This window comes from Streptomyces sp. NPDC002867 (assembly GCF_053591895.1).
On record NZ_JBSFUR010000006.1, the window covers coordinates 56,322 to 113,992 of the forward strand.

At 68.8% G+C, this 57,671-nt stretch carries 47 protein-coding genes and 1 tRNA gene (2 of these 48 cut by a window edge); 36 read left to right on the top strand and 12 right to left on the bottom strand.

Going from position 1 to position 57,671, the window contains the following annotated elements; genetic code table 11:
• The 4 genes in view from ACWD0A_RS07765 to mmsA are tightly spaced (at most 16 nt apart) and all read left to right on the top strand, a layout consistent with a single transcriptional unit that may run on beyond the window.
• Positions 1-106, top strand: the 3' portion of a protein-coding gene (locus ACWD0A_RS07765) for a Cgl0159 family (beta/alpha)8-fold protein (protein ID WP_451295642.1). The gene continues 779 nt to the left of window position 1, outside the view; 106 of the gene's 885 nt are visible here — the last part of the coding sequence; its start codon lies beyond the left edge, outside the window; it ends in the stop codon at positions 104-106.
• Between the two features lie 16 nt (positions 107-122).
• Positions 123-1,022: a 5-deoxy-glucuronate isomerase gene (gene iolB / locus ACWD0A_RS07770; RefSeq protein ID WP_451295644.1), complete on the top strand. Its 900-nt coding sequence runs from the start codon at positions 123-125 to the stop codon at positions 1,020-1,022.
• On the top strand, positions 1,019-2,890 hold the full coding sequence (iolD, locus tag ACWD0A_RS07775; protein ID WP_451295646.1) for a 3D-(3,5/4)-trihydroxycyclohexane-1,2-dione acylhydrolase (decyclizing): 1,872 nt from the start codon (positions 1,019-1,021) through the stop codon (positions 2,888-2,890). The genes iolB and iolD overlap by 4 nt, the downstream gene beginning before the upstream one ends.
• Before the next feature lie 14 nt (positions 2,891-2,904).
• The gene (gene mmsA / locus ACWD0A_RS07780; RefSeq protein WP_177150902.1) at positions 2,905-4,407 is read left to right on the top strand and encodes a CoA-acylating methylmalonate-semialdehyde dehydrogenase; all 1,503 of its coding nucleotides are present in this window, start codon (positions 2,905-2,907) and stop codon (positions 4,405-4,407) included.
• 69 nt (positions 4,408-4,476) lie between these two features.
• Here the strand turns inward: mmsA and ACWD0A_RS07785 are convergent, their stop codons facing one another.
• Positions 4,477-5,667, bottom strand: a complete 1,191-nt coding sequence (locus ACWD0A_RS07785; RefSeq protein ID WP_451295648.1) for a S8 family peptidase — start codon at positions 5,665-5,667, stop codon at positions 4,477-4,479.
• Positions 5,668-5,981: 314 nt separating this feature from the next.
• Here ACWD0A_RS07785 and ACWD0A_RS07790 point away from each other — a divergent pair, with 314 nt between their 5' ends.
• From ACWD0A_RS07790 to ACWD0A_RS07810, 5 genes are all read left to right on the top strand, one after another.
• Positions 5,982-8,753: an alpha/beta fold hydrolase gene (locus ACWD0A_RS07790; RefSeq protein ID WP_451295650.1), complete on the top strand. Its 2,772-nt coding sequence runs from the start codon at positions 5,982-5,984 to the stop codon at positions 8,751-8,753.
• Entirely contained in the window at positions 8,750-9,625 is an 876-nt protein-coding gene (locus tag ACWD0A_RS07795; RefSeq protein WP_451295652.1) for an ABC transporter permease, read from the top strand. Before ACWD0A_RS07790 ends, ACWD0A_RS07795 begins: the two co-directional genes overlap by 4 nt.
• Before the next feature lie 121 nt (positions 9,626-9,746).
• Positions 9,747-11,336, top strand: coding sequence for a vWA domain-containing protein (locus ACWD0A_RS07800; protein WP_451295654.1), 1,590 nt, complete (start codon positions 9,747-9,749; stop codon positions 11,334-11,336).
• A gap of 105 nt (positions 11,337-11,441) precedes the next feature.
• Complete coding sequence (locus tag ACWD0A_RS07805) at positions 11,442-11,915, top strand: anthrone oxygenase family protein (protein ID WP_451295656.1); 474 nt, start codon at positions 11,442-11,444, stop codon at positions 11,913-11,915.
• Positions 11,916-12,020: 105 nt separating this feature from the next.
• The gene (locus ACWD0A_RS07810; RefSeq protein ID WP_451295658.1) at positions 12,021-12,551 is read left to right on the top strand and encodes a MarR family winged helix-turn-helix transcriptional regulator; all 531 of its coding nucleotides are present in this window, start codon (positions 12,021-12,023) and stop codon (positions 12,549-12,551) included.
• Between the two features lie 77 nt (positions 12,552-12,628).
• Here the strand turns inward: ACWD0A_RS07810 and ACWD0A_RS07815 are convergent, their stop codons facing one another.
• Complete coding sequence (locus tag ACWD0A_RS07815) at positions 12,629-12,955, bottom strand: hypothetical protein (protein WP_451295660.1); 327 nt, start codon at positions 12,953-12,955, stop codon at positions 12,629-12,631.
• Between the two features lie 396 nt (positions 12,956-13,351).
• Between ACWD0A_RS07815 and ACWD0A_RS07820 the strand changes: the two genes are divergently transcribed.
• Positions 13,352-14,098 carry a hypothetical protein gene (locus tag ACWD0A_RS07820; RefSeq protein ID WP_451295662.1) on the top strand — a complete coding sequence of 249 codons (747 nt, stop codon included), beginning with the start codon at positions 13,352-13,354 and terminating at the stop codon, positions 14,096-14,098.
• A 452-nt stretch (positions 14,099-14,550) separates the two neighbouring features.
• The gene (locus tag ACWD0A_RS07825) at positions 14,551-14,820 is read left to right on the top strand and encodes a hypothetical protein (RefSeq protein ID WP_451295664.1); all 270 of its coding nucleotides are present in this window, start codon (positions 14,551-14,553) and stop codon (positions 14,818-14,820) included.
• Between the two features lie 280 nt (positions 14,821-15,100).
• Here the strand turns inward: ACWD0A_RS07825 and ACWD0A_RS07830 are convergent, their stop codons facing one another.
• Positions 15,101-15,556: a PIN domain-containing protein gene (locus ACWD0A_RS07830; protein WP_451295666.1), complete on the bottom strand. Its 456-nt coding sequence runs from the start codon at positions 15,554-15,556 to the stop codon at positions 15,101-15,103.
• Positions 15,546-15,815 (bottom strand): type II toxin-antitoxin system Phd/YefM family antitoxin, encoded by a 270-nt coding sequence (locus ACWD0A_RS07835; protein WP_451295668.1) that lies wholly within the window; start codon positions 15,813-15,815, stop codon positions 15,546-15,548. Before ACWD0A_RS07835 ends, ACWD0A_RS07830 begins: the two co-directional genes overlap by 11 nt.
• 699 nt (positions 15,816-16,514) lie before the next feature.
• Between ACWD0A_RS07835 and ACWD0A_RS07840 the strand changes: the two genes are divergently transcribed.
• Positions 16,515-17,993 carry a hypothetical protein gene (locus tag ACWD0A_RS07840; RefSeq protein ID WP_451295670.1) on the top strand — a complete coding sequence of 493 codons (1,479 nt, stop codon included), beginning with the start codon at positions 16,515-16,517 and terminating at the stop codon, positions 17,991-17,993.
• Between the two features lie 297 nt (positions 17,994-18,290).
• Here ACWD0A_RS07840 and ACWD0A_RS07845 read toward each other — a convergent pair whose 3' ends face one another.
• The 3 genes from ACWD0A_RS07845 to ACWD0A_RS07855 all read right to left on the bottom strand — a co-directional run bounded on the left by ACWD0A_RS07845 (position 18,291) and on the right by ACWD0A_RS07855 (position 21,381).
• Entirely contained in the window at positions 18,291-19,883 is a 1,593-nt protein-coding gene (locus tag ACWD0A_RS07845) for a hypothetical protein (protein WP_451295672.1), read from the bottom strand.
• 141 nt (positions 19,884-20,024) lie between these two features.
• Positions 20,025-21,017: a hypothetical protein gene (locus tag ACWD0A_RS07850; RefSeq protein WP_451295674.1), complete on the bottom strand. Its 993-nt coding sequence runs from the start codon at positions 21,015-21,017 to the stop codon at positions 20,025-20,027.
• A gap of 4 nt (positions 21,018-21,021) precedes the next feature.
• Complete coding sequence (locus ACWD0A_RS07855; RefSeq protein WP_451295676.1) at positions 21,022-21,381, bottom strand: nucleotide pyrophosphohydrolase; 360 nt, start codon at positions 21,379-21,381, stop codon at positions 21,022-21,024.
• Positions 21,382-21,469: 88 nt separating this feature from the next.
• Between ACWD0A_RS07855 and ACWD0A_RS07860 the strand changes: the two genes are divergently transcribed.
• Complete coding sequence (locus ACWD0A_RS07860; protein ID WP_451295678.1) at positions 21,470-23,353, top strand: DNA/RNA helicase domain-containing protein; 1,884 nt, start codon at positions 21,470-21,472, stop codon at positions 23,351-23,353.
• A 702-nt stretch (positions 23,354-24,055) separates the two neighbouring features.
• Positions 24,056-26,461, top strand: coding sequence for a P-loop NTPase fold protein (locus tag ACWD0A_RS07865; protein WP_451295680.1), 2,406 nt, complete (start codon positions 24,056-24,058; stop codon positions 26,459-26,461).
• A gap of 540 nt (positions 26,462-27,001) precedes the next feature.
• On the opposite strand, the gene ACWD0A_RS07870 is transcribed toward ACWD0A_RS07865, so the two are convergent.
• A complete protein-coding gene (locus ACWD0A_RS07870; protein ID WP_451295682.1) occupies positions 27,002-27,310 on the bottom strand; it encodes a hypothetical protein in 309 nt (102 codons plus the stop codon).
• Between the two features lie 1,089 nt (positions 27,311-28,399).
• Here ACWD0A_RS07870 and ACWD0A_RS07875 point away from each other — a divergent pair.
• The 3 genes from ACWD0A_RS07875 to ACWD0A_RS07885 all read left to right on the top strand — a co-directional run bounded on the left by ACWD0A_RS07875 (position 28,400) and on the right by ACWD0A_RS07885 (position 32,331).
• Entirely contained in the window at positions 28,400-29,350 is a 951-nt protein-coding gene (locus ACWD0A_RS07875) for a DNA-processing protein DprA (RefSeq protein ID WP_451295684.1), read from the top strand.
• A gap of 1,185 nt (positions 29,351-30,535) precedes the next feature.
• On the top strand, positions 30,536-31,771 hold the full coding sequence (locus tag ACWD0A_RS07880; RefSeq protein WP_451295686.1) for a helix-turn-helix domain-containing protein: 1,236 nt from the start codon (positions 30,536-30,538) through the stop codon (positions 31,769-31,771).
• Positions 31,768-32,331, top strand: a complete 564-nt coding sequence (locus ACWD0A_RS07885) for a flavoprotein (protein ID WP_451295688.1) — start codon at positions 31,768-31,770, stop codon at positions 32,329-32,331. Before ACWD0A_RS07880 ends, ACWD0A_RS07885 begins: the two co-directional genes overlap by 4 nt.
• Positions 32,332-32,547: 216 nt before the next feature.
• Here the strand turns inward: ACWD0A_RS07885 and ACWD0A_RS07890 are convergent, their stop codons facing one another.
• On the bottom strand, positions 32,548-32,931 hold the full coding sequence (locus ACWD0A_RS07890; RefSeq protein ID WP_451295690.1) for a GntR family transcriptional regulator: 384 nt from the start codon (positions 32,929-32,931) through the stop codon (positions 32,548-32,550).
• A 611-nt stretch (positions 32,932-33,542) separates the two neighbouring features.
• Between ACWD0A_RS07890 and ACWD0A_RS07895 the strand changes: the two genes are divergently transcribed.
• From ACWD0A_RS07895 to ACWD0A_RS07950, 12 genes are all read left to right on the top strand, one after another.
• Positions 33,543-33,833, top strand: coding sequence for a hypothetical protein (locus ACWD0A_RS07895; RefSeq protein WP_451295692.1), 291 nt, complete (start codon positions 33,543-33,545; stop codon positions 33,831-33,833).
• A complete protein-coding gene (locus tag ACWD0A_RS07900) occupies positions 33,830-34,159 on the top strand; it encodes a hypothetical protein (protein ID WP_451295694.1) in 330 nt (109 codons plus the stop codon). The genes ACWD0A_RS07895 and ACWD0A_RS07900 overlap by 4 nt, the downstream gene beginning before the upstream one ends.
• Entirely contained in the window at positions 34,156-35,046 is an 891-nt protein-coding gene (locus ACWD0A_RS07905) for a DUF2637 domain-containing protein (RefSeq protein ID WP_451295696.1), read from the top strand. The genes ACWD0A_RS07900 and ACWD0A_RS07905 overlap by 4 nt, the downstream gene beginning before the upstream one ends.
• 14 nt (positions 35,047-35,060) lie before the next feature.
• On the top strand, positions 35,061-36,146 hold the full coding sequence (locus tag ACWD0A_RS07910) for a phosphoadenosine phosphosulfate reductase domain-containing protein (RefSeq protein WP_451295698.1): 1,086 nt from the start codon (positions 35,061-35,063) through the stop codon (positions 36,144-36,146).
• 161 nt (positions 36,147-36,307) lie between these two features.
• A complete protein-coding gene (locus tag ACWD0A_RS07915; protein ID WP_451295700.1) occupies positions 36,308-37,885 on the top strand; it encodes a hypothetical protein in 1,578 nt (525 codons plus the stop codon).
• Between the two features lie 2 nt (positions 37,886-37,887).
• Positions 37,888-40,035: an ATP-binding protein gene (locus ACWD0A_RS07920; protein WP_451295702.1), complete on the top strand. Its 2,148-nt coding sequence runs from the start codon at positions 37,888-37,890 to the stop codon at positions 40,033-40,035.
• A gap of 235 nt (positions 40,036-40,270) precedes the next feature.
• The gene (locus tag ACWD0A_RS07925) at positions 40,271-40,579 is read left to right on the top strand and encodes a hypothetical protein (protein ID WP_451295704.1); all 309 of its coding nucleotides are present in this window, start codon (positions 40,271-40,273) and stop codon (positions 40,577-40,579) included.
• A gap of 14 nt (positions 40,580-40,593) precedes the next feature.
• Positions 40,594-41,049, top strand: coding sequence for a single-stranded DNA-binding protein (ssb, locus tag ACWD0A_RS07930; protein WP_451295706.1), 456 nt, complete (start codon positions 40,594-40,596; stop codon positions 41,047-41,049).
• An 87-nt stretch (positions 41,050-41,136) separates the two neighbouring features.
• The gene (locus ACWD0A_RS07935) at positions 41,137-42,051 is read left to right on the top strand and encodes a bifunctional DNA primase/polymerase (protein WP_451295708.1); all 915 of its coding nucleotides are present in this window, start codon (positions 41,137-41,139) and stop codon (positions 42,049-42,051) included.
• A 364-nt stretch (positions 42,052-42,415) separates the two neighbouring features.
• A complete protein-coding gene (locus tag ACWD0A_RS07940) occupies positions 42,416-43,618 on the top strand; it encodes a DUF3631 domain-containing protein (protein ID WP_451295710.1) in 1,203 nt (400 codons plus the stop codon).
• 215 nt (positions 43,619-43,833) lie between these two features.
• Positions 43,834-44,028 (top strand): helix-turn-helix transcriptional regulator, encoded by a 195-nt coding sequence (locus tag ACWD0A_RS07945; RefSeq protein ID WP_451295712.1) that lies wholly within the window; start codon positions 43,834-43,836, stop codon positions 44,026-44,028.
• A complete protein-coding gene (locus ACWD0A_RS07950) occupies positions 44,028-45,419 on the top strand; it encodes a tyrosine-type recombinase/integrase (protein WP_451295714.1) in 1,392 nt (463 codons plus the stop codon). Before ACWD0A_RS07945 ends, ACWD0A_RS07950 begins: the two co-directional genes overlap by 1 nt.
• A 178-nt stretch (positions 45,420-45,597) precedes the next feature.
• Here the strand turns inward: ACWD0A_RS07950 and ACWD0A_RS07955 are convergent.
• Positions 45,598-45,670: transfer RNA gene (locus tag ACWD0A_RS07955), tRNA-Arg, on the bottom strand.
• Positions 45,671-45,980: 310 nt separating this feature from the next.
• Here ACWD0A_RS07955 and ACWD0A_RS07960 point away from each other — a divergent pair.
• From ACWD0A_RS07960 to ACWD0A_RS07990, 7 genes are all read left to right on the top strand, one after another.
• Complete coding sequence (locus tag ACWD0A_RS07960) at positions 45,981-47,600, top strand: dynamin family protein (RefSeq protein WP_451295716.1); 1,620 nt, start codon at positions 45,981-45,983, stop codon at positions 47,598-47,600.
• Positions 47,601-47,606: 6 nt separating this feature from the next.
• Positions 47,607-49,511 carry a GTP-binding protein gene (locus ACWD0A_RS07965; protein WP_451295718.1) on the top strand — a complete coding sequence of 635 codons (1,905 nt, stop codon included), beginning with the start codon at positions 47,607-47,609 and terminating at the stop codon, positions 49,509-49,511.
• 119 nt (positions 49,512-49,630) lie between these two features.
• Positions 49,631-50,083: a single-stranded DNA-binding protein gene (locus ACWD0A_RS07970; protein ID WP_451295720.1), complete on the top strand. Its 453-nt coding sequence runs from the start codon at positions 49,631-49,633 to the stop codon at positions 50,081-50,083.
• Between the two features lie 257 nt (positions 50,084-50,340).
• Entirely contained in the window at positions 50,341-51,753 is a 1,413-nt protein-coding gene (locus tag ACWD0A_RS07975; protein WP_451295722.1) for an LAETG motif-containing sortase-dependent surface protein, read from the top strand.
• 207 nt (positions 51,754-51,960) lie between these two features.
• The gene (gene ettA / locus ACWD0A_RS07980; protein ID WP_451295724.1) at positions 51,961-53,625 is read left to right on the top strand and encodes an energy-dependent translational throttle protein EttA; all 1,665 of its coding nucleotides are present in this window, start codon (positions 51,961-51,963) and stop codon (positions 53,623-53,625) included.
• Between the two features lie 8 nt (positions 53,626-53,633).
• Positions 53,634-54,113: an acyl-CoA thioesterase gene (locus tag ACWD0A_RS07985; RefSeq protein WP_451295726.1), complete on the top strand. Its 480-nt coding sequence runs from the start codon at positions 53,634-53,636 to the stop codon at positions 54,111-54,113.
• Positions 54,114-54,121: 8 nt separating this feature from the next.
• Complete coding sequence (locus ACWD0A_RS07990) at positions 54,122-54,790, top strand: DUF885 domain-containing protein (protein ID WP_307715436.1); 669 nt, start codon at positions 54,122-54,124, stop codon at positions 54,788-54,790.
• A gap of 375 nt (positions 54,791-55,165) precedes the next feature.
• Here the strand turns inward: ACWD0A_RS07990 and ACWD0A_RS07995 are convergent, their stop codons facing one another.
• Together ACWD0A_RS07995 and ACWD0A_RS08000 are read right to left on the bottom strand one after the other, a co-directional pair.
• A complete protein-coding gene (locus ACWD0A_RS07995; protein WP_451295728.1) occupies positions 55,166-56,113 on the bottom strand; it encodes an ABC transporter ATP-binding protein in 948 nt (315 codons plus the stop codon).
• Positions 56,110-57,671, bottom strand: the 3' portion of a protein-coding gene (locus ACWD0A_RS08000) for an ABC transporter permease (RefSeq protein WP_451295730.1). The gene runs 1,255 nt beyond the window's last position; only the last 1,562 of its 2,817 coding nucleotides appear in the window; its start codon lies beyond the right edge, outside the window; it ends in the stop codon at positions 56,110-56,112. The genes ACWD0A_RS07995 and ACWD0A_RS08000 overlap by 4 nt, the downstream gene beginning before the upstream one ends.

Consider the following 57,671-nt stretch of genomic DNA (forward strand, 5'->3'; position numbering starts at 1 on the left):
ACTGCAACTGCCCACGGTCCAGGGGCTGGTGGCCGGCCGCGCGCTGCTCTATCCGGTCGACGGCGACGTGGCGGGCGCGGTCGATACGGCCGTGGGCCTGCTGTAGGGGGTACGGAGAAGGCATGAGCCACGACCAACCGCACCAGGGCGCGCCGGGCGCCGGCGCCGCACCGCGCAACGGCACACCGCGCGGCGGCGGGACGCCGGCCGGCAAGCTGCCCGGCCTGCACGTCCCCGCGGGCAGCGCCGCCCATGGACCGTACGCCCTGAGCATCACCCCCGAGGAGGCCGGCTGGGGCTATTCCCAGCTGCGCGTGCTGGAGCTGGAACCGGGCGGTTCGCATCCGCTCACCACCGGCGACAGCGAATGGATCGTGCTGCCCCTCAGCGGCGGTTGCACGGTGCAGACGCAAGGCGAGATCTTTGAACTGCAGGGGCGGGACGGCGTGTTCGGCGGAGTGAGCGACTTCGCGTACGTGCCGAGAGACGCCCATGCCCAGATCGCCTCCGGCGCGGGAGGCCGCTTCGCCCTGGCAGGAGCGAGGTGCGAGCGCCGACTCCCCGCTCGCTACGGCCCCGCGCCGGAGGTACCCGTCGAGGCCCGCGGCAGCGGGATCCAGGCCCGCGAAGTGCGCAACTTCGCGGCTGCCGGTGCGTTCGCCTGCGACCGGCTGATCGCTGTCGAGGTGCTCACCCCCGGCGGCAACTGGTCCTCCTATCCGCCGCACAAGCACGACGAGCGCGTCCCCGGCGAGGAGAGCGAGCTCGAGGAGATCTACTACTTCGAGATCGACGGCGGTGGCGTCGGCTTCCAGCGGGTGTCGCCCTCGCGTCCCGGCGGCGCCGATGTGCTCGCCGAGGTCCGCAGCGGCGACGCGGTCCTCGTCCCCGACGGCTGGCACGGGCCGTCCGTCGCTGAGCCGGGCCACGCCATGTACTACCTCAACGTGATGGCGGGACCGGCCGCCGAGAGGGAATGGCTGATCCGCTTCCACCCCGACCACGCGGAGGGTTACCGATGACGCGGCTGACCACGGCCCAGGCTCTGGTGCGCTTCCTGTCCCACCAGTACACCGAGCGCGACGGCCGCCGCCGGCGGCTGATCGCCGCCACCTGGGGCATCTTCGGGCACGGCAACGTGGCGGGCATCGGCCAGGCCCTCGTCGAGTCCTCCGCGGACATGCCCTTCGTCCAGGGCCGCAACGAGCAGTCCATGGTGCACGCCGCCGTCGGCTACGCCCGCCAGTCCCGCAGGCTGTCCGCGCACGCGGTCACCACCTCCATCGGCCCCGGCGCCACGAACCTGGTCACCGGCGCCGCGCTCGCCACCGTCAACCACCTGCCCGTCCTCCTGCTGCCCGGCGACGTCTTCGCCACCCGCCCCGCCGACCCCGTGCTCCAGCAGCTCGAAGTGCCGTACGCGGGCGACGTGTCGGTCAACGACTGCCTGCGCCCCGTCTCCCGCTGGTTCGACCGGGTCACCCGCCCCGAGGCCCTGGTGCCGGCCGCGCTCCAGGCGATGCGCGTCCTCAGCGACCCCGCGCAGACCGGCGCCGTCACGCTCGCGCTGCCGCAGGACGTGCAGGCGGAGGCGTACGACTGGCCGGAGGAGTTCTTCACCGACCGGGTGTGGCACGTGCGCCGCGCCCGCCCCGACACGGACGCGCTCGCGCAGGCCGCGGACGCGGTGCGCCGGGCACACCGGCCGCTGATCGTGGCGGGCGGCGGCGTCCGCCACAGCGAGGCCGAGCAGGCGCTGCGCGCGCTCGCCGACGCCACCGGCATCCCCGTCGCCTCCACCCAGGCGGGCAAGGGATCTCTGCCGCACGACCATCCCTGCGACATCGGCGGCATCGGCCACACCGGTACCGCCACCGCCGACGACCTGGCCCGCACCGCCGACCTGGTGATCGGTGCCGGCACCCGCTGGACCGACTTCACCACCGCCTCCTCGACCCTCTTCGCCGCCCCCGGCGTCCGCTTCGTCAACATCTCCGTCGCCGCCTTCGACGCCCACAAGATGGCCGGCCTCGCGCTCGTCGCCGACGCCCGCGCCGCACTCGCCGAGCTGGCCGCCGCCCTCGCGGGCCACCGCGTGGACGCGGCGTACGAGAAGGAGTACGCGCGGGGGAAGGAGCGCTGGGAGCAACGGGTCGACGCCGCGTACGCGGCGGGTGACGAGGACGCGGCGCCCACCCAGCCCCAGGTCCTCGGCGTCCTGGACGCCCTCGTGACCGAGGACGACATCCTGATCAACGCCGCCGGCTCCCTCCCGGGCGACCTGCACAAGCTGTGGCGCACCCGCTCCGCCGACCAGTACCACGTCGAATACGGCTACTCCTGCATGGGCTACGAGATCCCGGCCGCGATCGGCGTGGCGATGGCCGCACCGGGACGCCCGGTCTGGGCGCTGGTCGGCGACGGCACGTATCTGATGAACCCCACCGAGATCGTCACCGCCGTGCAGGAGGGCGTCCCGATCCGGATGGTGATCCTTCAGAACCACGGGTACGCGTCCATCGGAGGCCTGTCCGAGACGGTCGGCGCCGAGCGCTTCGGCACGGACTACCGGCAGCGGACCGGCCCCGGCCGCACGTACACAGGACCGCCGCTGCCCGTCGACCTGGCGGCGAACGCCGAGTCGCTGGGCATGCGGGTGATCCGCGCCAGGACCGTGCGTGACCTGCGCGAAGCACTGGCCGAGGCACGTGCGGCGGACGCCCCCACATGTGTCTACGTGGAGACCGGAACGGCAGACATTGTGTCGGGCGCGCCCGGGGCACAGGCGTGGTGGGATGTTCCGGTGGCCGAGACCGCGACCCGCCCGTCGGCGGCCTGGGCCCGGGAGGAGTACGACCGGCAAGTCGCATCCCGACGCCGCCATCTCTGAAGGAGTTTTTCGCCATGACGAAGACCGTCAACCACTGGATCGGTGGCAAGACCGTCGAGGGTGCGTCCGGCAACTGGGGTCCGGTGACCGACCCGGCGACGGGAGAGGTCACGACCCGGGTCGCCCTGGCCTCCGTGGAGGAGGTCGACGCGGCCGTCTCCGCGGCCAGGGAGGCGTACGCGACGTGGGGCACGTCGTCGCTGGCGCAGCGCACGGCGGTTCTGTTCCGGTACCGGGCGCTGCTCGACGCCCGCCGCGACGACATCGCCGCCCTGATCACCGCCGAGCACGGCAAGGTCCACTCGGACGCACTGGGCGAGGTGGCCCGCGGTCTGGAGATCGTCGAGCTGGCCTGCGGCATCACCACCCAGCTCAAGGGCGAGCTGTCGACCCAGGTCTCCAACCGTGTCGACGTCGCCGCCATCCGCCAGCCGCTCGGCGTCGTCGCCGGCATCACGCCGTTCAACTTCCCGGCGATGGTGCCGATGTGGATGTTCCCGCTGGCGATCGCCTGCGGAAACACCTTCGTCCTCAAGCCCAGCGAGAAGGACCCGTCCGCCGCGAACCTGCTCGCGGAGCTCGCCGCCGAGGCCGGCCTGCCCGACGGCGTGCTGAACGTCGTCCACGGCGACAAGGTCGCGGTCGACGCGCTGCTCGCGCACCCCGACGTCGCCGCGGTCTCCTTCGTCGGCTCCACCCCGATCGCCCGCTACATCCACACCACCGCTTCCGCCAACGGCAAGCGCGTCCAGGCGCTCGGCGGCGCGAAGAACCACATGCTGGTCCTGCCGGACGCGGACCTGGACGCGGCGGCCGACGCCGCGGTGTCGGCAGCGTACGGCTCGGCGGGCGAGCGCTGCATGGCGATCTCCGCGGTGGTCGCCGTCGGCGCGGTCGGCGACGAGCTGGTCGAGAAGATCCGCGAGCGCGCCGAGAAGATCAAGATCGGCCCCGGCAACGACCCCGCCTCCGAGATGGGCCCGCTCATCACCGCCGCCCACCGCGACAAGGTCGCCTCCTACGTCAAGGGCGCCGCCGACCAGGGCGCCGAGGTCGTCCTCGACGGCACGGGCTTGCGCGTAGACGGCTTCGAGGACGGCCACTGGATCGGCCTGTCCCTGCTCGACAAGGTCTCCACCGACTCCGACGCCTACCGCGACGAGATCTTCGGTCCGGTGCTGTGCGTGCTGCGCGCCGAGACGTACGAGGAGGGCGTGGCGCTGATCAACGCCTCGCCGTTCGGCAACGGCACCGCGATCTTCACCCGTGACGGAGGCGCGGCCCGCCGCTTCCAGCTGGAGATCGAGGCCGGCATGGTCGGCGTCAACGTACCGATCCCGGTCCCCGTCGGCTACCACAGCTTCGGCGGCTGGAAGGACTCGCTCTTCGGCGACCACCACATCTACGGCAACGACGGCGTGCACTTCTACACCCGCGGCAAGGTCGTCACCACCCGCTGGCCGGACCCGGCCGACGCCCCGGCGGGCGTGGACCTGGGCTTCCCGCGCAACCACTGACGCACAGGACCGGGGCGGGCCCGTCGCCGGGCCCGCCCTCGGTGTCCGTACCGCTCCTTCGGGGCGCGCCTAGAACAGCGAGTACAGCAGCTTGTTCGGGGAGCCCGTGAGCGCGTTCTGGACCTTGCCGCTGGTCGCGTTGGCGACCAGGGCGTCCCTGACCTGGGCCGGGGTCGCCGTGGGGTGGGTGGACAGGTAGAGCGCGGCCGCGCCCGCGGTGTGCGGGGCCGCCATCGACGTGCCCGAGATGGTGCTCGTGGCCGTGTCGTTGTCCTTCCACGCCGAGGTGATGGACACGCCCGGTGCGAACAGGTCCAGGCAGGTGCCGTAGTTGGAGAACGACGCCCGGCGGTCCGCGCTGTCCGTCGCGCCGACCGTGATCGCCTCGGGGACGCGGGCGGGCGAGTAGTCGCAGGCATTGGCCGGCAGGCCCAGGACGGGAAGGCCGTTGCCCGCGGCGATGGAGTAGCTGACGCCGGAGGCGATCGACTTCTTCACCGCGCTGTCGAGCGAGGTGTTCGCCGAGCCGCCGAGGCTCATGTTGGCGACGGCCGGCTTCCTGGCGTTGGCGGTCACCCAGTCGACGCCCGCGATCACACCGGCGGTGGTGCCGGAGCCGTTGCAGTCCAGGACGCGTACGGCGACCAGGTTGACGTTCTTGGCGACGCCGTAGGTCCTGCCGCCGACCGTGCCCGCCACGTGCGTGCCGTGGCCCTGGCAGTCCTGGCCGTTCTGGCCGCCGCCCACCGTGTCCGTTCCGACGCGCGCGCGTCCGCCGAATTCGCTGTGCGAGGTGCGGATTCCGGTGTCGATGATGTACGCGTTCACGGTCGACGCGGTCGTGCTGTACGTGTATGTCTTCGACAGCGGCAGGCTGCGCTGGTCGATGCGGTCGATGCCCCAGGTGGCGTTCGGCTGGGTCTCGTTGAGACGGACGATCGAGTTCTGCTCGACGTACGCCACCCGCGGGTCGGCCGCGAGCTCCTTGGCCTTCTCCTCGGACATGGAGGCGGAGAAACCGCTCAGGACGCTGCGGTAGGTGTGCTTGGGCGTGACACCGAGATCGGCGGCACGTGTGCTGCCGTCCTTCAGGACGACGATCCAGCTGTTGTGTACGGCGGTTGCAGTGGGGGCGAGACGAAGATCGCCGAGGGTCACGCTCTGCGCGGTGGGGGATATGGCGAACTGGAGACCGGTCGCGGCGGCGACTGCTGATATCAGCGCCGCCGCGCGACGGGCAGTGGGTCCCATCTCGTGCACCTGTACCTTTCGTTGACCGGTTACGGGCAAGTACGGGCGTGCATGGTGCCAGGACGTGCGGTTCTGTCCACCAGAGTCGTGTGACGTGACCTGCGACACAAGGGAGCGGGAGGTGGATGGTCCCCGCATGAACAAAGGGATCTGACTACCAGTCAGTAAGTGTGGGTCTTGTGTGCCCCTGCCTCGTGCCCGGAATGTCCGGTGCTCGTACCGCGTCCGGTGTACGCGGACCAGCCGCGTACTCCTCAGGAAGGTCCGTGGGTTCCGCCTGGCGGCAGCCGAGCTCGCACAGGCCGTCCGCTTAGGGTTTTCCCATGGAGATCCGACTTCCCCGGTCCCTGGGCCGGCTCAGGACCGGACCACGCGGCCGATGGCTCGCCGGTGTCGCGGCCTTCGCCGTCCTCGCGGGCGCGGGCACCTGGACCGCGGTCGCCGACGACGGCCCGCCCGCCGTGCACCGCGAGGACCGGGCGCTGGACATGCCCGGGGCGCAGATCGACACCTCGTACTTCACCGCCGGCGGCGACGGGCGCCGGCCCGCCGTGCTCATCGGCCACGGCTTCGGGGGCAGCAAGGAGGACGTACGGGCCCAGGCGGAGAAGCTGGCCCAGGACGGGTACGCCGTCCTGACCTGGTCGGCACGCGGCTTCGGGAAGTCCACCGGACGCATCGGCATCAACGACCCCCAGAAGGAGGTCAAGGACGTCTCCCGGCTGATCGACTGGCTTGCGCGGCGGCCCGAGGTGCAGCTCGACGAGGACGGCGATCCGCGCGTCGGCATCACCGGCTCCTCGTACGGCGGCGCGATCTCGCTGCTCGGCGCCGGGTACGACAAGCGCGTCGACGCCATCGCCCCCCGGATCACGTACTGGAACCTCGCCGAGGCCCTGTTCCCCGACGACGTGTTCAAGAAGCTGTGGGCCGGCATCTTCTTCTCCACCGGGTCGGCACCCGACCCCGGCCGGCGAGTGGCCCCGCCGCCCGCCGGTGAGGCCCCCGCGGGCGAGGCCGCCGAGCAGGGCGCCGCGGACGCTTCCGGCGGCCGCACCGCCGCCGGCCCCGTGAACCCGGCCGGCTGCGGCCGCTTCGAGCCGCGGCTGTGCGCCATGTACGAGCGCGTCGCCGTCGCCGGAAGGCCCGACGCCGAGGCCCGGGCGCTCCTCGAGGAGCGCAGCCCCTCGGCGGTGGCGGACCGGATCGCGGTTCCCGCGCTCATCGTCCAGGGCCAGTCCGACTCGCTCTTCACGCTCTCCCAGGCCGACGCCATGGCCCGGGCCGTCAGCGGCAACGGCGCACCCGTCGCGGTCGACTGGACCGCCGGCGGGCACGACGGCGGAGACCGTGAGACGAGCCGCGTGGAAGCGCGGATCACCGCCTGGTTCGACCGGTACCTGCGGCAGGACAAGGGCGCGGACACCGGGCCCGCCTTCCGTGTCAGCCGCACCGGAGGCGTCGACTCGACCGACGGGCAGGCACTGCTGCGCGGCGCGACCGCGGACCGCTACCCGGGCCTCGCGAGCGGCCCCCGCACGTTCCCCCTCACCGGACCCGAACAGCGCATCGCCAATCCGGCGGGCGCCAACCCGCCCGCCATCTCCGCCGTCCCCGGACTCGGCGGCGGGGCCGGATCGCTGTCGTCGCTCGGCGTCGGCCTCTCCCTCGACTTCCCCGGCCAGTTCGCGAGCTTCACCTCCGCGCCGCTGGGCCGCGCCACCCGGATCACCGGCTCCCCGCGGGTCACCGTCGAGGTGGCCGCCGACCGGGGCGACGCCGTGCTGTTCGGGAAGGTGTACGACGTCGGGCCCGACGGCAGGCAGCAGGTGCTGCCCGCCCAGCTCGTCGCGCCCGTCCGGGTCGAGGACGCCGCGCGGGCGCAGAAGGTGACCCTCACACTGCCCGCCGTGGACCACGAGGTCGACGCGGGACACCGGCTGCGTCTCGTCCTGTCCGCGACCGACCTCGGCTACGCCTCCCCGGGCGAACCGGCCACGTACACCGTCTCCCTCGCCGGAGCGCTCACCGTGCCCACCGCCCCCGCCGTGCGCACCCAGGCCGCCGGCCTGCCCTGGTGGGTGTGGGCGCTGCCGGCCGCCGGAGCCCTTGTCGCGGCCGCCCTGCTGTTCACCGCCCGCCGCCGGGCCGTCGCACCGGCGCCCGACCCGGAGCGCGCCGGCGTACCGCTGGAGATCAGCGGACTGACCAAGCGCTACGCGAAGTCCGCGGACCGGTACGCCGTACGGGACCTCTCCTTCCGCGTCGAGAAGGGCCAGGTGCTCGGACTGCTCGGGCCCAACGGCGCCGGCAAGACGACCACCCTGCGCATGCTGATGGGGTTGATCCGGCCCGACGACGGCGAGATCCGCGTCTTCGGCCACGCCATCAGGCCCGGCGCCCCCGTGCTCTCCCGGGTCGGCGCGTTCGTCGAGGGCGCGGGTTTCCTGCCGCACCTGTCGGGCCGCGAGAACCTGGAGCTGTACTGGCGGGCGACCGGCCGCCCGGCCGCCGACGCGCACATCGAGGAGGCGCTGGAGATCGCCGGCCTCGGTGACGCGCTGGCCCGCGCCGTACGCACCTACTCCCAGGGCATGCGACAGCGTCTCGCCATCGCGCAGGCCATGCTCGGCCTGCCGGACCTGCTGATCCTCGACGAGCCGACCAACGGGCTGGACCCGCCGCAGATCCGCGAGATGCGGGACGTGATGATCCGGTACGCGGCCGGGGGCCGGACCGTCATCGTCTCCAGCCACCTCCTGTCGGAGGTCGAGCAGTCCTGCACCCACCTCGTCGTCATGGACCGCGGCCGGCTCGTACAGGCCGGTCCCGTCGCCGAGATCACCGGCGAGAGCGACACCCTTCTCGTCACCACGGCGGGCGAGGTGCCCGAACCGGTCGTCGAGAAGATCGCCGCGCTGCCGGGCATCGGCTCGGCCGTGCGCACGGACGAGGGCCTGCTCGTACGGCTGGACGGCGCGAGCGCCACGGCGATGATCACCGAACTGGTCCGTCTGGACGTGCCGTTGACGGGCGTCGGACCGCACCGCCGCCTGGAGGACGCGTTCCTCACCCTGATCGGAGGCTCGGCATGAGCGCGCCCGTGCAAGACGCCACGCCCATCGGGTCGGCCCCCGGCTACCGGGCCGGACGCACGCTGCCCCTGCGGGTGGAGGCGGTCCGGCAGCTGAGGCGGCGCCGGACCCTGGTGATGGCCGGGATCCTGGCCGCGCTGCCGTTCGTCCTCATCGCGGCGTTCGCGATCGGCGGCACCCCGGACGGCCGCGACAACGGCCGCATCACCCTGATGGACACGGCGACCGCGTCCGGCGCCAACTTCGCCGCCACCTGCCTGTTCGTCTCGGCGGGCTTCCTGCTGGTGGTGCCCGTGGCGCTGTTCCACGGCGACACCGTCGCCTCGGAGGCGAGCTGGTCGTCGCTGCGCTACCTGCTCGCCGCCCCCGTGCCCCGGACGCGTCTGCTGTGGTCCAAGCTCGCCGTGGCGCTCGGCTTCAGCGCGGCGGCGATGGTGCTGCTGCCGCTGGTGGCGCTGGTGGCGGGCACGGTCGCCTACGGCTGGGGGCCGCTCGAACTGCCGACGGGCGGATCGCTCGGTGCCGGGACGTCACTGGGGCGGCTGGGGATCGTGGTGGCGTTCGTCTTCGTCTCCCAACTGGTCACGGCGGGCCTGGCGTTCTGGCTCTCCACCAAGACCGACGCACCGCTCGGCGCGGTCGGCGGCGCGGTCGGGCTGACCATCATCGGCAATGTGCTGGACGCCGTCACGGCGCTGGGCGGCTGGCGCGAAGTGCTCCCCGCGCACTGGCAGTTCGCCTGGATCGACGCGCTCCAGCCGCAGCTGGAGTGGACGGGCATGGTGAAGGGGGCGTCCGTGTCGGTCACGTACGCGCTGGTGCTGTTCGCGCTCGCCTTCCGGAACTTCTCCCGCAAGGACATCGTGTCGTAGGGGTCGGCCGGCCCTGTGCCGTTGCCGCATTGAGATCCTTCCGCAACCCCTTCGTCTGCTCCTTCCGGCGGTCTCGGACGTCACATTCACAAGTGCCGTTCGATGCGAGGGGGAGAACCGGATGACGTTCAGTTCATGGGGGAGAAGGGGCGGACGGGCGGCCAGGACGGCGGTGGCCGCCGCGCTGGCCGGCGGCATGCTGCTGACGTCGGCCTGCTCCGGCTCCGAGAACATCGCCACCGACCAGGCCGACAGCCGCAAGCCGGACCGCGCGCTGCCCGCCCCGGCCGTCCCCGACGGCGGCGGGGGCGCGCCGGGCGAGGGGGCCGCCGAAGGGGAGGCCGACAAGGTGCGCGAGTCCGCACCGCCCGCGGACTACCTGTCCACCTTCGCCCTCGACGTCGACACCGCCTCCTACGGCTACGCCCGCCGCACGCTGAAGGAGGGGCGGCTGCCGCAGGCGCACGAGGTGCGGCCCGAGGAGTTCGTCAACAGCTTCCGCCAGGACTACGAACGCCCCGAGGGCAACGGTTTCTCCGTCACCGTCGACGGCGCGCGGCCGCAGGCCCCGGAGGGAGAGGTGCACGGGGACGGCGGCGGCGAGGACTGGTCGCTGGTCCGCGTGGGACTGTCCACGGCCGCGCCCGCGCGCACGAGCGAACGGCCGCCCGCCGCGCTCACGTTCGTCATCGACATCTCCGGCTCGATGTCCGAGCCCGGCCGCCTGGACCTCGTCAAGAAGTCGCTCGGCACCCTCACCGACCAGCTGCGCGACGACGACTCGATCGCCGTCGTCACCTTCAGCGACGAGGCGGAGACCCGGCTGCCCATGACGCGGCTGGACGGCAACCGCGACCGGATCCACGACATCGTCGACGACCTGGAGCCCACCGACTCGACCAACGTGGAGGCCGGGGTCACCACGGGCTACGAGGAGGCCGTCGAAGGCCGCAGGAAGGGCGCCACGAACCGGGTCGTGCTGCTCTCCGACGCGCTCGCCAACACCGGGCGGACGGAGGCCGACGCGATCCTCGACCGCATCGACGACGCCCGCCGCGAGCACGGCATAACCCTCTTCGGCGTCGGCGTCGGCAGCGACTACGGCGACGCGCTGATGGAACGCCTCGCCGACAAGGGCGACGGGCACACGACGTACGTCTCCGACGAGGAGGAGGCGAGGAAGGTCTTCGTCGACCAGCTGCCCGCGCACGTGGAGCTGCGCGCCCGCGACGCCAAGGCCCAGGTCGCCTTCGACCCGCAGACCGTCAAGCAGTTCCGGCTCATCGGCTACGAGAACCGGGCCGTCGCGGACGAGGACTTCCGCGACGACCGCGTCGACGGCGGCGAGGTCGGCCCCGGCCACACGGTGACCGCGCTGTACGCCGTACGCCTCCGGGAGGGCGTGAGCGGCCATGTCGCCACGGCGACCGTGCGCTGGCTCGACCCCGCGACGCGGGCGCCGCACGAGCGGTCGGGCTCGGTGGAGACCGGCGCGATCGACGGGGCGCTGTGGGACACGGCGTCCAAGTGGCTGCAGGTGACGGCCGTGGCGGCGTACTTCGCCGACGAACTGCGCGACGGCTCCGTGCCGGGCTCACCCGGTCTTGCCCGACTGCGCGATCACGCCCGGGCACTGGCGGACTCGACGGAGGACACGGCCGTGCGTGACCTGGCGGACGCGATCCGCCGGGCCGTGCGCCTGAAGGACTGACGGCGGAGCGCCTGGAGGACCGAGGGGAGGGGCGGCGGGGCCGCGAGGGGCGCGGGAGCGTCAACTCGGCTGCACCGCCCACCCCGCCGCGCCATGATGTGGCCCATGCCGACCCTCCTGCTCGCCCTCGCCGTCATCTCCACCGGTCTGTACGCGGGCTTCATGCTCATCTTCCTGACCGGCATCATGCCCGGCTTCGCCCGGTTGTCCGACGATCAGTTCGTGGCCGCGATGCGCCGCGTCAACGAGACCGTGCCGCGGGCGGTCTTCCTCCTCGTCTTCGTCGCGATCGTCGCCTTCCCGGCCGCCGCGCTCGCCGTCCCCGTCGAGGGCCGCACCGCCACCGAACGGTGGCTGATCGTCGCCGGGCTCGTCTGCGCCGTCCTCAACCACCTCGTCACCGTCGCCGGCAACATCCCCCTCAACAACGCGCTCGCCGCATCCGAGAACGCCACCCCGCCCGGGTCCGACAGCCGGGTCCGCGCGGCTTTCGAGAGCCGGTGGAACCGGCTGCACCTGATCCGCACGCTCCTGACGCTGGCGGCCTTCGTCCTGCTGGTGTGCGCCGCACTCCCCTAGCCATCGGGCCCGACGCAGCGGAAGCCGGCCGGCCCGGAGTCCGCGTCGCGCGCCTGACCGGGGACCGGCGATGCCGCGGCCGGGACCGCGCGGTAGAAAGATGGCATGAACCAACCAGCGCGGTCCGCAGGGGACATGGACGACGTCGACGCCGTGACCCGCGCGGTGCTCACCGCGTCCAGGCTCCTCGTCGCGGTCTCCGCCCGCTCGCTGGCCGCCGTGGAGGACCGGGTCACGCTGCCCCAGTTCCGGCTCCTGGTCGTACTGTCCACGGAGGGGCCCGCGAAGCTGGTCGTCCTGGCCGAGCGGCTCGGGGTGAACCCGTCGACCGCGCTGCGGATGATGGACCGGCTGATCGCCGCCGGTCTGGCGGACCGGCAGGTCAACCCAGACAACCGCCGCGAGACCGTTCTGCGGCTGACGGACGACGGCCGGCGCATCGTCGAGGACGTCACCGGCCGCCGCCGCGAGGAGATCGCCGCGATCGTGTCCCGGCTCGACCCGGAGCAGCGAGCGGCACTTGTCGATGCACTGGGGGCGTTCACCGAGGCGGGCGCGGAACCCGCCGTCGGGGGCCGCGAGGCGGAGCTGTATCCGCTGGGCTGGTCGGACGTGCCCCAGGGCGGCCACCGCTGACGCCGGCCGTCGGCCGCCCGTCGCCACACCCGTGGCGGTGAGCGCGGTGACCAACGCCGCGGCCACCAGCAGGGCGCTCACCCACAGGGGTGAGCGGTAGCCGAAGCCGGCCCCGATCGCGGACCCCCGAGCGAAGGTCCGAGCGCCGCGCCCACGTTGCAGGCGGCGGTCGCGCAGGCGCCGCCCAGTGCGAGGACGGCCCAGCCGGCGAGCAGCGCCGCTCCACCGGGCACCAGGACCAGGCGCGGCCGGGTGGCGGCCGGCCGTCCGGCGACGGTCACACCGGCGAACGACCCGATGCCGAACAGCGCGAGTACCGCGGGCACCCACACCGCGTCCAGCCCGGCGACGTCGGTGACCAGCGGGGCGAGATAGGTGAACGTGCAGAAGGCGGCGCCGTTCACCAGCGCCTCGCGGCGAGGTCACGGCAAGCCGCGCGCTGCGCAGGCCGCAGTTCGCCGCGCACACGCGGAGCGCCGCCTGCCGGGCCGGCCGGCACCGAGCGGGCGAACGGCCACGACGGCGGGCACGGAGACGAGGGCGATGGCCCAGAAAGCCGAGCGCCAGCCCCACAGTTGGTGAGCAGCGCCCCGGCGGGCACGGCGGCGACGCACGCGAGCGTCACGCCGCCGAGCAGGACGGAGGTGGCGCGGCCTTGGCGCCGGCGTCGACCATGTCGGTCGCGGCTATGGCTCGCTTGGCCGGCGGCCCAGCCCCACCAGACATGCCGACCGGCACACATCCACAGCAATCGACGGGTCCACGAGAGTGCGCTTGCGGCGATCTGCTTGGATGCCGCGATGACGACGAGTTCTCCTCTTACCCGCGCGGATGACGCCGATTCCGACCGCCTGAGGACCCTGCTGGAACGTGCCGCCAAGGGGCGGGACAGTCAGGCCTGGAACGACCTTTGGACCGAGCTTTACCACAACGGTTCCCTGGATGTTGCCAATCCATTGGTGCTGCACACGCTGACCGACATGGCGGAGGGCGACCATGCCGACACGGCAGCTTCGGCCCTGTTCCTGGCCGGCGCACTTCTCGTCCAGGCGGATCAGCGGTACGAAACCCGGGAACTGCGCGACCGGCATGCGCCGGAGGTCGCACGCCTGCTGGCCGCCGCACACCGGTGGCGGCAGGTCACCGCCGACCGGAATGACTACTGCCAACTGCTTGAGGCGGTCCTGAACCTGGAGGGTGACATCCACTGGGCACAGGACTTGATCTGGGGCGTCGTCAACGAGGAATACGAACTCGAGTGCCCCGATCCCGACGGGTGCGCGTCGCTGTGGGTGATCACCGGAGAGCGGGGCTTCTTCAGTGCGGCGGAAGACAACGCCCTCTCCGACGACGTCGAAACCTACCCTCTTCATCCGGCCGACCCCCGCGCCCTGGAAGGTGTCGGCCGCCGTCTCTACGGCCTTGCCCTGGCCGACGGCCACGAGGACGTCGCGCGCGCCCTGACTTACGCCTTCGGCGAGGCGACCTGCCCGGAGTGCGAGCAGCGCCTCTCCGTCGTCGGGCAGGTCGTCGCCAGGTCTAGCTGATAACCGTGTCGGGGTGGCGGGGTCCGGGTATTTGTGCGATCAGGGCGCGCCGGCGGCGGTCTCCGTCGGATCGGGCACGCGACGGACACGGCAGATCTGCCGAGGAGGGGACGTGCTGGGGCACTGCCCCGCCGTTGCCGGGCCGATCAATGCTGACAGTAGGGTCTTCCCTGGAGCGAACTGATCGACAGGGGGGCCATGTCGGGACAACGGTTCACGTTGATAGGCGTGCTCGTCGGCGCGGCGGCGTCGTACGTGGGCGGAGCCCTCATGGAAAGGTCGCGCTGGCGTCGCCAACTCTCGACGTGATGGGATGAACGTCGCCTGGAGTCCTATCTCCGGTACGCCGACGCGATCAAGAGATTCACCTCTTCGGCAGGGCGCTTACGACGGCGGCAGGCAAAGGGCTGTCTGATCTCCCTCAGCCACTCGTGCAGGAAGCCGGCCTGACGATGTACGCGTTCGAGGCTGTCCTCCTCATGGGAGATGCTGAAACCATCTCGGCGGCCAGGGCGCTGCAGCGCCACGCTTGGGTCCTGGAGCAGTTCGCTCGTGATCAGCGCTCGGGAACGCCGGAGGACTGGACGCAGGCCTTCAGGCAGTTTCAGGAGAAGCGTGACGTGTTCTACCTCGCCGCTCGAAAGAGCTTGGGCGTAACCGCAGAGTTTCGACTCCGGACCGAGGACCCGGCCATCCTGGGGGCAGATCCGCGTCAGGTGTAGAGGTCGCTGAGACGAGCGGGGCCGGCCAGGGCCTGGAGCACCTCGCGGGCTACGTCGGCCTCCGGGGCCTCGGTGAGCTCGGCTGACGTCGCCTCGCCGCTCGGCAAGCGGGTGTACGGCCTGCGACACACCTGCCTGAGCGCGTGCCGGCACCGAGGCTCCGGGCGCCGTCTCCGTGCAGATCGAGGTCTCGCGTGACGTGAGTCGGTGACGGGCGGTGGTGTCCGCGACCGGGAGTGGAACCACCTTGGCCTCCGGCGCAGGGCGGGGCGGACGGGTACTACCGGTCGTGCAGGATCTCGGGCCGGGTGACGGGCACGATGGTGATCAAGTCGTCGAGGCCCTTGAAGTCGCCGGGATTGGTGGTGAACAGGGGGAGTCCCTCGGCGGCCGCGACGGCGGCGATCATCAGGTCGGCCACACGGCGACGGGGCTTGCGGCCAGCGGAGACGACGGCGGCGCAGATTCTGCCGTAGATGCGGGCCGCCTCCACGTCGAAGGGGATGGGGTCGAATTCGTTTTCGGCGCGCTGCAGGACGTCCATGCGGCGGGCCCGCTCGGCGTGTTCGTCGTAGTCGCTCTGCTCGCCGCCGCGCACCTGGTGGGGGCCTGCGGAGAGTTCCGCGAGGGTGATGGAGCTGATGGCCATCTCGGCAGGTAGCTCGTCGGCGTCGATCCACTTGCGCAGGATCATGATGTTGGTGTCGAGCAGGCCTTGCTTGTGCTCAACGGGCATACGGGTCGTCCAACTCCTGCTCGACGACGGTGTCCTGGTCGTCGCGGAAGGCGTTCAGCGAGATGTCAGGGGCGGTACGTGACATGGCCGCGAACTCGGCGCGGGGAACGAAGCGGCGACGGCGGCGGAGCGGGATCAGCTCGCCGACACGATGCCCGTCGCGGGTGACGGTGAACGCCTGTCCTCCCTGGACGGCGTCCATGATCTCTTTGGAGCGGGTGCGCAGATCGCGCTGAGTGATCTCCGGCTGCGCTGTCATGCTGTCCACGATACCGAAGGTGTGCTACCCGGTGCTACACCGATACCCGCGATTGCGGATAGGCGAAGGCGCCTGCTCGTAGAGCGATGTGCATCTGGACACGAAAAAGCCCCTCACGCGTTTCCGCAGGTGAGAGGCTATATGCGCCCCCGGCAGGACTCGAACCTGCGGCCAAGCGCTTAGAAGAGAGTGATCTCCTTCTGAAGGATCAAGGCTGTGAACTGCGGCGGAGTACCGCATGAGGCAGACGCTTCGATCGACGCCACCGCGCATTCACCGGAAGGCGGCGTTCCGGAGATCGGCAATGGCTCCGGAGGGCATGCCTAGACGGATCCAGAAATGAGGTCTGAACTGCGTCTTTTCCCTGCTGCGACAGCTCCGCGGCTGATCTCTACCGCATACCACGCGCGATCCATCCTGATGAGTGCAGATACCGACCAGCCGAGGAGCGGCCCGGGGTGCCGAATGGTCGCCGTATCCCATCGGTACCGTCGCGTGAGTGGCACGCCCTACCTTGGCGTGTCCGGCCGAGCGTGATCGTGGCACTGTCCACTGACAGACACCGAGCGACATGTGTGCACCACTATTCGAACGCTGTGCAGGACACTTTTTCCCGAGTCTGTTGCTCGCGTCAGCCCACTCCCATCGCGCCCTCGCGCCCCGTATGATGCTCTCCTCTATATGGAGGGGGATCTTGTCGTGAACGCCACTTCTTCCGCATCTACAAACCTGTTCTTCTCTGATTACTTTGAAATCGACCCCAAAGTCATTGAAGGATACGGGGCGTTCGACATCAGCGTCGTCTCGGACATGCCACTCTTTATTGACCCCTTCCTTTTGTTTAATAGTGACAAGGAGGAGTATCAGGCTCTACATGAACAGATCATTATTTACCTTCGCTTCCTTAGGGATAGAGCTACGAGTGACCTCGAACCCGGACTCATCAAGAACTGGTATCAGTTCAAAGAGGTTAAGCAGAACTGGCTCGGATTCACCTTGTTTGGCAACGAGGGGCGTGCCCTCGGTAAAGAATTTGCGGCTTCCCTGCATAGCGCCTTGGGTAAGATTCTGTCGAACTTCGGCGATGAGACAGTAACCAAGGGCACACACTTGGAGAAGCTCACGCTGGTTACTGGAAAGGTGGGCCGTGACTGCATCAGTGACTTCACGACCAACCTGATCAAGCATTACCTCCTGACATACACGCAGGAGTTTGCACACCGATACATGAGGCTTGATCAGTGTCGGCACTTCTCAGTCCAACGTGCTGCATTCAATTACAATACGGAGTCATGGGAGACTCGGCGATACTATCTGCCGGAATTGCGGGGTGATTTTATTCTGCTCACTCCTCTTGACTTGCTGACTCGGGATGACACGTGGATCAGCCACGCAGAAATGATCAGTCGTTTCGACTATCTACCACAGTCGGTTAGTGATCCGGAAGTGCGTGGGCAGATTAACAACTATTTCAGGTCTCTCCTCGGCAAAAAGCCAACTGCAAGAGATCGTGCCGTGGCTGCCCAGAAGGTAATTAATCAGTTCCCTGAGTTGATCGATCTCTACATCAGGAATAAGGAGGACGAAGGTGTCCGTGCTGCCCCCTTGAGCTTGGCTAAAGCGCTGGACGCCAGAGATGTGCTGGTCAATCAGGTCAAGAAGGCTATCCCTGACATCGAGAGCAAGACTGACTTCTATGAGAAGCCGTGGACGAGCTTCGACGAGGCGCTCGAGCGGGTAGGTGCTTTCAAGCACTACGTAGAGCACCAGGATGGGTACCAAGTAATCAATCGCGCCGGACAACCCTTCTCTAAGGAGACGGAGGTCCAGCTATTCTTCGGATTGATCTGGTGCAAGACAGATTTTGACGTGAATCGCGAACCTAATAATGGTAGGGGGCCTGTTGACTTTAAGGTCAGTTTTGGGTCAGGAGATAAGTCTCTAATTGAGTTCAAGTTGGCAAAGAGTAGTAGCCTAAAGCGAAACCTGCAGAACCAGGTGGAGATCTACCAGAAGGCCAACAACACTCACAAGTCAGTGAAAGTGATCATCTGCTACACGGAAGAAGACGAGCTTCGCGCCAAAAGGATCCTCCGCGAACTTGACCTCGAAAGGGACCCTGCTGTGGTTCTCATTGACGCGCGCAGTGACAACAAGCCGTCGGCGTCAAAGGCATAGCGACCGGTGAAGGAACCTCGGTTCAAGTGCACCACGACCACCGGCTCCTAATGAAGTCGAGCCGTGCGCGAGGCTGTGCAGGCAGAGTGGAGCGCCTCATGCGGTTAGTGATGTGTCGCATCCGTACTGAACACGGAAGGCTTCCGGCCGGCTAAAGCCACCTTCTGCTGACCTTCCAGAGCCTCTTATCTGACCGTTCGGCTCGACTTTTCCCTCAGTGTGGCAGCCATCCCTTGCACCTTTGTCGCCGGGTACGTACGCCGAGTTGTGGGCTACGAGTATATTGAAGCCCGACTCTTAGATGGCGAGTCTGAAGTCCTCAATCTTCTGGCGAATAAGCTCTACGGGATTGTTGCCGAACGCTTTGTCTGTCAGCATTTGAAGAAGGTCGGAATCCTGCAGCACGAGGATCATTTTGTCATGCAGGATCCATTGCTCACGGATTGTAAGGAGTGCCGCCCTATCTGGACCGCAGCGAGAGACGATGATCGCGAAAAGACCTGTCCCGTGGCTCTGCAAATAGTTTGCCACTTGCAGAACTCGCTCCTTTCCCACCTTTCCCGTATAGTTCTTGGGATCGACCACGATGTAGTCCGCGCGGTACTCCCTCCTTAGGAAATCCCAATGGCCATCGTGAGAATAGTTTGGCAGGATGAAATCTCTGCGGTTAACGCCGTTCTCGGTTCGGCTTTCTCTGATCGGAGTACGAAGTGGCGGGCAAAAGAGATACTCAAAGATTTCCTGACAAAGTCGTTGATAGGAAGCCCAATTCTCCTTGCCTGGCTGGAGGGCCAGTAGTCTCTCCTCGAACGTAAATGCGTCCGAATCGCTGTGTGGATCGAAGTATCCTACGTATTTTATCGCCTCTTCTTGCAGTCCAACCACTGAGGCGCGTTGATAAATCCACGAGCCGTCCCACAGAGAGATACCGTGAGTGGACAGATAGCTGCGGTGGGTTTCTGCCAGCCTTCCCGGGGTAGCAAGGATCAGTCTCTGCTCCAATCCTTGATACTGGCCTTTATTGGCAACGGAAGAATATCTCCGAATTTGCCCCACGGCCTCCTCCAATCGGGAAGACGTTTGAGGCACTCGCTTCTTACACTCAATAATGTGTAGCGCCTGGCTCGTTGTTACCGCGATGTCTATTACGGCATCAGGAGAGAGTCGAACTTCAGAATTCACGCGTCCGACTCCTGACCTTTCGAGTAGTAGAGTCAAGAATTCTACAAATTCGGACTCCCTGAAATCTCTATCTGTTTCAGCCGACCTGCCAGATATAAACTTTTCCGGTATGAGAATGATGGAGCAGCCCGTAGTGTCAACAGGAAGTCGAACAATTCCGGCCCGCCATCGCTTTGTGGCGGAGTCCCAGTGGAGGTTGGCGATTTTGACCTCCTTGATGGGGATACTGTGGCGCTGAGCCACGTCCTGCGTGTACCGAATCAGAGGTTCTTTCAGGGCGATGCAAGAAATATCACTAATGCGATCGAAAGAGGCGATTCGGCGAAGGAAGGACCGTGTCACGCCAACGTCCCATGGACCTTCCATTCGTGACAAAGGAAGTTTCATCCTTCCCAGTGGATTGGCCGTCCCCATCGCGAGTCCTCTATGGGAGCTCTTGCCCACTCCCAACCGGAATTCTCGAGGCTCCGACAGTTTTAGAATTTCGGGGGTCTTAGGATTTGCGACGCTGGCATCAATCGATGCCAGCGCGTGATAGACCTCTTTGTAGAAGCTATTCAGGCGCCGCCTGGCCTCTGCCCAGGCTAGGTCGTCGTCTCCAAGTATCAAGTAGGGATCGAGAAAGTATGGTGAATCTGTCTCGAGATCTACATCGAACCAGTCATCGTCATCGGTTCGTTGGATCCTGAAGTATTCAGCGAAGCGCAAACTGGATCTCCGGTTGCCTCAGAGAGAAGTTCCGTGTGTGCCTGATTGCACCAGGAGAGGGGTGCATACCGAGTATGATGTTAGCCAACTACCTACAAGGTCGGCCTCTATATCCCCAAACTCCATTGGAGTAACAGCACATTAAATCGGTGGACTGGCTTTAAAAGTGTGGGTGCGGTGCCAGTCGTAGTAAGGCTCACGGCTCTCGGTCCACCAGGTGACAGTTCGTGAGGCGAGCCTTTCCTGGATGTATGCGGCGACCTCCGGGATGTCATGGGCGAGAGGGCTGACCTGGATGCTGCCACCGGGGGTAACGGTGACGTAGCCGTGTTCATACAGGGCGTCGCAGCCGAAGGTGCAGGCGAGCATGGCGATGTTGACTAGATCGCGCTTCTCGGCGTCGGTGCACATCGAGCGCTTCTTGATGTGGGCGCCGACGAGAAAGGTGCCGGGCAGTTCCCGTCCGCACAGCGCGCACTCGCTAGTGGTGCCGGGCAGGAGGCGCCGTTTCAGGGCGGCCTGTTCCCCTCGTTGGGCCCGCTGGGCCTTGCGTTCCAACTCCCCGTCGAATGCCTCGACGGCAGCCTGCTCAGCTTGAGGGCCGAGGGGAGTGGTTGCCGCGTTGGCCGGGTCCAAGGTCAGGAGCGACTGAAGGGTATCGCTCTCACTGTCGCTGAGCACGATGATGCCCATGACGTTGCGGTTGGACTTCCAACCGAGGAGCTCCCGGACCTCGTCCATGGGAATGTCGAAGCCACGGGTGCCGGACAAGGCGTACATGTATTCCCAGGTGCTGCCGTCGTCGTCGACCTCCCACAGACGCTCGGCCAGGTCCCGGTTGCGCCACATGAGCGCGACCGTGCCGCCGAAGTAGACCTTCTTGTCGCCGGTGAAGAAGACCCAGTCGCCGGGCTGCATCTTGCGGATCCTGGCGACATTGACGTTCTTCTTGCCGGGCACGACGCCCCACATCGGCGCGGCACCCTCGGGGAAGAGCCGCTTGAGTTCTGCCGTCACCTCAGGCTCAAGCAGGTCCGCGTGGTCGTCGAAGACCACTGGGGTGACGATCGTGTCTTGGAAGTGTCGGTTGACGACCTTGCGTGCCAGACCTGCCGGCTGCATGACGATACGCATCTGCCTACTCATCCCCCAGGTGTGTGTACTTGTCTGCTCGCCCCCGCGCGAGGTCGGCGGGATACTTGCGCCGGTTGGTTTCGATCTTCTCAAGCAGCGCCTGCTCCAGGTCCAGATCGAGAACGCTCGCCATCCTGAGTAGGTAGGCAAGCACGTCCGCCATCTCCTCCCGCACCCGCGCGGCACGGCCGGGCTCGTTCATCACCGCAGCGGACTCCTCGGGCGTCAACCACTGGAAGATCTCCAGCAGCTCTCCGCTCTCACCGGCCAGCGCCATCGCGAGGTTCTTCGGGGTGTGGAACTGTTCCCAGTCGCGTTCGGCGGCGAACCGGGCCAGGACTTGTTGCAGGGACGGCAGCGTCATGGCAACAGCTGTATCAGACGCCACCGACACCGCTCGCACCGGCAAAGCCCGTACCACGGTTGTCAGTTGGGGTTGATATAGATCGCGTATGCATCTCTATGAGGCCACGGTGGCCGAGGCGGCGCAAAGTGTGGGTGACGAGGCGTTCATCGCGGCGGCCGAACGACGCTTCACGAAGGTGTTCGGTGTTGCGCCTAGCGCGGAGGAGGTGCACAGCTGGCGTCGCAGCTGGCCGGCCCTCGTCGCAATCCTTCGCTCTGCCGGGCTGGACGACGTGCACCTGCTGCTGGAGTATGCCCTGCCCGCCACGGGAGAACGCATCGACGCTCTCCTCCTCGGCAGAGACGCCGACGGGGGCCTGTGCGCCGTCGCGGTCGAGCTGAAGCAGTGGACACAGGCTCAACTCAGCCCTGCCCGGCCCGGGATGACCCGCGTCGGAGAGCGGGTCGTGCAACACCCGGCCCGCCAGGTCGGCGGCTACGTGCACTACCTGCAGCAGTGGGTGCACCGCGACAGTTTCCCGCTGACCGTCCGTGGCACCGTCGTGCTCCACGATGCTCCCGCCGAGCTGGTCGCCGACCTTCGCGCGCCGGCCGCTCGCGGCCCGGCCGGCGCCTACCCGATGCTGGGGCGTGACGATCTCATCCCGCAGCCGTCCCCTCAAGCCCTGGCCCAACGGCTCGGTTGCGCCGAGCTGAGCGCCATCGGCCGGGACGATGTCGAACGCTTCCTCCAGATCGAGCACCGCCCCTCACCGGCGCTCCTGCAGCGCGCCGGAGAAGTCATCCAGGGCCGTGATGCCTTCACCCTCCTCGGCGACCAGGATCTGGCCCGGCAGGAAGCCCTGCACGCCGTGGAGGCTGCACGCGGGCGAGGAACCAAGAGCATCATCGTCGTGACCGGCGGGCCGGGCACCGGCAAGACCGTCATTGCCTGCCGGCTGCTGGGCGACCTGTGTAAACAACCCAACGGCAACCCACGTCTGCTGTCCCCGTCCGGGACGCTCACGCGACAACTGCGCAGAACGGTCGGTGAAGACTTCCGAGGCCTGATCGTCACGTTCCTCAACAAGGTCCCGGCCCAGATCACCAGCGACAGCGTGGTCGTCCTAGACGAGGCCCACCGCGCCCGCACCTATCCCGAACACCAACATGGCGCGTTCCCGGTGATCCTGGGGAAACTTATCGAGCAGGCTGCCGTGACGGTGTTGTTCCTCGACGAGCGGCAGATCGTGCGACCGACCGAAGGCCTCACTCTCAAGCAGCTCCAACAGCACGCACAGCGCAGCGGATTTTCCTTCGCCCACATCGACCTGGTCAGCCAGTTCCGCTGCAACGGCTCACGCGCCTACCAGCAGTGGGTCGATCACCTCTTCCGGCCGGAAGGCGCCGCCTTGGCCTGGGAGGGCAGCGACTACGACCTGGCAGTCGCAGCAGACCCTGGGCAGCTCGAACAGTGGCTTGCCGAACACATCCGCGGCGGCCGGACCGCCCGGGTGACGGCCGGCTTCTGTTGGCCGTGGGACTCCCCACCGACTCCTCCCCTGCTGCCGGAAGTGGCGATCACTTGGGACGGGCCGGAGGGGCCACGTACCTGGGCACGCCCATGGAACTCTCGCGCCGATGAACCCGCATTCGACCACCCTGACGTGCCAGCACGGCCCTTCTGGGCCACCGACACGGGAGGCCACGACCAGGTCGGCTGCATCTACACAGCCCAGGGCATGGAGTACGCCTACAACGCCGTCATCATGGGCGGGGACCTCGTCCGGCGAGGCGAGCAGTGGATTGCCCGTCCTGAGGAAAGCCACGACTCCCAGCTACGTGGCCTCCCACCGCACCTCTACCTGCGGTACGCGCTCAACACCTACCGTGTGCTGGCTACCAGGGGCAGTCGAGGCACGCGCTTCTACTCAACGGATTCGATCACTCAGGCCTTTCTCCAAACGCTGATCTCCCCGGAACAGGGATAGACGGGGTCTCGCGCTGCTGGGTGGGCAGCTGGACTGCCCACCCAGGACGGTGCCCGGCTGAGCGAGTAATCGCCTAGAAGAGATATGGGCACTTCTCGCCCCTCATTGCGTTGGTCTACTGCGGAAGGGGAGAGCGAGAGGCTGACTCGTCGCCCGGCACCGCGCAATCACCGCGGGACCCCCATCCGTTGCTGCCGCGGGTCTTGACCGTGGTGGCGGCCCGTCGCCACGACACGGGTGCGTTGAGGCAGCAGAGTCGAAGCGCGTAGCACGTTGCGACGATGGACCTCCAAGAGCCGGGTGTAGCGCAACCAGATTCGTAGTGGCCCCCTGCGACCCGACCTCCTGGCAGTTCGCTGACACTCTCAGCCGTGGGGAGATGCATGGGAAAGTACTCTTTCACGGTGCCCCGAGATGAGGGCCGCTACCTGCCACGTCCCTCTGGCGGGGCACTCGTACGGCCCTCGAATGTGCCAGAACTGGCACAACTGGGCGCGCGAAAGCGGCAGTTCCGGCGCGCAAGGCACGAACTGTCGGAGGCGGCTGATAGGGATATAGGCATGCCGATCCGAGAATTCCCAGAGGCGCTGGCACGGTTTCCCCACCAGTGCGACCAGGAGCAGTCCTCTGCGCCGATGAGCTCCGCCATACCCGTCGCCGTCGGGTGGGCGGACCGAGACGCGAACTGGGAGGAGTAGCGCCATGAGGGTTCTCGCGCAGCCAGCCCGGCGCTCGGATCGGACGGTCGAGCGGCACTTCCAGGACACCATCGTCCACCCCGTGGTCTTCAGCGATCATGCGGACCTGCTGGATCCCTCGACGCTCAACGCCCTCCAGCGGCTTTTTCCCAGTGGGGCCGCCCAAATGTGGGGCATCATGCCCGGCAAGAGTGGCGCCAATCTCCCCGAAATTCGCAAGATGGCCCCCGGAGACTGGGTGTTCTTCAGCGGGGACAAGCGTCTCCACCTTGGAGGTACGGTTGCCCTCATCTGGCACAACCCGCAATTAGCCCAACGTCTATGGGACACCGACGACAGTGGCGAGACTTGGGAGTACATGTACGCCCTTGCTGGCGCCCAGGATTTCGACATCCCGATCGAGGAGGTGCGGGCGCTTCTCGACTGGAACGCGAAACGCAACATCATGCGCTTCCAGGCCTTCACTCATGCCGAGTCGGAGATGTTGCAGCAGCACTACTTTCTGACGCCTTCACTGCCTCCCGGCGATGAGACGTCGCTACTGCCCGGACTGCACAGCGACTCGGCCAGCCCCGCCGACCTCATCGGTAACGAGACCGACGTGGACATGCTGGCGAAGCTAGCCATGGCGAAGATCACCGCTCCTCCACTGGCGGTAGCCCTCCTCGGCGAATGGGGAGCCGGCAAGTCAAGCTTCATCAACCAGATGAGCAGCAGAGTCGACGACCTGGCTGCGATCTCCGCAGAAAGCCCCAGCGGGTCCAGCGTCTTTGCCACCAGCGTTCGTCAAGTCCACTTCAATGCCTGGCACTACAACGACGACCACGTGTGGTCCGGACTGGTCGACCATCTCTTTCGCGTCCTCGCACCGGAGCCAGAACCCGACGCCACAGTTGCCGACCCAACAGTTGCAGAGCGCGAACGGCGCGCCGCCGAACTGGCACGGCTCGAGACGGAGCAACAGCAACTCGACGAGGAACTGGCCCGCACCGAGCGGAATCGCCCCAGGGGCTTTCTCACGTTCCTCGGCTCGCCTGCAGAGGGTGTGCGACTTACCTACTCCGCAGTGCGCCTCGGCCTGCGCGATGTCAAGCACGGCTGGTTGTACGCCGCAGGCTGGCTGGTGCTCATCGGCGTCGTTCTCCTCGCTAAGTCCTGGCTGGCTACATGGCTGACGGCTCTCCTCGGCTTCGTTGTGGTAATCGCTGCCCCGGTCCTGCCGCTCTGGATGGCCATACGCCACTGGCACTCACAGGGGCGTTCCTGGACAGGGAAAATCCGGGGCTCGCTGGAGGAACGCCAGCGCACTCTGCGCGAAGAAATCGCCACCTCGCGTGCTTTGCTCGCGGAGATAGACGCGGCCGTCCGGCTCTCCGGCTTTCTCACGGAACGCAGCGACACCTACCAGGAGCAGCGTGGCCTGCTGGGCAGTGTCCACCATGATTTGTTTCAGCTCGACGAAAACCTCCGCGAAGCTCACGCGGAGTGGTCAAGCTCCAAGTCCACGCAACCGCCGCCACTTGAGCGGATCATCCTTTACATCGACGATCTCGACCGGTGCTCCCCGCAGCGTGTTGTTGAGGTACTCGCAGCAGTTCATCTGATGCTGGCGCTACCACTGTTCGTCGTCGTCGTGGCAGTTGATCCCCGGTGGCTACTCAGGTCACTTGAGCACCACTACAGCGAGCTCTTCACCGACTCGGCCGGTACGTCACACATCACTGGTGCCGAGGACACGGCCACGCCTATGGATTATCTGGACAAGATCTTCCAGGTCCCCTTTGTCATCCCACCCATCACGCCAGAGAAGACCGCGCGCCTCATCACAGCGCTCCTTGAAACCCCTGCCGTCTCGGAGGCCCCCATCGGGCCGGACGACACCGAAGTGGCCCCCTCCAGTCCGAACGCCGACTCGTCCATCCCGGCGAGTGAAGGCACGGACGAGGAGGCGCCGGCCGATGGCCCTGTCCAACTGCAGCTTCAGCCTCAAGAGATTACTTTCATGTCCCGGGTAGGCAGCCTTACTCAGACGCCCCGCGCTGCCAAGAAGTTGGTGAACCTGTACCGGCTGGTGCGCATCGGCGTACCTCCCACCGAGCTTCTCAAATTTGAGGGCTCCACCGATGCGCAGGGAGAGCACCAAGTGGTTCAGATCCTCTTGGCCCTGCTCGTGGGCAGTCCGCACCAAGCCGAGGACGTATTCCGAGCCCTTCTAGCAGCGCCCCCGACTACCAAGATCACGGATGTCTTACGAGACATGTCCGCCGACGCGCCGATGGGAGATCGTGTGGCAGAACTGATCGAGCGGATCAACGCCGAAGTTCCAGTGATCATGGATGTATCCATTTACCAACAGTGGTGCCCCAAATTGGCGAGGTTCTCTTTCTACACACGCAACCTCGCCAGTTGATCACCCGGTTCGGCCTTTGTCGTGGCGTCGGCCCGATGCCGCGACGCGGGTGCCTTAAGGCAGCAAAGTCGAAGCGAGCAGCACGCTCGCCGCACATCAAGGCGCTGGCCACAAGGTCGGCAGATTTGCAGTCCCCAAGATCGCCTCTGCACGCCCGATGACCTGGGGATTTACGTGGCCCCTAGTGAGGTAGTCAGATCTCGTCCCCGGCTCGTCCTGATCTTGGAACAGGGCGTGGCCATCGCGATCGACTGGCGGCCGCGGATGTGGCTGCATACCTGGGCCGATACGTCACGAACGTGCGGTCGCCAGCCGCACCCTCGTAGTTGCTGTTGGTCGATAGCGGCAGACACTCGTCGACTTCGGACGGTCCGCGCCAGGCGCCGATGCACCGATCGTCCGAAGATGGGCAATGTCTCCGGAGAGCATGCCGATAGGCCCTGTGATATGGGGTCTGACCTGGAGTTTCCCGCGAGGAGTGAGGCGTTCGCACCGATCTCTATCGCATACCATGCGCGGGGCCTCTAGCTCGCGGCTGCTCTACGGCTTGGGTGGCGGAAGCTCCTTCGGTTGTACGTGCCGCAGCGATCCCTTGATCTTGCATTCGCGCTCGACGTCCGGATCTACCGGCACCCGGCCGATCAGCTCGGGGTGCTGGTCGACCACGGCAACTGCTGCTTTCAGCTCTGCGAGGCAGTCTGGTTCGTCAGAGCTCTGTACAACGAAGCCGAGGAAGCCGAGGCCGGCAACGATGATTGCGGCCACGTGCGGAGCAAGAATCGCCAGCGCCCACTGTCCTCTGGTCTGCGGGTACTGAGGTGGCGGCGCGGGCCCCTGCGGAGTGGTCATGAGCGAGCTCCCAGGGATGGGCCGTCTGTGCCTGGGCGTGAACTCGGGTTGAGATCAGACGCCTGCTGCACGGCCCCAGCCGCCATGAGGGCTGCTCGGTATTGGAGGAGATTCTTCCGCAGTTCGTCGCCCCCGAGACCGCGCACTGGCCCATCACCGTAAAGGCGGTCTTGTACCTCCAGGGCCAGCCCATGGAGAAGCATCACGTATCTACGTCGCCGCTCAAGCGCCCACACCAGCCCGACCACCCCGTAAACGAGGACCAAGAAGGCAACGCCGTAATATCCCCAGGCTTGCCACTCGTGCGGCGGCCTGATGAGCGCCAGGCAGACGATTAGCACAGCGGACGCGAGAAGCGCGGCACCACCCGCAGCGAAGTAGGAACGAGGGGGAGGGACTGAGTCCAGCAGTTTTGCGCCCAACTCAAGCTGCCCTCGATCGGGGGCGGACCGGGTTTGGGCCACCTCGTACCGCTCTCTGTCCCCGAAGTCGGAGCGGCTGTCGTCGGATGCGTCCACACGATCACGCTAGGTGGGTTCGTGTGGACTGGGTTCGCGTCTCAGAGTGGCGCTGATGCAGTTGGGTGAGGGAAGGCACCCGATGTGCTTATTTCTGCGCAGATCATCTGCGTAGACCGGCATTGCCCACTGCGCGGCCGAAGCCCAGGACGTCTATCGGAAGCAGATCCGCCCGGTGATCGAGGCTGAAGCGATCGCCATGGATGGTCGGTCGCCGCCAGACGAGGGAGAGGCGGGGGGCCTGCACCACCCGCCCGGCCGCGGCGGGGCGAAGCGCCGACATCGGTGGCACTGGACGCCAGGCAGCTGCGCGGATGATGCGCAATGACAGAGAGGAGAAAGACGGGCTGGACGTGGGGAGTCATGGCGCGTCGCTGGCGGAGGGTCACGTTCGAGTGGCAGTTCGGAGCTGTCACAGAAGATTTGCCTTCCATCGGCGCAGGTCACCCGCTGCAACTGCAGCTCCCGTCCATTCTCGGAGCGCGTATCTGTAGCAGCGGGGTGTGTCCGACCTCTAGACTTTCAGTCATCGATCCTTCGAACAGTGATCTTTGAGTAGAAGGAGTCAGAGATGATCGATGAAGCACGGATGCGCTTGTTAGCGCTTTGCTCACTCCGCATAGAGGGTAAGAGCGTCGATTGGTCGCTACTCGCCCGGTGCGCGTTGAGGGGGCATCTCGACAGCCTGTGTGAGGGGTTCATCCCCGAAGAGTCTGCCGCAGCACGCAAGGCCCTTCCGATACTTCGCGAAGGACTGAAGGAACGTGCTCTGAGTGAGCACTTCGCCCGTGTTGAAGGCGAGTTGAAGCAGGCGGAGGGGGTCGACGCCAGCCTGGTCACGGTGCTAGACCCTGAGTATCCCGAGAATCTGCGGACCATAGCCGATCTACCCCCGTTCCTGTTCTACCGTGGGAATCTCGATCATCAATCCGACGCGCACTCAGTTGCAGTCGTAGGTACGCGTGACGCTACGGAGCTTGGCCTTTCCCGTGCCCGCAGAGTTGCGCGCGAACTCAGTGCAGCCGGGTATACGATTTCCTCAGGCCTGGCTCGCGGCGTAGATTCAGCTGCGCATCGCACGGCGCTCCATTTCGGCCGTCGGACCATCGCAGTTATTGGTACGGGGATCACAAGGTGCTACCCAAAGGAACACCTTGATCTTGCGGAAGAAATCACCGAACAAGGCCTAATCGTCTCCCAGTTCTGGCCTTCTCGCTCTCCAGGTCGAGATACTTTTCCCCGGAGGAACCACGTCACGTCCGGGATCAGTTTGGGGAGCGTCGTAATCGAAGCGTCAGGGACTTCTGGCGCCAAGATGCAGGCTCGCGTGGCAGCCGAGCAAGGTCGGCACGTGTTGTTGCTCCAGTCTCTTGTGGATCAGCAGCCGTGGGCGCGCAAGATGGTTGAGGCGAAGCGAGCCGCCCCCGTGGCCGATACCGAACAGATGCTCGAAATCCTGAAGCATCCTGTTCGTGCAGGGGTGGCCGCTGCCCCTACGCAGCTCCTTTTTGACGCTAGGTGATTGCCTGCTGTCGGACGGTAGGACTAGCCTTTCCGTGGGGTCCAAGCTGCCTGCAGGGGGTTGAGGTTGTCCTATCGCCGTTTCGTGCGTCCCGACGACCGTAATTGGAGTACTGCGAACTGGGTGCGGTGGCTGCGCGAGCAACATGTTGCCCCCTCGGTTTTGGCTGACGATGCTGGCACATGCTCCTTATGTCGCACCCCGACGCCTGTCGGCTCGCAAGGGACGCCCTATGAGCGCTGCTACAACTGCCGACATACATTCTCATCTGTGCTAGATGGGTTTGTTCCGATGTGCTATTCCCTTCATGGCGGCCTTGAGGGAATCCTGTGGCGCGCTAAAAATGAGGCTTCCGATGTCTGGTTGAGGCGGCCATTAGGGGCGCTTCTGTGGACGTTTATGAAATTGCATCTAAAGTGCATGGAGAGTTTTTACGGCGGAGCATTTGACCTGCGCGTGGCGATGCCGTCCCATTCTTCCACTCGGGGAGGTGTGAGTCACCTGGGTGCCGTTATTGGGCACGTGCGGGACTTCGCCCCTGAATGGACTAATGGCGCTCTAGTTAAGAATGATGCTTCGAAAGCAGGAATGCGACGAGAGCGAATAATTCCGGACTTGTTTACTGCTAGCTCTGCCGTTAGGGGTAAACGAGTCTTGTTATTTGACGACACCTTTACGACCGGCGGATCCATGGCCAGCGCTGCTTATGCCCTCAAGCAAGGCGGCGCTGTGTCCGTAGTAGGTCTCTCCTTCGGGCGTCAACTCAAAGCTGAGTGGAGAGACTCCAGGGATTTCGTTGCTTCCCTGGCTGTCAGGGAGTTGGAGATGGGTAAGTGTGTTGTGCACGGCGGTCGGCAAGTAGATCCGCTTGATTTCTTTTTCCACCAACCAGGCTGACGCGCCTGCTTTTGGATTCCGGTGTAACCAAAGCATCATCGGGCAGCGGGCCTGAGCCGCTGGCAGGCTGGAACCCTCTGACGTTGCAACCCTTCCGCGTGTCCGGACGGGTCGGGACTCGATGCCCGTCCAGCTGCGCGCGATCGTACAAAGGACCCGGACACTTCGTCCGGGTTCTTTGCCGTTGAGCCCTTCATGCTCAGTCGGCCGACAGCAAGACCATCTGTCCGGCGTGACGACCAGCTCGGTACCGTGAAGCTGGCCCCTACGACCAGGAGGCATCACGCAATGCGTGGTCTTGGAGATCACCTCAGTATCGGCGAGCGGATCGCGTTCTACCGGAAGCGTCGCGGCTACACGCAAGAGGTGCTGGCCGGACTGGTCGGCCGTAGCACTGACTGGCTCGCAAAGATCGAGACCGGCCGCAGGAAGCCGCCGCGTATCGACATGCTCACCGACCTGTCGCGCATTCTGCGCGTACCCCTCGGGGACCTGCTCGGGCAGACCGTGCTCATGGAAGACGAGAGGCAGCAAGACGACGTACCGGCCGTACGCGACGCGCTCATGAGTCCGCGGCGGCTCTCGCGCCTGCTCTTCGGCCGGGAAACCGAGGTGCAGCTCCCTACCCCCGCGCCGGTGGCTGTGCGCGTGGAACATGCGTGGAACGACTACCAGGGCGGGCGTCTCGGGAGCGTCATTGCTGCTCTTCCTGCCCTTCTGCAGACCGCTCAGGAGCTGGAGGACCGAGCCTCGCGCCGAGGGGAAGACCGTCGCGACTGCTGGGCAGTGTCGGCCCGTACGCACCATCTTGCGGCAACGACGCTCGCGAAGATCGGTGAGTCCGACATCTCATGGTTGGCAGCCGAGCGCGCCATGCGGGCTGCGGACGAGTCGGACGATCCGCTCGTGCTCGCGTCGGCGGCACGATCGGGCACGCACGCCCTGCTGGCCAATGGCCGGTATGACGACGCGCTGGAGTTGGGCAACACGGCAGCCGTGTGGCTGTCGTCGCAGGTAGCCGACAACGACCCGGCGGCCCTCAGCCTGCTCGGGATGATCCACCTACGGGCCGCCATTGCGGCAGCCCGCCACCAGGACCGGCCCACCGCAACGGGCCTGTTGGACAGAGCCGAGGAACTCGCGGATGACCTCGGTTCGGATGAGAACTACTGGCAGACCGGCTTTGGGCCCACGAACGTCCTCCTTCATCGGCTCTCGGTAGAACTCGACCTCGACAACGTCTCGTACGTGGTGGAACACGGGCGGATCAACGTGGACCACATGCCGCAGGAGCGCAGCGTCTCCCACCGGATCGACTTTGCCCGGGCGCTCTCGCTCGCTGGGCAAGGTGACGAGGCGTTCGTGGAGCTTCGCACGGCTGAGCGCACGTCGCCGCAGCTCGTACGCAACAATCCCAGGGTGCGCGAGACACTACGAGACCTGATCAAGCAATCCCCAGTGACCGGTGCCTCTCCTTCGTCCGAGGTGTTCGCGATGGCCCAACGGTGCAGGGCGGTGCAGTGAGTTCAGGCAAGCGCGGGGTGCTCGGAGTCGTCGGCTCGGCAGCCGGGGGAGTGGAGGCGCTCCGGACCGGCCTTGTCGAGCCCGCGATGGATCGTGGGTGGCAGGTGGCCGTGACGTTGACGCCCACCGCGGGTGAGTGGCTGCGGATGAGCGGTGAAGTTGAGCGGCTGGAGAAGCTGACCGGCTTGCCCGTCCGCGATGCGCCGCGGCTTCCCGGGGATGCCCGGCCGCATCCGCCGGTTGACTGCTACGTGGTCGCTCCGGCATCGGCCAACATGGTCGCGAAGCTGGCTGCGGGCGTGATGGATAACCAGGCACTGACGCAGGTGGGCGAAGCCATTGGCACGCTCGACTTGCCGGTTGTCGTCTTCCCTCGAGTGAATGCCGCCCACGCCCGCCACCCAGCTTGGCAGCGGCACATCGACGCTCTGCGGGCGGGAGGCGTCCACCTCGTGTACGGGCCGGAGGTCTGGCCGCTGTACGAGCCGAGAGAGGCGCCGGCGGGGCGAGAACTTCCATGGCGCGCGGTGCTCGACGCCGTAGACGCGGCCACAAGATGACGCATCGTCAACTCTCCTGACCTGCAAGGAAAGAGGACCCGGACAGTCTGTCCGGGTCCTCTGCCATGTGTGGCCACATGCTCGTGGACATGCCAGGGATCAACGAGCGAAACGACGAGTTGGGAGGGCTGACGCCCGCAGAACTCGCTTTGATCAAAGCGGGGTTGAGTGAGGCGCGCGCCACAGCCGAACGGCTGCTGAAACGCGCGGACGAACTCACTGTGAGGGCGGAGGCTCGCTACCTACGAGTTGCTCAAGACGGTCCAGGCGCTCACCGAGCAAGCGGAGGGCGTCATGAATCGAGCTGAGCTCTTCCGACAGGGCTGCGAACGCGGGGCTACTGCCCGGCTCCGACCCGAGGGGCACCGAAGGATCGCGGACGAAGGTCCCGCGCCCCTGCTGGGTGAGTACCAAACCCTCCTCGCGGAGTTGGCCGTACGCGCTTTGCACGGTCATGAGCTGCACGCCGAGATCCTTGGCCAGATGGCGCGCCGCAGGCAGGCGGGAACCGGGTCCGCGCTGGCCGTCTGCGATTTCTCTGCGGAACCTCGCGGCGATGTCCTTAGCCGTCGGCTTGGGTGCGTCGGGACTCGAATCCATAGCCCCGAGGGTAACCGGACCTAGGTCAATCTCAGGTTCGCGAGGCGAAGCCTCTTGACAGTCAGATTGACCTAGGTCAATCTGAACATCGGTTCGGGATAGCTCGCTTCCACATGGGGCCCCTTGCTGGTCGTTCCTTGAGAACTCCACAGCGTGCCAAGTCGACGGGGTGAGATTCCCCGTCCCCGTGACGACCGGGTGACGTTCGTCGGCGGCCACTTCCCCGCGCACTGGCTCTGGAGAACATCACTGGGGATCATCCCTCCATCACTGGAGGTCAGCCCTTGGGATGCCACCTGGTGTGCGCCGCCCTGCTGGCGTCAGAGCAGTGACGATGACGCGCCCGATGCTCCGGCTCGGGACCGGTCCGCCGTGGCAACGGCGGGCCGGTGAAGCCGGTCTCGTCGTACGAGGCGGCCCCGGTCTTCCGGCGTCGCCTCGTACGACGCGCACGTTCTCTTGCCCCGCTGGTTCACGTCCGGGTTCGACTCCCGACCGGGGCACTTCGGCCCGCCGCCTTTCGGCTGTGGCCGCTTCTCGGGCTGGCCGCCCTCTCGCCTATGTCTCGCGGCCCCCCGGCTCTTCTCGTCCCTTCGACTCAGGAGCAATCGATGCGTAACTACGTTTCCGGCCACCAGGCCGACACCACAGAGGACTTCCTCGAACTTGCCCTCGGTACCCCGGTTGAGCTGTGGCTCGGAATCGAGGGGGAGAGCGAGCACGAGCGCGCGGCGCGGCTGGACGCGGCTCGCGACATCCTCGCCGACTACCCCGACCTGCCGGACCGCGCGGTGCAGGTTGCCGCGAAGGCGCTGGACGAGGCGGGCCTGTTGCGGCTCGCGCCGCTGCCCACACCGGCCGCGCCGAAGCGCCGGAGCCTGCAGACGGGGGTTGCGGCATGAGTGACGCGCTGACCCTGGACGATCTGGCCGTGGCGCTGCGCGTACTGCGCCTGCTGGCCGCGGACTTCGGGCACCTGCCGGCGCCGTCGGTGCGGGTGTCCCACATCTACCCGGAGCGGCTGGAGCTGACGTTCTACGACGACCTGCCCGGCTTCGAGGCGTGGCGGGAGGCTCTGGGGGGCGCCCCGGACGCGGTGACCTACCGCGAGCAGAGCGACGGCCGGACGCGCGTGCTGTTGACGGTCGTCGACTACGCGGGCGCGGAAGTCCATCTGACCGGCTTCGCGGACATCGTCACCCCGGCGTTGGTCGGGGGTGCGTCATGAGCGCCGCGACCCGCGTCGACGCCCGGTCGACGCCCGTCGAAGCCGCGTCGACGCCCGTCAACGTGGAGCACGCCATTACCGCGATCGCCGCGGCACTGACCGTGCTGCTGACCGCGGTGGCGTTCTGGCTCTCCTACGAGCACTTGCAAGAGGTCGCCGCCCGGCACGGCATGGCCGAAGCGGTCGCCCGCTCCTGGGCCTGGCCCGCCACGGTGGACCTGTTCATCGTGATCGGTGAACTGCTGATCCTGCGCGCCTCGCTCGCCCACCGGGTCGACTGGTGGGCAATCGGCCTGGTCACCGCAGGCGACGGCGCCTCCATCGCGCTGAACGTGGCCGGCGTCGGCCAGGACGCCAACGCCCTCAACTACGTGGTCGCCGCGGTCCCTCCGGTGGCCGCCCTGTTGGCGTTCGGGGCGTTGATGCGGCAGGTGCACGCCTACCTCGCCCGCCGGGCGATGACGGGCGTCGACGCCCCGCCGCCGGGCGTCAACGCACCTTCGACGCCCGTCACGGTCACCGTCGACCGCCCGCCGGCCACACCGCCCACGGAGGGCCCCCGTGAGGCCGAAGCACTGCCAGAACGCCCCGCGCTGGTACAGGGCGTCAATGAGACTTCGACGCCCGTCATCCCGGATCCGGCTCCCGTCGAAGCACGGTCGACGGCGGTCGCTCTGTGCGCGCCGGTGGTCTACCCGAACCGGGTCGATCAGTTGGTCCGGGCGCTGTACGGCACCGACTTCACCCAGCCGAGCACCGCCCGGATGACCCAGGCGATGGCAGAGATCGGGCTCGGGGCGTCGGAGTCGACGGCCCGCACCGCGCGCGGCCGGGTCAAGGCGCGTGAGCCGTACCTGGCCGACCTGCCCGCCGCGATCGCCGGCTGACTTGGAGGGGTGTCATGACCTCACGCAACAAGCACCGTCAGCCGGTCGGGGACATGTTTCCGGGCATGGCCGACCGCATCGAGAAGCGGCCACCGAAGGCAGAGGCTGAGCCTGAAGCCTTGACCTTGGATGAGGCGATGGTCCACTCGTTCGCGATCGTCGATCGCGTCCTGGCGGCTTTCCCGGTGGTCGCCACGATCGGGCTGCTCTCCGGCGGCAACGACTCCATCGTCGTCAATCACCTCTTCCGCGACCGGGTGGATGCGATCGCGCACGTCAACACCGGCACCGGCATCCCGGAGACCACCCAGCACGTGCGGGACGTGGTCGCGGCTTGGGGCCTGCCGCTGCATGAGCTGCACCCCAAGCACTCCTACGCCGACCTGGTCATGGGCCGGGTCCTGTCGACCCGGGGCAAGAACATCGGCCGGCAGGTGTGGAAGGGCTTCCCCGGCCCGGCCGGCCATTCGGTGATGTACCGGCGGTTGAAGGATGAGCCGCTGCAACGGCTGCGGGGGCAGATCATCGGCCGTCACGGGCGTACCCGCAATGTCGTCTACCTGGGCGGCATGCGGTGGGCGGAGACCGACCGGCGGTTTCGCAACGCCGAGGAGGTCGACCGGGAAGGTGCCCTGATCTGGGTGTCCCCGATCGTGCATTGGACCGATGCCCACATGCGCGAATACCGCGCCCGCTACCGCTGCAGCCTCCCCCACGAGCACGCCGCACACATGCTGTGCACCCCCAACGCGCTGCCGCTCAATGAGGTCACCGTGCACCTGCACATGTCGGGGGAGTGCTTGTGCGGGGCGTTCGCCAAGCCCGGCGAACTCGACGAGATCGAGTTCTTCTACCCGCACGCCGCCAAGCCGCTGCGCGAGCTGGAGCAGGAAGCGGCTGCCGCCGGGCTGCCCGCGTGCAAGTGGGGCGAGCGGCCGCCGGGCAAGCGCAAGGGCCGCCGCCCGGCCGGGCGGCTGTGTGCCAAGTGCGACGGCATCGAGGGACAGACCGATCTGCTTGCCGAATGGCGCGAGTCGGGCCTGATCACTGCCGGCCAGTACGACACCTTCACCCGCACCGACGAACAGCGCGCCGCCTGAATTGGACTCGCCCCAACAGCGACTGGGAAGGCCCTGCGACTGTCGGCGACCGCCTGTCCAACAGTCCTGAACATCCTGCATTGCCCACCGGGTCCGGCCGCCGAACCTTCCACAGCAAGCCGGCCGGACCCTTCGACTCCCCTGAAGGAGTGGTCCTCAGCATGACCGAGATCCAAGCCGAACCGGTAGCCGTTCCGGCTGCCCCCACCCCTCCACCCGAGCCGTCCCCGCCGCATGAGCAGGCGCCTGCACCGTCCGAGGGGCGGGAGTTGGCGCACACGTCGGGCGGTATCCCGGTGCTGCCGCTGGCCCTGTCGGGCAGTAACAGCGCCGTGGGCGCGGTCAGTGCCGCCGCCCTGGTAGGCGGGGGACCGGTCGCCGTGGCGGTGGCTGCAGGCGGCGCCGCCGCCCTCGGGGCCGCCGCCATGGTCCGTGCCCGTCAGCGTTCCGCCCAGCAGCACCGCGCCACCTCCTCCGGAGCGTCCGCGCGGCGCGGCGGGAGCTCCCGCCGCGCGGGCCGGAAGCCGTCCTCGTCTCGTACGTCCGGCAGTACTGCGGCCGGTCGTCGCGGGCGCGGCGCCGCCAAGTCCCGTACCGGCTCTGCTGGTACGAGCCGGGGCTACGGCTCCGGGGCGAGTGCCGGGCGGCATGCAGCCAAGCATCGGGCTCGCCCCACCGGCCGCACCGCGGCGGCGCGGGCCGCGTCCGGGCGTTCGCCGCTTTCGCGGGCCGGGGCGGGCCGGATCGGGCAGGCACGGGCCCTGCGTGCGGCCAACAGGCGCCAGGCACCGACCCGTTCCGCGGCCCGGCGGCAGACCACCGCCGCCCGCCGGCAGGTGGCCGATGCCCGCCGCAACGCCAAGGCCGCCGCCCGCGCCGCCAAGGCACCCACGCAGAGCCGGACCCGCCGCGCCGCGGCATGGACGGCAGGTAAGGCCGCGTCGGGAGTGCGGGCGCTGGTCAACAAGGCCCGCGCCGCCCGCGATCGCAGCACCGGGCAGGATGTCGCGGCCAAGCGTGCCCAGGTGCGCAAGGCGCCCGCCCGCCGCAAGGCCCGCTGGGGGCTGCTGAAGTCCGCGGCCCGCTTCCAGGGCCGTCGCCTGCTCGCTGCACTGGCTGGCGGCGCGGCGGGGGTGCTGGGCTGCCTCACCACGCCATTGGGCCGCAAGCTCGGCTGGCGCTGGCTCATGCACCCCGGACGGCGCCTGTACCGGCGCCTGATGCAGTCCGCCCGTGAGGCACGCGCCGCCCGCGACGAACGCATCCGCGGGCAGCAAGCCACCGAGGAAGCCGCCGCGGATGCGGCGGTCGCGCAGGACCTGAACGACATCAAGGACCGGGTGGAGCGTCCCACCCACCTCATCCCCGAACTCGCTGGTCAGGAGGCCATTCACGTGTCTGGTTTCAAGTTCGAAGAGGCCGCGGCCGAGATGGAGAACGCCGCCCGCACCTACGACCCCGACGGGAACATGGAAGTCCTCTCCATGATCGACAACCTGCCGGACGCGCTGAACTCGATCGCCATGACCTTCCTGACCCTCGCGGAGCGCTCGGACAACGAGTTCGCCTTCGAGAAGGAAGTCGCGGCCGGGTTCGACGACATTTACAAGACCCTCATGGCCGCCGTGGACGCGGCCGGGGAGTTGGTGCCGCTGTTCCGCCGGGTCCACGAGCAGGACATCGCCCGGCACGAGGACCCCCGCAACGGCACCGAGGCCGAGAAGGGCTGGAACGTCTGACCATGGCGAACACAGAGGCCACCATGACCAAGCAGAAGAAGAGCAAGCAGCAGGCACCCGAGCTGGCCAGTGGTCCGGTGTGGGACTGGGCCGCCGGTCACGGACCGGTGACCGGCGCCCTGTCCGCCACCACCGGCGCGTTCGCGGTGGCCACCACGGGAGCCGCCACCGGCATGCCGCCCGGCTGGGCGCTCGCGGTCGGTGCCGCGGGCGCGATCGGCCACACCGCGGCCGGCATCCGGCTGCGCAACGCGGGCCGTACCATCGCCGCCCGTGCCGCCTCCTGGCTCGTGGGTGCGGGCTGGACGACGTGGGCCGTCACGAACGGGCCGCTCAGCTGGGAAGCGCTCGGCTCGCTGGCCGCGATCGGCGTGGGCATCGGCACCGCGACCCGGTCGACGAACCTGTACGAGGAGGCCCGCGAGGAGGAAGCGCTCGCGGCCGAACAGCGGCAGATCGCTTCGGAGTTGTCCGCGGAGCGGCGGGCGATCGCAGCGGAGTGGAACGACCGCATCCAGCGGGTGTGCGGCATCACGGTGAGGGTTGTGGGGGTGGAGCGGTGGGAGACCGGGACCGGCTTCACGATCGATGCCGAACTGCCCGGCGGCACCACCTACGACCGCATCGCCTCCCACGCAGCGGCACTGTCCGCGGATGCACACCTGCCGCACGGCTGCACCGCGACGGCCTCCCCCGGCGTCCACCAGGGCCGGACCCTGATCGACGTGGCCACGGTCAACGTGCTGGCGAAGGAGGAGACCTACCCCGCCGACTACGGGCCGTTGTCCCTGCACACTGGCATCCCGTGGGGGTACCGCTCCAACGCCGAGAAGATCCAGACGTATCTGCGTGAGCAGTGCGCGCTGGTCGTCGGCCCCACCGGGTCGGGCAAGACGAACATGGTGCACGTCATCCTGGCGGGGTTCGCTCGCACCGTGGACGTGCTCACCTTCGTCATCGACCTCAACGCCGGATCCGCGGGCCTGTCCTGGGTGCTGCCCGCGCTCAACCATCGCCCCGCCGAGGGTGAGAGGCAGATGCGGCCCGGTATCGACTGGCTGGCCGGCACCGTGGAGGAGGCGCACCGCATGCTCGATGCGGTGCTGCGGATCGGGGAGCAGCGCAAGATCTCCTATCAGGACCTGATGGCCCGCGAGAACACCGACCTGCTGCCCATCAGTGCGCAGATTCCGCAGATCATGCTGGTCATCGACGAGGGCGCGGAGATCCTGGCCAGCACCGACCGGGCCATGAAGGAACTCGCCAAGAAGATCCTCGAAGTGATCCGGCTGCTGCGCGCCATGGGCATCCGCACCGTGCTCACCGCGCTCGGCGCCACCAGCTCCGTGCTGGGCAACCTCATGATCCGCCGGGAAGCCAAGGTGCGCGTGGCGCTCACCGGCGGGGAAACTGAGGGCATGGACCTGGGCAAGCTGTTCCCTGGCAGCCGCGGCCTCAAAGTCGAGCAGGCACCGTTCAAGGGCTCCGGGTTCATGGGCACCCCGGAGTCACCGGTGGGACTGTTCAAGAACTGGCGGATTCTGCCCAACCAGATCAGCGACATCGTCGCCGCCACCTCCGACCGACACCCCACCCTCGACGCCATCTCCGCCAAGGCCGCCGGCCCCGCCTACGCGGAGCGCTGGAACACCGAGCGCACCGCGTGGATGCGTGGCCCGCACCGCAGCACCGACACCGCCACGCAGCGGGAGACGGACGCGGGTGAGCCACGGCGCGGGCTGAACCTGACCGCGCTGCGCGAATCGCAGCCGGAGCCGCGGTCCGAGGTTGACCGGCTCGCGGATCGGTTCATGCGGGAGATCGACGAGCAGTTCGGCACCACCGCCGAACCCACCCGCAGCGAGCCGCGCCCCGAGCGGGAGCGGCCGGAGCGCCCGGGGCTGAACCTGTCCGCGCTCAGGAAGGACCGCGAGCCGGAGCAGGAGAGCGGGCCGGACTGGCTGACCGATGCGATCGCCGCGATCGCCGATGCAGGCGCCGCCGGCATGAAGCCGTCCGCCGTCGCGGACCTGGTCGGCAAGGACCGAAAGACGGTCCGTGCCGGACTCCAGCAAGCCGTCGACCGCGGGCAGTTGCTCTACCGCGACAACGGGCCGCACTCGGTCTACGTCCACCCCGACCACACCTGACAGCCGGTCACAGACAGCTACTGGGTAGTGGGTAGTGGGGTACGCCCCACTACCCACTAGAACACCTCAGTAGCCGCCCCAGTAGTCCCAACAGTGGGTTTCTACTGGGGACCCCACTACCCACTACCCAGTAACCGCACCCCGCTACAACCACACACCGTGACCAGCAGGCGCCCGCCCGGGCCACTCCCGGCGGGCGCCTCGCCTATCCCGGACCGCTGGAAGGGAGCACCACATGCACCACCGCGAACCGCCCGGGAACCTCGCCCCGCACATCCCCGCCGACGACTGGCGCCGCGCACAGGCGACCGGACAGCCGGTCGTCATCGTCATCCAGAAGACCGACCGCAACAGCGTCCCGTGGCGTCGGGTCCTGATCCCGTTCGCCATCGCCGGGGCCACCGTCCTCGGTGGCTGGGGACTGGTCGCCGCGCTGTGCGCGCTGCTCGATGCCGCCGCCCACACCGCGACCGTCATCGCCGGCGCCGCCGGACCCATCGGGATCGGCGGCCTCACCTTCAAACTCGCCCGCTCCAAGCACTGAACAGGAGACAGAGCATGTCGTTCGGAGAGACCCCGATCACCATCATCGGCAACCTGACCGCCGACCCGGAAGTGAAGGTCACCGAGTCCGGCCAGGCGCTCGCGAAGTTCACCGTGGCCTCCACGCCGCGCATGTTCGACCGCGAGTCCAACCAGTGGAAGGACGGCACGTCCACGTTCTTCCGGTGCGCCGCCTGGCGCTCCCTCGCCGAGCACGTCGCCGACTCCCTGACCAAGGGCTCGCGCGTGGTGCTGTCCGGGCGGATCCGGCAGCACAACTGGCAGACCGAGCAGGGAGAAAACCGCTCGATGCTCGCGGTCGAGGTCGACGACATCGGCGCCTCGCTGCGCTTCACCACCGTCGCCATCAACGGCAAGACCGCCGCAGGCAAGCCGGATCCGTCCGCTGACCCGTGGGCCACGACCGGCGCTTCGGCGGACTCGCAGTACAACGCGAAGCCGCCGTTCTAGATACGCCCGGGGCGGGCGCCCTCTCGCCAAAGAATCGCGCCCGCCCCGGCTCTTCCCGTCCCTTCGACAGAACAGGACACCTCCAGCATGACGCATGACGCACGAACCGCGCTGCTGGCCGCAGCGCTGCAAGCCGCCGCCCGCGGATGGCACGTCCACCCGCTGCGGCCCGGGGCCAAGGGCTCCGCGCTGCACGGCGAACGCGCCTGCCCCCAGACCGGGGGATGCGCTGCCGGGCACCGGAAATGGGAACAGCGCGCCACCACTGACCCCGAGCGCATCCGCGCCGCGTGGGCCCGGGGCGCGTTCAACGTGGGCATCGCCACCGGACCCTCCGGGCTGGTCGTGGTCGACCTGGACATGCCCAAGGACAAAGACGGGAAAGGCAGTCCGGACGCGCCTGACGGCGCGACGTCCTTTGCGGCGCTCTGCGAGCGCGCCGGACAGCCAATCCCGCTCACCTATACGGTGCGGACGCCCAGCGGCGGACTGCACCTGTACTACGCGGTCCACCCCGGCATCCGGCTGTTCAACACCGCCCGCACCGTGGCGCCGAACGTGGACACTCGCGCGTGGGGCGGGAACATCGTGGCCGCGGGCAGCACCACCCCCCAGGGCGTCTACGAGGTCATCAACGACGCCCCGGTGGCGGAACTGCCCGCTTGGCTCCTGAGTCGACTCCAGACACCGCCCACGCCCAACCGGGCGCCCGCCCCGCTCCTCATCCCGGGCCAAGCCACCCGGCGCGCTGAGGTGGCTCTGGAGCGGGAGACCGCCGCGGTCAGGGGCACGTCGGAAGGCGGGCGGAACAACCGGCTGTTGGTGGGCGCCCGCGCCATGGGGCGCTTCGTCGCCTGGGGCGAGATCGCCCGGGACGTGGTGGAGGAGGCTTTTCAGGCGTCCGGTGAGGCGGCCGGTCTGTCGTCGGCCGAGTGCCGGACCACGATCCAAAGTGCGCTGGACTGGTCGATTCGTACCTGCCGACCGCGGGAGGCGGCATGACCACCGCCGCCGCCCGCCGCGACCTGAAAAGCCGGCCCGACACCGCCGATCGGCCGGACACCGCCAACACCGCGGTACCTCCGGCCCCAGAGTGCGGCCAAGAGAAGGCCGCCCGTCAGGGCGTCCTTTCAGCCCTTCCCCTCGACCAGTCCCCGAGCCCCCCGCCACGTGGTGACGGGCGCTTCCCCGTGGCCTGGCTGCACATCCGCGCACCCCGCGGCGCCACCCCCACGGCCACCTCGTGGTGCGCCTGCGGGCGAGACCGCAGCGCCATCGGCCGGCACAAAGTGCTCGCCCTGATCGCCGATCACACCGCTCACCGAGACCACTGCCCGTTCCGCAACACCGAAGGGAGGAACGCCGCATGACCAGCCCCAACCCGCCCGCGCCGACCATCGACGGCGCGGCCCTGCTCGACGAGGTCGAAGCGTTCCACCGACGCTTTAACATCTTCCCCAGCGAAGGCGCCTACGTCGCCGTGACCCTGTGGGACGCACACGCACACCTGCTCGACTCCTTCGACTCCACCCCGCGCATCGCATTCCTGTCGCCTGAGCCGGCGTCGGGAAAGTCCCGCGCGCTGGAGATCGTGGAAACCCTGGTGCCCAACAGCATGGCCGCCGTGGCCGCGTCGGCATCCGCGCTCTTCCGCTCGGTCTCCGGCATCGACGGTGAGCGGCCCACCATCGTCTTCGACGAGATCGACACCGTATTTGGGCCCAAGGCCGGGGAGAACGAACAGCTCCGCGGCTTCCTGAACGCTGGACACCGGCGCGGGCGGCTCATGTACCGGTGCGTGGGCGATGGTGCCAACCAGACCGTGCAGGGCTTCCCCTCGTACTGCGCGGTGGCCATGGCCGGACTCGGCTCGCTGCCGGACACGATCCTGACCCGCTCCGTCATCATCCGCATGCGCAAGAAAGCGCCCAACGAGAAGGTCGAGCCCTACCGCGAGCGCATCAACGAGCAGGAAGGCCATGCCCTGCGCGATCGGCTCGCAGAGTGGGCCGACACCGTCCGCGACCGCATCGCCGGCGCCTGGCCCGCCATGCCGGAAGGTGTGACCGACCGGCCCGCCGACGTATGGGAACCCCTGCTCGCGGTCGCCGATGCGGCCGGGGGGCACTGGCCGGAGCGGGCCCGCGTCGCCTGTGTGGAGCTGGTGCGTGCGGCGCAGGACAACAGCGAATCCTCACTCGGGGTTCGCCTGCTCACCGACCTGCGCGACCACGTGTTCAACGGGACCGACCGCGTCGCTACCGCCGTCATCCTCGACCGACTGAACAGCCTGGAAGAGGCGCCCTGGGGCGACCTGAACGGCAAGCCCCTGGACTCCCGGCGGCTCTCGCGGATGCTCAAGGACTACATGAGAGCTGACAACCAGCCGATCAAGGCCCGGGACATGCGGACCGCGGCCGGAGTGCTCAAGGGCTACTACGCGGCTGACCTGCGGGACGCATGGATGCGCTACTGCCCGCCGCCGCTTCCGCCCCTTCCCACGTCCGCTACATCCGCTACATCCGCTACGCCTGGCGCTGAACCGCTTTTGACCAGCGTCAACGCGTAGCACACCGACCACCGACCAGCCGCTACACCGCCCTCCCGGGCCGCTACATCCGCTACACCCCCGGGGCGGTGTGGCGGCTCTATCCGCTACACGCTACGCATCCGCTACAGAAAACAGGCTCCTGACCTGCGATGTAGCGGATGTAGCGGATGTAGCGGACCTCTGGGACCCAGAGCTCTTATTTCACTGATCAAAACAGAAGAGAGGACCGCGGCATGAGCACCCGTGCGGGAGACGACAAGCTCACGCTCGTGGAGATCTGCAAGGACCTGAAGATCTCGCGCTCCACCTTCTACGACTGGCGCGCCAAGGGGCGTGCCCCGCGTTGCATCAAGCTGCCCAACGGTGACATCCGGGTCCGGCGCAGCGACTACGAACACTGGTTGGACGCTCGGGAGGACGCTGCCTGATGACCGACACGACGTACAACGTCAAGATCTGGAAGACCTCGGTGTACAGAGGCAAGCGCAAGACCACTCACACCGTTCGCTGGGAACTGGACGGCAAGGAATGGCGAGCGCCGTTCGACACGAAGGCGCTCGCGGACGCCTTCCGCTCCGAGCTGGTCAGTGCCACCCGCCGTGGCGAGGCATTCAGCCTCGCCACGGGGCGGCCGCTCTCGCACCAGTCCGGGGCGAGCGCGGTGAACTGGTACGACTTCGCCGTGCAGTTCGCGGATGCTCAATGGCACCGGACCGGCGGCAACAACCGGAAGAACACGGCCAAGGCGCTCATGGCGGCGACTGTTGCTCTGCTGCGTACTCCGCCTGCTTCCTTCCGGCCGGTCGATGTGCGCACCGCCCTGCGGGAATTTGCGTTCAACACGAGGCGGCGCGCGGACGCGCCGCCGGAAGTGGCGACGATCCTCAAATGGGTGGAGCGCAACACGCAGACCATGGCCGCGTGGGAGGACCCCGCCAAGGTTGACGACGTGCTCCGGGCCGTGGGCTCGAAGTTGGACGGCACACGGGCCGCGGCAAGCTCAGTAAAGCGCAACCGGCGGATTCTCAACGTGGCCATGGAGTACGCGGTCAAGCACCGGATCCTGCGCGCGAACCCCCTGCCGAAGGGGAGGGGAGCGGCGCCCAAGACGTCCTCCGCGGTCGACAAGCGGTCCCTCCTCAACCCGGAGCAGGCAGCGCGTCTGCTGAGCTGGGTGCGCAGTCGCCCCCGCGGCGGCAAACGGCTGCACGCCTTCTTCGCCACGATGTACTACGCCGGGCCGCGCCCGGAGGAAGTCGTGGCGATGCACGTTTCGGACGTCCGCCTGCCCGGCACAGACGCCGAAGACCAGTGGTGTGAGTTGCTCTTCCATACGGCTCAGCCGGAGGTCGGGAAGAACTGGACCGATGACGGCCAGATCCACGAAGAGCGTGGGCTGAAGGGGCGCGCCAGTGACGACACCCGCGTCGTACCGGGACATCCGTCGCTGACGAGGATCCTTCGCGCACACGTCAAGGCAGAGAACCTGAAGCCCAGGGACCTGCTGTTCCAGGGAGAGAAGGGCGACATGCTCGCGGGCTCGGTCATCCGCCGGGCCTGGCGCAGTGCCCGCGAAAGGGTGCTCACCCCGGAAGAATTCGCGTCGCCGCTTGGCAAGCGCGTGTACGACCTGCGGCACACCTGCCTGACCAACTGGCTCAACGACGGCGTCCCGCCGGCGCAGGTCGCTGAGTGGGCGGGCAACGGCGTCCCCGTGCTGCTGGCGATCTACGCCCGGTGTATCTCCGGGCAACTTCAGGATCTCAAACAGCGGATCCTGGCCCGCGGGGACCTCCCCGAGCTGCCCGAGACCGGCTGACGACGCTGGGAGAACTTCCCCGCGTATTCACCGCAGCCACCCGCAGAAAGCCGGTGACAGCCGGACAGCGCCGGACCCTTCCCGCGATCGCTGGGGAAGGGTCCGGCGCTTTTCTGCAGGCGGCTGTACCTGCTCTGATCAGCAAAAACGCCCTCCCGGAGGGAGGGCGGGGAGTGGGCGCCCCCGGCAGGACTCGAACCTGCGGCCAAGCGCTTAGAAGGCGCCTGCTCTATCCACTGAGCTACGGGGGCCGGAAGCGGCCTTGCGGCCAGAGCCCCATTCGGGTCGTCCGACCTGCCGGGGTCAAGGATAGGGCTCCGATCACCTTGGCCCGGTTGCCTCACCTGCGTGGCACGATGTGGAGGTTCGGTGAAGCGAACCGATAATCGCAGGCAGGTGCGATTCGTGCACCGCTTTTGACGCCTGGCGTGCCGGGTGTTGTGCACTCGTTATGCCTGCGTCCCACTCGTCCCATGTGTTCCGTCTGTCCTACCGGCGCGCAGAGAGGCCCATACGCTTCAAAAAGCCGATCAAATTGGGCATTCTTCGCATGTGGTGACCTTGGATGCACGGCCTCAGCTGATCGACGCACTTTCCGCCCTGCGCGACCGTGTCGCCGCCGTGCGTCTGCCGCTCCCTCTTCCCGGCGCGCCCCGCGCCCGGCAGACGCGTGTCGAGCTGCTCGCGCAGCTCGACGACTATCTGGTGCCCCGCCTCAAGGACCCGGACGCCCCGCTGCTCGCCGTGATCGGCGGATCCACCGGTGCCGGGAAGTCCACCCTCGTCAACTCCCTTGCGGGCAGGAAGGTCAGCGAGGCCGGGGTGCTGCGGCCCACCACGCGGACCCCTGTCCTCGTCTGCCACCCCGACGACCACCACTGGTTCGCCGGTATGCGGGTGCTCCCGGAGCTCACCCGCGTCTGGATGCCCCCCGCCGAGGAGCAGGGGGAGCGGGACGGGGCCGGGCGGCACGGCAGGAGCGGGAACCAGGCCGCGGACGAGAAGGCGCTGCGGATCGAGACCGCGTCCACCCTCCCGCGCGGCCTCGCCCTCCTCGACGCGCCCGACGTCGACTCGCTCGTCGTGGAGAACCGTCTGCTGGCCGCCGAGTTGATCTGCGCCGCCGACGTGTGGGTCATGGTGACCACCGCCTCGCGTTACGCGGACGCCGTTCCGTGGCATCTGCTGCGTACGGCGAAGGAGTACGACGCCACGCTGATCACCGTGCTGGACCGGGTGCCGCACCAGGTCGTCGACGAGGTCTCGCGCCAGTACGCGGCGCTGCTGACCAAGGCGGGGCTCGGCCATGTGCCGCGCTTCACCATCCCCGAGCTGCCCGAGTCCGCGGGCGCCGGCAAAGGGCTGCTGCCCACCACCGCCGTCGCGCCCCTGCTGTCCTGGCTGGCCCACCGGGCGCAGGACCCGGCCGCCCGCCAGCAGGCGCTCGGGCGCACCGCGGGCGGCGTTCTCGCCTCCCTGGACGCGCGGATGCCGGAGCTCGCGAGCGCTGTCGCGGCCCAGTACGCGGCGGCCGTACGGCTCACGGGCGCCGTGGAGGAGGCGTACGAGAAGCAGCGCGAGCGCGTGCGGGAACAGCTGCGTGCCGGTGCCGTGCTCGCCGGGGACGCTCGCACCCGCTGGCGCGGCTACCCCCGCGACAGCACGGCGGCCGAACTGCTCGACGCGCTCGTCGCCAGCCTGTCCGCGCTCCTGCAGTGCGCCGTGGCCGCCGCCGACGAGCAGGTGCAGAGCGCCTGGCGGCGCGAGCCCGCCGCGGCGGCCTTCACCCCGCACCGCCGCGTCGACCTGGAGACGAGCGAGCGGATCGGGATGGCCGTGCGCCGCTGGCGGCGGGTGCTCGAGGAGATCGCCGAGGAGGAGGTGCGGGGGATGGAGCGCAACGCCGCCCCCGACGCCGAGACCGTCGCCGCGCTGCTCGCCACCGCGCTGCTCGGCGGCCGCCGCGCCCGCGGTGCGGGGGAGCGGCTGGCCGAACGGATGGGCGCCCAGGGTGCGCTGAGGCTGCGCGACAAGGGCGGTGAGCTGGTCTCGACGTCCATCGACGCCGTACTGCACAGCGAACGGGACCGCCGCCTGGCGCCCCTGGACGCCCTGGAAGTGACCCCCGAGCCGCAGGCCGAGCTGATCGCCGCGCTGTCCCTACTGCAGAAGGAGAGGTGAGCGCGGGTGACCGCCGTCACCGACGACCACAACGAGACGGGGAACGAGGCCGTCGCCGGAACCCCGAACGGGGCTGTGCGCAAGAAGGCGGGCAGCGCTGCGGAGGGGGCAGGGGCCGCCGACGGGAAGGAGGCCGGTGACCGCTGGGACGACGGGCTCATCGCGCGCCGTGCCGAGCCGAGGTCCGACGCACCCGACCCGGACGATGCGGAACCCGGTGAGGACGAGGCCGGTCACCGTGGCGGTGCCGCCTCGGAGGAGGGGCACGACCACCTGCCGATCGGCGGAGCCTACGGCGGACCGCTGCGCGACCGCCTGAACGCGCTGCGTGAACTGCTGGGACTCTCGCAGACCCGCCTGGACGGCCGCACCCTCGCGGAGGCAGGCCGGGTCCTCGACGAGGCCGCCGCCCGCCAACGGCTCTCCTCCCGTCACACGGTGGTCGCCATCGCCGGCGCGACGGGCAGCGGCAAGTCGACCCTCTTCAACGCGCTCGCCGGAGTGCGCATCGCGGAGACCGGGCTGCGCAGGCCGACCACGTCGGCGCCCATCGCCTGCACCTGGTCGGACGGCGCCGCCGGGCTGCTGGACCGGCTCGCCATCCCGGGCCGCCTGCGCCGCAGGCCGCTCGCGGGCGGCGACGGAGACGAGCAGTTGCATGGGCTGGTGCTGGTCGACCTGCCCGACCACGACTCGGCTCTCGTGCAGCACCGGGAGCAGGTCGACCGGGTGCTCGCGCTCGTCGACGCCGTGATCTGGGTCGTCGACCCCGAGAAGTACGCGGATGCCGCCCTGCACGAGCGCTACCTGAGGCCGCTCGCCGGACACGCCGAGATCACGTTCGTGGTGCTCAACCAGATCGACCGGCTCCCCGGCGAGGCCGCCGACCAGGTCCTCGACGATCTGCGGCGGCTCCTGGACGAGGACGGCATGGCTCTGGGAGAGCACGGCGAACCGGGGGCCAGGGTCCTGCCGCTGTCCGCGCTGACGGGCGAGGGCGTGGGCGAACTGCGCGAGATGATCGGCGAGTTCGTGCAGGGGCGGGAGGCGGCGGCGCTGCGGCTGTCAGCGGACGTGGACGCGGCAGCGGCGAAGCTGCGCCCCGTGTACGTCGCCGAGAGCCGGACGGGTCTGGGCGAGCGCGCCCGCGACGACTTCTCGGCCCGGCTCGCGGACGCGATCGGCGCGACGGCGGCCGGGGAGGCCGCGGAGCGGGAGTGGCGCAGGAACGCGTCGCGGGCGTGCGGGACGCCCTGGCTGCGGCTGTGGCGCTGGTACGAGCGCAAGCGCATGCCGGGGGCGGCACTGGAGCCGCGCGCCGCTCCGGTGGAGGAAGAACCGACCGCGCGCCAGCGGGTCGAGCAGGCGGTCCGCACGGTCGCCGGCGAGGCGTCGCGCGGGCTGCCCGCCCCGTGGGCGCAGGCGGTGCGGGAGGCGGCGGTACGGGGCGCGCAGGGGTTGCCCGAGGCGCTGGACGAGCTGGCGACGCGCGAGGCCGCGGCGACGAGCGGGCGGCCGCAGCGCCCGGCGTGGTGGCCGGCCGCGGTGCTGGCCCAGGCGTCGATGACGCTGCTTCAGATCTTCGGGGGTCTGTGGCTGGTGGGCCAGATCGTCGGCGTGCTGGAGCCGGGGCTGATCCCGCCGGTGCTGGTGATGCTCGCGGGCATCGTGGGCGGCCCGCTGGTGGAGTGGGCGTGCGCGGCGGCCGCCAAGGGGCCGGCCCGGAGATACGGCCAGGACGTCAGACGCGCGCTGCAGGAGGCGGCCGCGGGCTGCGGCAGGGCCAAGGTGCTCGACCCGATCTCGGCGGAGCTCATGCGCTACCGCGAGGTGCGGGAGCAGTACGCGACGGTGTCGGGGACGACACGGCCGGGGGCGGGGCACGGAAGGGTGCGCACCCGTATCGGGTGACGGAGTTGTCCACAACGGGGCGCCCGTCCACAGGCGTCCGCGGGTCTTCTCCGTCCGGTCCAGCATGGAGCCCGGAAGACAGCGATCGGGCAATGCGACCGGACGGGGAGGTGACCGTCATGAACGACACCATGGTGACGGTGGTCGGGAATGTGGCCACGAATGTGGAGTACCGGGAAACGGCCACGGGAGGGATGGCGCGATTCCGTTTCGCGGTGCCGTCGCGGCGGTGGGACCGGCAGAACGGCACCTGGACGGACGGGCCGACGAGCTTCTACACCGTCTTCGCCTGGCGGTCGCTCGCGGCGAATCTGGCCGGTTCCGTTTCGGTGGGTGAACCGCTCGTGGTGCACGGCAGGTTGAAGGTGCGCGAGGAGGACGGGGACGGCAGGCGGCGGACGTTCGTGGACATCGACGCGCTGGCGGCGGGGCACGACCTGACGCGCGGGACGGCGGCGTTCCGGCGGGTGGCGAGGGGCGAGCCGGTGCCGGCGGCCCGGCGCGGGGAGCCGGGCGAGCCGGAGGAGCCGGGGACGACCCGGCGGGCGAGGGAGCCGGTCGCCGTCCCCTGAAAGGGAGTTGGGGGCCGGCCGACTACGCCGCGCAGTGGGCGCGGCCCGGTAAAACGGGTGATCAGGGGGTGAATTGACCGACCGTGATAACGATTACGAGTCGGAATGGTTATCTGATGACATGACGGGGGACCGGGCTGCGCGCCGTCCATAGGATTCCCGCGTACTCACGGGGCACTTGAGTTAGCTGGCGAGACACTTCCCCCACGCGTCACACGCGAAGTTCTCGCCCAGAGGGGAATTCTGCTGTGTTTGCTGTGTTCTCTGCGTCTGCTGTACGCAGGCGGCGCGCCGCGCGTCTTGCCGCGGCGGCCCTCGTCTCGGGCCTGATCGCCACAGGCTCCCTCGCCGGCGCGGGCATGGCCGCCGCCGACGACGGCACCCAGCACCAGGGGGGCGCCGTCGCCACCCTCGACGGGCTGAAGACGTTCGACAAGGCTCTTCTGCACAACGACGGCAAGAACGAGGAGATCTCCGCCGGACTCTTCGAGATGACGGTCGACGGCGGCGGTCAGCTCAAGACGTACTGCATCGACATCCACAACCCGACCCAGTCCCAGGCCAAGTACCTGGAGACTCCCTGGGACCAGACGTCGCTCCGCACCAACAAGAACGCGGGCAAGATCCGCTGGATCCTGCAGCACTCCTACCCGCAGGTCGACGACCTGGCCGTGCTGGCCAAGGGTGCGCACGCCGGGTCGCTGACCGCCGAGACCGCGGCGGCCGGCACCCAGGTCGCCATCTGGCGCTTCTCGGACGGCGCCGATGTCACGGCGGTCGACCCCGCGGCCGAGAAGCTGGCCGACTGGCTGGAGGAGTCCGCCGAGGACGTCGCCGAGCCCACGGCCTCGCTGAGCCTCGAGCCGAACGCGGTCTCCGGCAAGGCGGGCAGCCGGCTCGGCCCGGTGACGGTGCGTACCGACGCCGGCCAGGTCACCGTCACGCCGCCGGTCGACGCCGCCGCCAGCGGCGTCAAGATCACGGACGAGGCGGGCAAGCCGCTCACCTCCGCGGTCGACGGCAGCAAGCTGTACTTCGACGTTCCCGCGGGCGCGGCCGACGGGACGGCCTCGCTGACCGCCCAGGCGACCATGTCGGTTCCGGTGGGACGCGCGTTCGCCAGCGCGAGCAAGAGCCAGACCCAGATCCTGGCCGGGTCCAGCCAGTCCACGGTCTCCGCGACCGCGACCGCGACCTGGGCGAAGACGGGCGCGATCCCGTCCGTCACCGCGGAGAAGAACTGCGCCAAGGGCGGCGTGGACATCACGGCGGGCAACAAGGGCGACTCCCCGTTCACCTTCGAGCTGGCCGGCATCAAGCACACCATCCCGGCCGGGGAGTCCCGGACCGTGACCGTGCCGGTCGCCGAGGACCAGGCGTACGACTTCACGATCACCGGCCCCGGTGGCTTCGAGAAGAACTTCAAGGGCGTCCTGGACTGCAAGACCACGGGCACGCCGCAGCCGGGCACCGAGACCCAGTCGTCCCAGCCCAGCCCGGCGTCGGCCGGCGGCACGTCCGCGGGCTCCGAGGGCCCCGAGGGCGACCTGGCCGAGACCGGCGGCTCCAGCGCCACGCCGATGATCGCGGGCATCGCGATCGTGCTGGTGCTGATCGGCGGCGGTGCGGTGTTCTTCCTCCGCAGGAAGGCGTCGGCCGCCGGCGAGTGAGTGAACGACCGCGCAGTGTGACACAGCGCTGAGTGGAGGGGCCCGGCACGGGAGACGTGCCGGGCCCCTCGTGCGTCGCGTGCGGGGGCCGTCTCCCGGCGCGTGCCAGGGCCCTCCCGCGTCGGCCGGGGCGCGGTTTCCGTCCGGGGGGCGGCGTACGGCAAGATGGGTGTATCTGCCCACCCACTGCTTGCCGGACGGTTTCTCTTGGCTGAGTACATCTACACGATGCGCAAGACGCGCAAGGCGCACGGCGACAAGGTCATCCTCGATGACGTGACGCTGAGCTTCCTGCCCGGTGCGAAGATCGGTGTGGTCGGCCCCAACGGCGCCGGTAAGTCCACCGTGCTGAAGATCATGGCGGGTCTGGAGCAGCCGTCCAACGGTGACGCCTTCCTCTCGCCCGGCTACTCCGTTGGCATCCTCCTGCAGGAGCCGCCGCTCGACGAGTCCAAGACCGTCCTGGAGAACGTCCAGCAGGGCGTCGCCGAGGTCAAGGGCAAGCTCGACCGCTTCAACGAGATCGCCGAGCAGATGGCGACCGAGTACACGGACGAGCTGATGGAGGAGATGGGCAAGCTTCAGGAGGAGCTGGACCACGCCAACGCGTGGGACCTCGACGCCCAGCTCGAGCAGGCCATGGACGCCCTCGGCTGCCCGCCCGCCGACTGGCCCGTCACCAACCTCTCCGGTGGTGAGAAGCGCCGCGTCGCCCTGTGCAAGCTGCTCCTCGAGGCCCCCGACCTGCTGCTCCTCGACGAGCCCACCAACCACCTCGACGCCGAGTCGGTGCAGTGGCTGGAGGCGCACCTCGCCAAGTACGCCGGCACCGTCGTCGCCATCACCCACGACCGCTACTTCCTCGACAACGTCGCCGAGTGGATCCTCGAGCTGGACCGCGGCCGCGCCCACCCGTACGAGGGCAACTACTCCACGTACCTGGAGAACAAGTCTGCCCGTCTCAAGGTCGAGGGCCAGAAGGACGCCAAGCGGCAGAAGCGCCTCAAGGAAGAGCTGGAGTGGGTCCGCTCCAACGCGAAGGGGCGGCAGGCCAAGTCCAAGGCGCGTCTGGCGCGTTACGAGGAGATGGCCGCCGAGGCCGACAAGATGCGGAAGCTGGACTTCGAGGAGATCCAGATCCCGCCGGGCCCGCGTCTGGGCTCCGTCGTCGTCGAGGTCGAGAACCTGAACAAGGCATTCGGCGACAAGGTCCTCATCGACGACCTGTCCTTCACGCTCCCGCGCAACGGCATCGTCGGCGTCATCGGCCCGAACGGTGCCGGCAAGACGACCCTGTTCAAGATGATCCAGGGCCTGGAGAAGCCGGACTCGGGCACGATCAAGGTCGGCGAGACCGTCAAGATCTCGTACGTCGACCAGAGCCGCGCCAACATCGACGCCAAGAAGACGCTGTGGGCCGTTGTCTCCGACGAGCTGGACTACATCAACGTCGGACACGTCGAGATGCCGTCCCGCGCCTACGTCAGCGCCTTCGGCTTCAAGGGCCCGGACCAGCAGAAGCCGGCCGGGGTCCTCTCCGGCGGTGAGCGCAACCGCCTGAACCTCGCGCTCACCCTCAAGCAGGGCGGCAACCTGCTCCTCCTCGACGAGCCGACCAACGACCTCGACGTGGAGACCCTGTCCTCCCTGGAGAACGCGCTGCTGGAGTTCCCCGGCGCGGCCGTGGTCGTCTCCCACGACCGCTGGTTCCTCGACCGCGTCGCCACGCACATCCTGGCGTACGAGGGCGACTCCAAGTGGTTCTGGTTCGAGGGCAACTTCGAGTCGTACGAGAAGAACAAGATCGAGCGTCTCGGCCCGGACGCGGCTCGTCCGCACCGTGCCACCTACAAGAAGCTCACCCGGGGCTGAGGCAGCGCATGGCTCGCCACATCTACCGCTGCCCCCTGCGCTGGTCGGACATGGACGCCTTCGGGCACGTCAACAACGTCGTCTTCCTGCGGTATCTGGAAGAGGCGCGGATCGACTTCATGTTCCGTCTGGCGCCGGGGGACGGTTCGCCGTCCTTCTCCGGCGGATCGGTGGTCGCCCGCCACGAGATCGACTACGTGCGGCCGCTGGTCCACCGGCACGAGCCGGTGATCATCGAGTCGTGGGTGACCCGGATCAGGGCGGCGTCGCTGACCATCGCCTACGAGGTGAAGGAGGCGGACGACCCCGCGCAGGTGTACGTGCGGGCCTCGACCGTCGTCGTCCCCTACGACCTGGCCGAGGGCAGGCCGCGCCGGATCAGCGCGGAGGAGAAGTCGTTCCTCCAGAAGTATCTCGACGACGGCGCCCGGAGCGACGCCGCCGGGGACGCTCGGGACGAGAAGCCCGAGGACGCCCTCGTCGCATGACCGTGCCCATGTCCGTACCCGTGCAGAGCCTGCACCTCGCCGACGCGAGGGAGGCGGACGATCTCGCCGCCTTCCTCGCCCGGCTGATCCACTACGACCGCGCCGCCGCGGTCAGGCTGCAGGCCGGCAGCGGTGCGCTCGCCGTCTTCGGACGCCCGCCCTCCTTCGAGGTGCTCGCGATCCGTACGGCGCGGCTGGCCGAGCCCGTCGAGCTCGACGTCACCGTGTCGGCGGGGGAGCTGCTGGAGTCGCTGGGCGGCGCGGAGTTCACGGTGCCCGGCGCGGTGACCGGGCCGCCCTGGGCCGGCGTGCTGCCGCCGCGCGGCGGCTGGCGCGAGCTGGCGGGGCTGCCGGACGTGCAGGCGATGCGGGGCGCGGTGGCGGCGGCCGTCGCGGAGTTCCGCGCGCGGGACGAGGCGCTGCCGGCGGAGCGGCGCACGCGCGCCGAGCGGGACCGTATCGGCCGCGAGATCTGGTCGCGGACGGTGGGCGGCACGGGCCTGACGCTGCGCGCCGTGCACGCGGCGCAGGCGCTCGGCTTCCTGCGCCCGGGAGTGCCGGTGGCGCTGCTGTCGGCGGGTACGTGGCTGAGGCTGCGGACGCCGTTCGGATCGGTGGCGGTGCGGACGAACGGGCTGGGCGGGTTGAGTGTGACGCCGGTGCGGCCGACGTCCTGACGACGGGGTCGCGCCTGACGGGACCCGGGGGCTTGGCCCCCGTGACGCCGCCGGGGCGCCCGCTGCGCGGCGCGTGGGCTGCACTGGGGCGCTGTGTGGTGCGTGTGGTTTCCCCCGCCCCGCCCCTTCCCGAAACCTTGACGGGACCCGGGGGCTTCGCCCCCGTGGCCCCCGGCCGCGGCCGCTTCGCGGCGCGTGGGCTGGCCCTGGGTGGGGCGTTCCGCCGGGCCGCTGTGCGGCGCCCCGCGCGCCGGCTTCGCGGCGCGTGAGGGGAACGGGGTCGGGCCCTTCCCCGCGTGCTCGCTGTGCCGGCGCGGGTACCGCCCGCGCCGGCACAGCGCGGCCGCGGCGCGCCCGCTGCGCGGCGCGTCTGCGTCAGAGGGCTGGCGTCGTGTCGTCCGGCCAGATGGAGATGTGGTCCGGTTCGAGTTCCAGGGCCACGCGGTCCGCCATGCCCAGCGCCGACGTGTACTCCGCGGGGAGCTGGAGGCGGCCGGCGCGGTCCAGCATCGCGTATTCGCGGGCCACCACCGATTCCTGGCCCGTCGCCGCGTCGACCTCCGTGCGGCGCAGCACCTCGGAGGAGGTGCGGCCGTCGCGGATGGCGACCGTGCGGCGGACCTCGCTCGCGACGGCCTGGTCGTGAGTGACGATCACGATCGTCGTGCCCAGCTCCTCGTTCGCGCGGCGGAAGGCGGCGAAGACCTGTTCGCCGGTCGCCGAGTCGAGCTCGCCCGTGGGCTCGTCCGCGAGCAGGACCGAGGGGGAGTTCGCGAGCGCGACGGCGATCGCGACACGCTGCTGCTGGCCGCCGGACAGCTGTTGCGGACGGCGGTCCGCGCAGTCGGCGACGCCCAGCATCGTCAGCAGCTCCTGGACGCGCTCCGCCTTGCGCCGGCTCCGGCCCCGCAACTGCATCGGCAGGGCCACGTTCTGCGCCGCCGTCAGGTACGGCAGCAGGTTGCGGGCCGTCTGCTGCCACACGAAGCCCACCACCTCGCGGCGGTAGCGCAGCCGGGCCCCGGCGTCCATCGCGAGCAGGTCGCAGCCCGCGACGCGCGCCGCGCCCGCGGTGGGCACGTCGAGACCGGCGAGGATGTTCATCAGGGTCGACTTGCCGCTGCCCGACGCGCCGACCAGGGCCATCAACTCGCCCTCCTTCACCAGGAGGTCGAGCCCCTGCAGGGCCTGCACCTCGACGCCGTCCGCGGAGAACACCCGGACCAGCCGGTCGCAGGTGATCAGCGCGTCGTGCCCGTACGAGGGCCTCTCGCGCCGGGCCGCGACCCGGCGTTCGAGTTCCTCCAGGGTCGTGTCGGTCATCGCATGTCTCCTGCCCTGAGTTCGTTGACGGATCCGCGGCGCCCCGTCCACCAGGCCTGCATCCCGGCGACCGCCGCGGTCAGCAGCACCACACCGGCCGCGGGCAGCGCCAGCGACCAGGCGTCGGCCCGCAGGGTGGCGCCGTCCACCGGCGCGACGCCCGGTGCGGCGGCCAGCGCCAGGCGGACCAGGTCGACGCCGGGAGCGAGCAGCCGGATCGTGGCCAGGCCGACGAGTACGCCGCCCGACGCGGCGAGCAGCGCCGGGGGGAGCGCTTCGAGGCCCAGCAGCTGCCGCCCCTGCCGGGTGGTCAGCCCCATGGTGCGCAGCCTGGCGAGGAGCGTGGTGCGTTCCGGTGCCGACTGCAGCAGCGACAGCAGCAGCGCGAGGACGGCGTACCCCGCGCCCGCGCCGATCGCGGCCGCGTAGATGCGCTCCGCGCCCGACTGCAGGGGCGAGTCCGTGAAGGAGGCCCGTGCCTCGGCGCGCAGCCGTACGGTGAGGTCCTTGTCCAGGTCGCGTACGGCGGCCCTCAGCGCCCGTCCGTCCACCGCGTCGCCGGTGGCGAGCAGGGCGGTGGGCGCGCGGTGCGTCAGCCGGGAGCCGTCGACGATCAGGAAGTCCGCCGACGACACGGCCGGCGTGCGCTCCCGTACGGCCGCGACCTCCACCGTGAACTGGCCCGCCAGCGCGCTGATCCGGTGCGGTCCCCTGCCCAGCCACTCGGCGACGCCCGGGGAGGCGACGGCCCGCAGCACGGGCGACGCGCCGCCGGCGGCGCGCAGCGTGTCCGCGGGGAACGGGCCGAGGCCCAGCCCGCGGGAGAGCGCCGCGTACGCCTCCGGCTCCACGCCGACGAGCGACGCCGCGGGCGGGGCCGTCAGGGCGTCGTTCCCGGCCGGCAGCCTGAGCGCGTGCTCGATCTGCACGGCGGTCACCGTCCGCACGCCGGACACCTCGCGCACGGCCCGCGCCGCGTCCTCCGGCAGCGCCACCGCGTCGCCGTCCCCGGAGATCCGGGCGTCCGCGCCGGTGGCCAGCAGCGCCGCGCGCGCCCGCGCGTCGTCGACACCCGCGAGCACCGAACCGCCGAAGCCCGCCGTCGTCAGTGCCACCAGCAGCGCGAGCAGCGGGAGCGCGCCGATCGCCGACGAACGTCCCGCGCGGGCCAGCGACAGGAACCCGACCGCGCCGCGCAGCCGTGCGGCGGGGCGCGCGGCCCAGCGCAGCGGCAGCGGATACAGCCGTACGAGAACGAGCGCGGCGATCAGGGCGAGAAGGACCGGCGCAGCGCTGACCAGATGGTCGCCCGCGTCGGAGGTGCCGCGGCGGCGCAGCGCGACCACCGCGCCCACCGCCAGGACGAGCAGGGTCACCTCGGCGACCGTGCGGCGGCCGGAGGGCCGCGCCAGCACCAGGTCGTCGCGTCCCCCGTGGACGCGCGCCACCCGGTGCCGCGCCATCGCGCGGACGGGGAGGGCGGCGCAGGCGACCAGGGCGACGGCCCCGGAGCCGAGCGCGGCGTACGGAAGGCGGGCGTCGTCGACCGCGAGGACCG

Coding starts and splice junctions, on each gene's coding strand:
- ACWD0A_RS07915 (WP_451295700.1), top strand. CDS start 36,308: ATGACCGAGATCCAAGCCGAACCGGTAGCCGTTCCGGCTGCCCCCACC.
- ACWD0A_RS07890 (WP_451295690.1), bottom strand. CDS start 32,931: ATGGATTCGAGTCCCGACGCACCCAAGCCGACGGCTAAGGACATCGCC.
- ACWD0A_RS07880 (WP_451295686.1), top strand. CDS start 30,536: ATGCGTGGTCTTGGAGATCACCTCAGTATCGGCGAGCGGATCGCGTTC.
- ACWD0A_RS07985 (WP_451295726.1), top strand. CDS start 53,634: ATGGCTCGCCACATCTACCGCTGCCCCCTGCGCTGGTCGGACATGGAC.
- ACWD0A_RS07920 (WP_451295702.1), top strand. CDS start 37,888: ATGGCGAACACAGAGGCCACCATGACCAAGCAGAAGAAGAGCAAGCAG.
- ACWD0A_RS07805 (WP_451295656.1), top strand. CDS start 11,442: ATGCCGACCCTCCTGCTCGCCCTCGCCGTCATCTCCACCGGTCTGTAC.
- ACWD0A_RS07910 (WP_451295698.1), top strand. CDS start 35,061: ATGACCTCACGCAACAAGCACCGTCAGCCGGTCGGGGACATGTTTCCG.
- ACWD0A_RS07820 (WP_451295662.1), top strand. CDS start 13,352: ATGACGACGAGTTCTCCTCTTACCCGCGCGGATGACGCCGATTCCGAC.
- ACWD0A_RS07870 (WP_451295682.1), bottom strand. CDS start 27,310: ATGACCACTCCGCAGGGGCCCGCGCCGCCACCTCAGTACCCGCAGACC.
- ACWD0A_RS07810 (WP_451295658.1), top strand. CDS start 12,021: ATGAACCAACCAGCGCGGTCCGCAGGGGACATGGACGACGTCGACGCC.
- iolB (WP_451295644.1), top strand. CDS start 123: ATGAGCCACGACCAACCGCACCAGGGCGCGCCGGGCGCCGGCGCCGCA.
- ACWD0A_RS07860 (WP_451295678.1), top strand. CDS start 21,470: ATGCATCTCTATGAGGCCACGGTGGCCGAGGCGGCGCAAAGTGTGGGT.
- ACWD0A_RS07995 (WP_451295728.1), bottom strand. CDS start 56,113: ATGACCGACACGACCCTGGAGGAACTCGAACGCCGGGTCGCGGCCCGG.
- mmsA (WP_177150902.1), top strand. CDS start 2,905: ATGACGAAGACCGTCAACCACTGGATCGGTGGCAAGACCGTCGAGGGT.
- ACWD0A_RS07875 (WP_451295684.1), top strand. CDS start 28,400: ATGATCGATGAAGCACGGATGCGCTTGTTAGCGCTTTGCTCACTCCGC.
- ACWD0A_RS07895 (WP_451295692.1), top strand. CDS start 33,543: ATGCGTAACTACGTTTCCGGCCACCAGGCCGACACCACAGAGGACTTC.
- ACWD0A_RS07925 (WP_451295704.1), top strand. CDS start 40,271: ATGCACCACCGCGAACCGCCCGGGAACCTCGCCCCGCACATCCCCGCC.
- ACWD0A_RS07945 (WP_451295712.1), top strand. CDS start 43,834: ATGAGCACCCGTGCGGGAGACGACAAGCTCACGCTCGTGGAGATCTGC.
- iolD (WP_451295646.1), top strand. CDS start 1,019: ATGACGCGGCTGACCACGGCCCAGGCTCTGGTGCGCTTCCTGTCCCAC.
- ACWD0A_RS07865 (WP_451295680.1), top strand. CDS start 24,056: ATGAGGGTTCTCGCGCAGCCAGCCCGGCGCTCGGATCGGACGGTCGAG.
- ACWD0A_RS07950 (WP_451295714.1), top strand. CDS start 44,028: ATGACCGACACGACGTACAACGTCAAGATCTGGAAGACCTCGGTGTAC.
- ACWD0A_RS07855 (WP_451295676.1), bottom strand. CDS start 21,381: ATGACGCTGCCGTCCCTGCAACAAGTCCTGGCCCGGTTCGCCGCCGAA.
- ACWD0A_RS07970 (WP_451295720.1), top strand. CDS start 49,631: ATGAACGACACCATGGTGACGGTGGTCGGGAATGTGGCCACGAATGTG.
- ACWD0A_RS07795 (WP_451295652.1), top strand. CDS start 8,750: ATGAGCGCGCCCGTGCAAGACGCCACGCCCATCGGGTCGGCCCCCGGC.
- ACWD0A_RS07790 (WP_451295650.1), top strand. CDS start 5,982: ATGGAGATCCGACTTCCCCGGTCCCTGGGCCGGCTCAGGACCGGACCA.
- ssb (WP_451295706.1), top strand. CDS start 40,594: ATGTCGTTCGGAGAGACCCCGATCACCATCATCGGCAACCTGACCGCC.
- ACWD0A_RS07940 (WP_451295710.1), top strand. CDS start 42,416: ATGACCAGCCCCAACCCGCCCGCGCCGACCATCGACGGCGCGGCCCTG.
- ACWD0A_RS07905 (WP_451295696.1), top strand. CDS start 34,156: ATGAGCGCCGCGACCCGCGTCGACGCCCGGTCGACGCCCGTCGAAGCC.
- ACWD0A_RS07990 (WP_307715436.1), top strand. CDS start 54,122: ATGTCCGTACCCGTGCAGAGCCTGCACCTCGCCGACGCGAGGGAGGCG.
- ACWD0A_RS07900 (WP_451295694.1), top strand. CDS start 33,830: ATGAGTGACGCGCTGACCCTGGACGATCTGGCCGTGGCGCTGCGCGTA.
- ACWD0A_RS07850 (WP_451295674.1), bottom strand. CDS start 21,017: ATGCGTATCGTCATGCAGCCGGCAGGTCTGGCACGCAAGGTCGTCAAC.
- ACWD0A_RS07830 (WP_451295666.1), bottom strand. CDS start 15,556: ATGCCCGTTGAGCACAAGCAAGGCCTGCTCGACACCAACATCATGATC.
- ACWD0A_RS07825 (WP_451295664.1), top strand. CDS start 14,551: ATGTACGCGTTCGAGGCTGTCCTCCTCATGGGAGATGCTGAAACCATC.
- ACWD0A_RS07935 (WP_451295708.1), top strand. CDS start 41,137: ATGACGCATGACGCACGAACCGCGCTGCTGGCCGCAGCGCTGCAAGCC.
- ACWD0A_RS07835 (WP_451295668.1), bottom strand. CDS start 15,815: ATGACAGCGCAGCCGGAGATCACTCAGCGCGATCTGCGCACCCGCTCC.
- ACWD0A_RS07800 (WP_451295654.1), top strand. CDS start 9,747: ATGACGTTCAGTTCATGGGGGAGAAGGGGCGGACGGGCGGCCAGGACG.